Raw genomic sequence first — 57,671 nt, forward strand, 5'->3', positions numbered from 1 at the left:
ACGACAAAATAAATTATATACAATATTACTATACAATTAAATAGTAGGCTTTTTGTCCTTAACTAAACGACATTGCCGGGCCAGGTTATTAATTTTCGTCCAATATTTGTCAGAGGTCCAGTGCTTGGGGCCATCACCGGTATTCTCAATTATTCCTTTGGAGAATATAAGATAGCGCCTCGTTTCAACGAGGATCTGGAGGAAGTACCCACCGCCGTTGCCGACGTCTCGCTCGTGGAGGGCGATATTTGGCCCAACCCGGCAGGAAAAACCTTACATGTCCGCGCTCAGGAAGCCATCGCTTCCATCCGGATGGTTACCTTGTCCGGAAAATCCGAAAAGATCGTCTCTGTGGATGGGGCCAACAGCTTTACCATGGATGTCTCAGAACTGCCTCGCGGCATCTATTTGGTTAAGATTGTTACGCTGTCCGGACAATCAGAAGTTCATAAAGTAATGTTGCAATAATTGTTACTCCCTTTGTAAAAGAAGAAACGGGCAGGGTGTTATCCTCTGCCCGTTTTTTTTGCCAAGAAGGAAATTCGGCCGGTTCCGCAACCATTTTAAGGCGTACGACCCGGTGATTTCTATTCACTTCTCACCAGCAATCCCAGCTTCTCGAGCAATTGGGGTTTATCCATCAGCGCCAGTTTGGCCACGCTCTTGTAGACGTTGATCCAATCCTGCAACTCATCCAACTTTTGGTCCCGATCCACGGTCGCCTGTTGCGCCTCGCCGGTCTCCCGCACTTGCTGACGCATCGCTTCTTCGATCTCATCCAGTTCGGCCAGGCGAGCATCCAGATATTCGGGCGTAAATCCCAGCGGTGACATCCGGGTACTCAGCGACTCATTATCTTTGATGTTGCTGTAAAAATCTCTGGCTTTTCTTAACCATTCACTTTTCCTGGTTTTTCGTCGTCCCGCCAGATGCAACATCTCCCAGTAGCCCGTTTCATCCTGAAACATGGCACGGGCTAAGTCGCGATGCATGCCGTAGGTTTTATCAAATTTTTCAATGAGATTGTTCGCTTTTTGGGTGGCTTCAAATTGTTCGGCATATTGGATATTCTGATCCTGATGGGTAGCCTCTGCCTCTTGCTGTAATGCCAAACCCTCATTCAGCTTTTCTGCATCAAAACCCAGAGGAGTCACCCTTCCCAGAATTTCCTGATCGTCCAGACTGTTCCGGAGAAGTATCCTTGATCGATGCAGGTAGTCGGTTATTTGTTTATTGTTCATGGTTATACTGTTTTAAGGTTAATATTTTTTTTCTTTAATCTATATGATCATTGATTTGGTGCCGGTTCCTCATTAGGGGGGATGGAGATCTTTATTTTTTCCGAAAAAGGACTTTTTTGCGACCAACTCTAAAATATGACCTCCTCCCGGATCGCTGTTGTACACATGCGGAATATGGCCGCTCTCCCTTCTAAACGGCAGGATAATGCTGTCCAATATTTTTAGACACTGGGTGTGTTTCTTCCTTTTTGGGGGAGCAAACAAATGGCTCGGTGAAATCGAAAATTTTGCGGTGAAAGTCAAAAATTGACGGTGAAAATGAAAATTTTCCGGTGAATACGAAAATTTGACGGGGAATGTCAGAAATTCTCGGTGAAAATGAAAATTTTTCGGTGAATATGAAAATTCGACGGGGAATGTCAAAAATTTCCGGTGAAAATGAAAATTTTTCGGTGAATACGAAAATTCGACGGGGATCGTCAGAAATTTCCGGTGAAAATGAAAATTTCGCGGTGAAAACGAAAATTGGATGGGCATGATGATAACTTCCCGGAAACGATGAACAATTTTCGGGGATAATAAACGGTGTCCGGCAAGGGTGATAATTTTCCCAAACAGCGGTGTTAAACCACGCCATAATGAAAATGGGCCGCCAATGCGTTGACGCCCGCCCGAAAGGGGTGACTGACCATGGGAAAAACCTGAAGAGTCCGCGCGATCCTTATTCTCCCGGGACACATGGGGGTGCCGATCGGGTGACTTTCGGAAGCTCCCTGATTCGCCGGCGGTCCGTGAACTATGGTTGAGCAAGGTTAACATGTGGTTGTAATGAGCGGAAAAGTGTTAGACAATAATTTCTATCTATCATTCCATTCACATACAGACGCATCGCTTCAGGATGGGAAGAGCAGGACCGGTCAATTCTTCCCGATCCGAGGCTTCCCATTGCCTGCAGCAACGGTTAACATTGCACTTGGTATATGGTTTTGAAAAACGTAGGGGTGAGAGTTGTAACTCCTTTTTATTCGATATCCAAATCTGTAAAGACTATTCATCGCTTTCATCTTTTGTCTGAATATCAGGGTTTACTCCAGCTAATTTATAAAATGGAAAGTATTGTGTCAAGAATTTTTTGTGAAAATTTTATCGGGGTAGGTCGGGAGTTTTGGAGCGTAGAACGGTTGGAGCGTAGAAGGGTTGGAGGGTAGAAAGGTTGAAGGGTAGAAGGGTTGAATGGTAGAAGGGTAGGAAGGTTGGAGGGATGATGTGCTGATGATGAAGTCGGAGGCCGGAAGGCAGAGGCCAGAAGTCAGAAGCCGGAAATAATTAATTGATATAGGTAGAAATAGATGGAAATAAAGATAAATAGTTTGGTTTTTAGTTAGTTAGAGGCATCTTTATTCCAGAAGCCTATCGGCCTATCGACCTAATCGCCTATTGGCCTATCGACCTAACGGCCTAACCGCCTAACGACCTATCCTGCTCCTTCCCTCACCTCCCGGCCCCCTGAAGGGGGTGCTCCGGCGCGCAGAGGTCAGAAGCCGGAAGCCAGAGGTCAGAAGTCGGAAGATAGCTTCCTACCATAAAAAATAGATTATTAGATTTTTAGATATAAGATTTAAGATAAATATTTCACAAAAACATCCATTTTATATCAGAAAATCAGCATATTAGCAAATTAGCACATCAAATACTAGATTATTAGATTTTAAGATGTAAGATTTAAGATGAACATTTTACAGAAATATTTTTTGCATTAGCACATCAGCACATTAGCATATTACCACATCAATCCCTTCAATCCCCCCAATCATAATAGCCTATCGACCTATCAGCCTATCGACCTATCAGCCTAATGACCTATCGGCCTAACGGCCTAACGACCTAACGACCTAATCGCCTATCGGCCTATTGGTCTATCGGCCTAAAAGTCTGAGCCCCGGAGGGGCGACAGAGGAAATGGGTTTGCAAATCCCAATAAGAAAAGGGTTGTGGTTTAAGGAAATCCACGACGACCAGCAGTTAGGGTGTAATGACTGGCAATGACTGGCAATGACTGGTTTTTTTTTGTGAATTTATGTATCTTTTGGTAGTTTTTTATTGAGGATTAAGGAAGCAAGAATAGATGGCGAAAAAAAGCGAGACCAATTGGTCCCGCTTTAAATGTTTTCACAACGGAATAATCCTTATTGTGAATTGCTTCAAAATGTAAAGCAATTTTATGAAGAAAAATCTGAAAAAGCAAATCGATTCAAAAACTATAAACATCACAAATAATGAAACGCATTTTAGGACTTGACCTGGGTACCAACTCAATTGGTTGGGCGCTGATTGAAAACGACGAAAATGAAAGAAAGGGTAAGATTATAGGAATGGGGAGTAGGATTATTCCTATGGACCAGACAGAAATGGATAATTTTAATAAGGGAACGACTGTTTCCAAAACGGCCGAACGAACCCGGTTGAGAATGGTGCGCAGGCTAAGAGAACGGCACCTGCTGAGACGTGCCCGATTGCATCGAATTCTAAATATTTTAGGATTTTTACCTGAACATTACAGAAACCAGATTGATTTTATCGAAAAAAAAGGGTGCTTTATTGAGGGACAGGAACCCAAAATTGCCTATCAACCGGATAAAAATAGTGATAAATACTCCTTTCTGTTTGTTGATTCTTTTCATGAAATGCTTGAGGATTTCAGAAAGTTTCAACCGGTATTGATGCAAAATCGGAATAAAGTTTCCCATGACTGGACCATTTACTATTTGCGAAAAAAGGCTCTAACCCAAAAGATTTCCAGAGAAGAATTGGCTTGGATTATTTTGAATTTTAATACCAAGAGGGGCTATTATCAACAGAGGGGAGAGGATGAGGAAAGTCAAGACAATAAAAAGGTTAAGGAGTATCGAGCTTTGAAGGTTGTGAAGGTCAAAGAGCGGGAAGGATCTAATTCTTCAGGGAAAAAATGGTATGATATGGAACTGGAAAATGGTTTGGTATATTCTCGACAAAGCAATATACCACCCAACTTGGAAGGAAAGACCATTGAATTAATTGTTACTTACACACTGGATAATGATGGGAATATAAAAAAAGATAAGGATGGAAAAGAAAAGTATTCAATAAGTATGCCTGCAGAAGAGGACTGGAACTTGGTGAAAATAAAAACTGAAAAGGATATTAGTGAAAGTCAAAAGAGTGTAGGGGAATATATCTATGATCATTTGTTGAAGAATCCCGATCAGAAAATTCGTGGAAAACTCATTAGCACCATTGAGCGGAAATTTTACAAAGAGGAGCTTGAGCGGATATTAAAAACTCAAATGAATTTTCATGAAGAATTGAATGACAGGGAACTTTACCAAAAGTGTTTAGAAGAAATCTACCCAAACAATAAATCTCATCAACAAACACTTTTGCGAAAAGATTTTATCCATCTCATTTTAAATGATATTATTTTTTATCAGCGACCTTTAAAAAGCAAAAGATCTTCGGTGAGTAATTGTCCCTTGGAATATCGGATATATGTGAATAAAAATAGTGGTGAGTTGACAAAATCTGGAGTGAAGTGTATTCCCAAATCTCATCCTTTATTTCAGGAATTTCGATTATGGCAATATGTCAGCAATTTAAGAATATTCGAAAGGGAACGGTTGGAGAATGGACGATTAATGGTGAATGTTGATGTTACAAGTGAGTGGTTACCCAATGAAGAGCAGAGGGTAGAACTGTTTGATTTTTTAAATGATCGAAAAAAATTTAAGCAAGATGATATTTTGAAGTTTTTGGGAATCCGCTCAACCAAGGATAGAAAGAAATATTGCTGGAATTACCCTGAGGATAAGGAATATCCGGGTAATGAGACCAGGTACTTGATTCTTGAGTGGCTAAAGAAAGTGGATGGAATACCTCAAAATTGGTTGAACTCAGAAAGATTGGAAGCGTTGTGGCATCTTTTGTATTCGGTTACTGATCGGGAAGAGATAAATAAAGGACTCCGAACTTTCGCTTTAAATCATCAGCTTTCGGCATCTTTTGTGGAGCAATTTAAGAAAATTCCACGTCTGGAACGTGAATATGGTTCTTTCTCCGAAAAGGCCATAAAAAAATTGTTGCCCTTGATGAGGATGGGAAAATATTGGAAATCGGAAAATATTTCGGCTGACCTACTGGAAAAAGTTCGAAAGATTATTGATGGTGAAGTCGATGATCGGATTAGTGATGCGATGAGAGAAAAACTGGAACATCTTAAGGATGTTTCAGATTTAAAAGGGCTGCCTTTATGGCAAGCATCTTACTTAGTTTATGGACGACATTCAGAAGCAGGTGAGGTGGTGAAGTGGAGAAATTCTGGTGATCTTGAAAAATATATTCAACAATTTCGTCAGCATTCATTGCGAAACCCCGTTGTTGAACAGGTCCTGTTAGAGGCCTTACGGGTTGTTAAGGATATATGGGATTATTATGGTGACGGGAGAGAAGGATTTTTCGATGAAATTCATGTGGAGATTGGCCGGGAGATGAAAAATTCGGCAGATAAGAGAAAGCAAATAACCAATCAAATTCAGGAGAATGAAAATACCAATTTGAGAATTAAGGCACTGTTGGAGGAATTGTTTAATGATCCTGCAGTCCAAAATGTCAGGCCTTATTCCCCTGTTCAACAAGAAATTTTAAAAATATACGAAGATGGTGTTCTCAATGGAGAGAACGAAATTCCGGATGATATTCTGAAAATTTCCAAAATGGCAAGGCCCACTAAAAGCCAGCTGGTTAAATACAAGTTATGGCTTGAGCAAAAGTATCGATCTCCTTATACGGGAGAAATGATACCCTTGAGTAAGCTATTTACCCCCGCATTTGAAATCGAGCATATAATTCCTCGGGCCAGATATTTTGATGACTCTTTTAGTAATAAAGTGATTTGTGAAGCAGAGGTGAACCGAGAAAAAGATAAATTTTTGGCTTTTGAATTTATTACAAAGAGGGGAGGAGATGAAATAGAACTCAATTTTGGGAAAAAGGTAACGATACTCAATGTCGAAGAATATCAGCAATTCGTGAAAGATCATTATGGACGTAATCCTCGAAGTCGTTCCAAAATGAAGAAATTGTTGATGGAAGATATTCCGGATGATTTTATTGATCGACAGCTAAATGACAGCCGGTATATTAGCAAGGTGGTACGCAATCTTCTTTCAAATATAGTTAGGGAGGACGATGAGAACAGTATTGTATCTAAACACCTTGTAACTTGCACGGGGGGAGTAACTAATGATCTTAAGCATGAATGGGGACTCAATGATGTATGGAATGAAATGATTATCCCTCGTTTTGTACGGTTGAATGGCATGGGACCGGAAAAATATGGAGAGTGGACCAAAAAAGAGGGTAAGCCGGTTTTTCAGATTCGAATGCCGTTGGAGCTTCAGAAAGGTTTTAGCAAAAAGAGAATTGACCATCGACATCATGCCTTGGATGCTTTAGTGGTTGCTTGCGCCACGCGAAGCCATGTTAACTTTTTAAATAATGAATCGGCCAAGGCAAATGCTTCAGAAACGCGCCATGATTTAAGAAATAAATTGTGTTATAAAGACAGTAGAGATTCAAACGGTAATTATAAGTGGAAGTTCCATAAACCATGGGCGTCTTTTACGGAAGATACTAAGGAAACGCTGGCCGGAATTGTTGTTAGTTTTAAATCCAATCGGCGGGTGTTGACAAAGACTACAAACAAGCATTATAAATGGGTTGACACCCCGGAAGGTAAGAAAAAGAAATTGGTTCGTCAGGTTAAAGGAGACAATCAGGCTATAAGGAAACCTTTGCACAAGGATACAGTGCTTGGAAAAGTTTCTTTGAGAAAAGAAAAAATAGTATCCCTTTCCAAGGCCATTGATTTATGGGAAAGCATCGTTGACAAACCCTTAAAGAAACAGATTCAATCGTTAAGAGAGCAGGGCTATGATAAAAAGCTTTTGTTGAAGTATTTTAAAGACCGTAAAAATCAATTTAACGGGCAGGATATTTCCCGTGTTAGAGTCTATTTTTTTGAGGAAAACATGGCTGCACGACGTGTAAAATTGGACACTTCTTTTAACAGTGAAAAGCGAATTGAGGGCATAACTGACTCAGGAATCAGAAAAATTCTTTATGCCCATCTTCAAAATGAAAAGTATCATGGGAAAAAGGATGATAAAGGGAAAGAAATATCCCCTTATGAGTTGGCTTTTTCACCGGAGGGACTGGAAGAGATGAATGCAAACATAAAGGAGTTAAATGGTGGTAAGCCTCATTTCCCAATATATAAAGTAAGGTTAGCGGAAACAATTGGTGAAAAATTTAAATTGGGTGAAAAAGGTAATAAGGATAAAAAATATGTGGAAGCGGCCAAAGGAACTAATTTATTTTTTGCCGTTTACGTCAATGAAAAAGGGGAAAGGAATTTTGCTACTATCCCATTCTATGTGTTATTGGAACGAAAAGTGCAAGGGTTATCACCGGTTCCGGAAAAGAATGAGAAAGGGGGAAAATTGTTGTTTTATCTTTCGCCCAACGATTTGGTTTATGTGCCTGAAGAGGATGAGAAATTAACCGATTTTCGTTTGCTAAATATTAATTCGTCGAGAATTTATAAGATGGTTTCATCATCAGGATCACAGTGCTTTTTCATTCCTCATTTTGTGGCAAGTTCTATCATTCAAACCAAGGAGCTCGGGCCCAATAATAAATCCGAAAGGGCTTGGGATGGGCAAATGATAAAAAATGTTTGTTATAAACTCTCTGTGGATCGGTTGGGTAACGTCAAAATTGAAAATTGATGGATTAAAAAAAGGGTAATTCTCTGGTAGAATTGGGAAGTGGTGTGAGCAATTATTAACAGAAAAACGATATGATTAAAAAAACACTATACTTTGGTAATCCTGCCTATTTGAGTCTACGCAACAGTCAGTTGGTTTTAAATTTTCCGGATGCAAAAGGGTTGGATGAACAATCCGGCCGGAACACCATTCCCATAGAAGATATCGGGGTGGTGATTCTCGACCACAAACAGTTAACGCTAACTCATGCTCTGATAGAAAAACTGTTGGCTAATAATTGCGCCATCGTTACATGCGACTCGTCTCACATGCCGCAAGGGTTAATGATGCCATTGTCCGGTAACTCGGTGCAAAGGGAACGGTTTACCAACCAAATATCTGCGTCGGTCCCATTACGCAAACAGCTTTGGCAACAAACCATTCGGGCAAAAATTAAAAATCAGGCTGCCATACTGGAGTCCCTTCCCAGAGATATCAATACCGAAAATATGCATTTCTGGGCCTCGAAGGTAACTTCGGGCGATGGCGAAAATCATGAAGCCAGAGCTGCTGCTTATTATTGGGCCAATATTTTTGAAATTCCAGGATTTAAACGGGGCAGGGAAGAGGCACCACCCAATAACTTGCTGAATTACGGATATGCGATACTGCGTGCTGTTGTTGCCCGTTCGCTGGTTGCTTCGGGTTTGTTGCCAACCTTGGGCATTCATCATCATAACAGATACAATGCCTACTGTTTGGCGGACGATATAATGGAACCTTACCGGCCCTTTGTGGATAAGGTGGTGCTGAATATAATGAATGCCGGCATTGATTATACTCGCCTCGGGAAGGAGGTAAAGTGGCATTTGCTAAGTATTCCGCAGGTGGATGTGATGATAAACTGGAAGCGAAGTCCGCTGATGGTAGCTGTTTCGCAAACTACGGCTTCGCTATATAGTTGTTTTGAGGGCAGCAGCCGGAAAATTTTATATCCTCAATTGATTGACGCTTATGGAGCGACTTAATGAATACAGGATTATGTGGGTCATGGTATTTTTTGATTTGCCGACGGAAACAAAAAAAGATCGCAAAATCTACAGCACTTTTAGAAAAAAGATGCTGAACGACGGTTTTGTGATGTTCCAGTTTTCCATCTATATTCGCCATTGTCCCAGTCGCGAAAATGCAGATGTGCATATTAAAAGGGTGAAGAGCTTTTTGCCCCCCAAAGGTCATGTGGGGATCATGCGGGTAACCGATAAACAGTTTGGGGATATGGAACTTTTTTACGGAAAAAAAACTGAAAAGAAAGAAACCCCATACATGCAATTGGAGTTATTCTGAAAAAAAAAAACCGGTTTTCCGGGCTTTTTTAATGTTTTGGATAGCCATTTTTTTTGTTCTAAATTTCAAGATAATTAATTGAAATTCAGTTTTTAATGGCTTGGTCTGCTGTCAGCAATACTACAAAGGTACATTTTGAAAGCAATTCACAACGTTCTTGAATCAACATGATTTAGCGCAAAAGCTGTCAGCAATACTACAAAGGTACATTTTGAAAGCAATTCACAACCGCGGACCCAGTCGCAGTTCGGATTTCATGAGCTGTCAGCAATACTACAAAGGTACATTTTGAAAGCAATTCACAACTGAATAGCGTCAATTAGCTTTTTCATTTCGGCTGTCAGCAATACTACAAAGGTACATTTTGAAAGCAATTCACAACATAATAAGACGCGTGAAATGAAAGAAGTTAAGCTGTCAGCAATACTACAAAGGTACATTTTGAAAGCAATTCACAACATTTTCAAGTATAGGTGTGTTTAAGTTTGAGCTGTCAGCAATACTACAAAGGTACATTTTGAAAGCAATTCACAACACCCTTTATAAATTACGGTTTTAGGCTAAAGCTGTCAGCAATACTACAAAGGTACATTTTGAAAGCAATTCACAACAGCGCCTCGCAATACTGTCGGTGACGACTTGCTGTCAGCAATACTACAAAGGTACATTTTGAAAGCAATTCACAACCCTTTAATGCCCCAACCCCTAATATCACCAGCTGTCAGCAATACTACAAAGGTACATTTTGAAAGCAATTCACAACCCTAAACTCATACATTGTAGCAACCATTGAGCTGTCAGCAATACTACAAAGGTACATTTTGAAAGCAATTCACAACCAGAATCAGGAATGTATATTCAAAGGAAAGGCTGTCAGCAATACTACAAAGGTACATTTTGAAAGCAATTCACAACACAAGACTTATTGAAAAAGTCAACGTCCCTGCTGTCAGCAATACTACAAAGGTACATTTTGAAAGCAATTCACAACAACGAAAGGGTGAATCCGGCGGATATATTGGCTGTCAGCAATACTACAAAGGTACATTTTGAAAGCAATTCACAACGGCAATGGGCATCATGCAGTATATAGAGGAGCTGTCAGCAATACTACAAAGGTACATTTTGAAAGCAATTCACAACATTGAGGTCTGCCACACACTCGCGGCCCTTGCTGTCAGCAATACTACAAAGGTACATTTTGAAAGCAATTCACAACAGCAGACGAAAAATTGCAGTATGCAAAGATGCTGTCAGCAATACTACAAAGGTACATTTTGAAAGCAATTCACAACCTACTATGGACAACAAAAAGGCAAAAACCAGCTGTCAGCAATACTACAAAGGTACATTTTGAAAGCAATTCACAACTAGATCTTAATATTAAATGATTTTTAGCCTGCTGTCAGCAATACTACAAAGGTACATTTTGAAAGCAATTCACAACGTAGCGGTATATTTGGCTATGGTACAAATTGCTGTCAGCAATACTACAAAGGTACATTTTGAAAGCAATTCACAACACAATTCACACAATTAATGCAGTTCATGCAGCTGTCAGCAATACTACAAAGGTACATTTTGAAAGCAATTCACAACGTGGTGGAAAACAGAAAGTGAGTATTTCAGGCTGTCAGCAATACTACAAAGGTACATTTTGAAAGCAATTCACAACATGCTTCATAAACAACATTTGTATGCTTCAGCTGTCAGCAATACTACAAAGGTACATTTTGAAAGCAATTCACAACATTGAGGTCCGCTACACACTACCGCGGCCCGCTGTCAGCAATACTACAAAGGTACATTTTGAAAGCAATTCACAACATACTACATAAATATAAAGAGAAATATAAAGCTGTCAGCAATACTACAAAGGTACATTTTGAAAGCAATTCACAACACACCAATTCTTTGTCAGGAAGTTTTACCTGCTGTCAGCAATACTACAAAGGTACATTTTGAAAGCAATTCACAACCCATCCAACCCATTCTGCTGCCAAATCAAAGCTGTCAGCAATACTACAAAGGTACATTTTGAAAGCAATTCACAACTCTCTTCGCTCTGCGCGTTGCCGCGTTTTCGCTGTCAGCAATACTACAAAGGTACATTTTGAAAGCAATTATTTTCAAATTAGATTGAAAAGATAAATGCGTAAATAGATAACCAAAACTGATTTATGTACATAATTGGTTAATTCCCGATTGGGAGGCGATCCTCATATAAACATTATTTGCAAACCGTATTCAGTCTATCGTTCTGAGTGAAAATGGTGGAGTCCGTCGAGTTCACATGTTTATAAAAGAATGGACCAAAAAATGTTATCGTCGCCTTAGGGGTCAAAGGTTAGGAATAACCTGTCTGAGACGGTGTTTTTTGTGGGAATAGTATGGGATTGGGGAATCTATGCCGATGAGTGGGAAAATTAATTTGAAAGCTATCCCTCCCCTTCTTCGGTGCTACATAAGGAGGTTTGTTCCGGCCAAAGGTCGTGAGCCTTTGTTGGGATTCAGAAGCCAGAAGCAGAAATCAGAAGCCAGAGGCCAGAAGTCATAAGTCAGAGGCCAGAAATAATTAAATGATATAGGTAGAAATAAAGTAGCTATAAATAGTTTGGTTTTTAACTGGTTAGAGATATCTTTGTTCCAGTTGCCTATTGGCCTATTGACCTATCGGCCTAGTAACCTATCGGCCTAATGACCTATTGGCCTTGAATTTTAGCCCCGGAGGGGCGACAGAGGAAATGGGATTACAAATCCCAATAAGGAAAGCGTTGTGGATTAAGGAATTCCACAACGACGGAGGCCAGAATTCAGAAATAATTAAATGATATAAGTAGAAATAAAGTAGCTATAAATAGTTTGGTTTTTAACTGGTTAGAGATATATTAATTCTAGCAACCTATTGGGCTATCGACCTAATGACCTATTGACCTAACTGCCTATCGACCTATCGGCCTAGTAACCTATTGGCCTATTGACCTATTCAAAGCGGCGGCAGAGTAGTCACCAGGAATCAGGATATCTACCTATCTTATATCTTACAATCTAAGATCTAACATCTATCGGTCCACTGTGTATCCTCTGTAAAATTTTAGTTTTTTGTAGAGAAAGGGATAAAAAGTCCCAATAAGGATAGCGTTGTGGATTAGAGAAATTCACAATGACGGGTTGTTTCTGGTGAGTTTTTCTTAATTTATAGGATTATAATCCCAGTAAGGAGGTTGATGTGGGTTCGAAAATTCCCATCAACGGAGGTTGGTTAAGTATTTTACATCGCAAAAAAGGGTAAACAATGATAAACTTAGATTGGTATGGTTGGAATGATCAGTTAAACCAACTTAAGGAAGAATCCATGCACCGTGAGCTTCCTCATGGTCGAATATCTATTGTGCACCGGACCTGCTACGAAGTTGTTTCCGAAAACGGACTTATTCAGTGTGAACTGACAGGAAGTATGATGTATGGGAAATTGGATTTTGAGTTACCCTGTACAGGCGATTGGGTTATTTTTCAACCATTTGAAGGAAATAAAGGGGTTATCGTTGATATGCTACCCCGTGAACGGACCTTGTATCGAAAGAAAAGCGGCAGTGTTTCCGAAAAACAAGCCATTGCTTCTTATGTCGATAAGGCATTTATTGTGCAAAGCCTTGATAATAACTTTAACGTTCGCAGAGCCGAGCGTTTCATGGTTCAAATTCTGGAAGCCAACATCAATCCCATATTGGTACTCAATAAAGCCGATTTAGGGTTTGATGGGGAAAGAATAAATGAAGCCATAAAAAATTTAGCTCGTCAAATGGCTGTGATTTTCACGAGTATTCATCAACCTCAATCTGTTTTGCAACTGCGAGAATTTATATCGAAGGGGGAAACGGTTGTCTTCCTTGGTTCTTCAGGTGTAGGGAAAAGTTCTCTGGTAAATGCCCTTTGCGAAAAATCGGTATTGGCCACCTCGGCCATCAGCCAATCAACGGGAAAAGGGAGGCACACGTCGACGCGCAGGGAAATGGTTTTGATGGACGGTGCAGGTGTTTTAATCGATACACCGGGTGTTCGGGAATTTGGTTTGGCTATTGACAATCCTGAATCGGTTGGAGAGGTTCTGGAAATATCTGACTATGCTAAACATTGTCGTTTCAAGGATTGTGAGCATATCAATGAACCCGGATGTGCAGTCTTAGAAGCAGTAAACAACGGCAAGTTAGACCAGGAAGTTTACGACAGCTATCTAAAGCTTCGACGTGAAGCAAGGCATTTTTCTACATCGGAACATGAAAAACGTAAAAAAGGGAAATCGCTATCAAAGCTAGTTAAAGAAGTAAAGAAGCGCAAAACGAATTTCTAATTCTGAACTAAGCAGCGCAGGTATTTAATGCTTTAATGGCTTAATGGCCCGGAATTTGGGCCGCGGAGCGGTAGCAGAGTGAGTAAGAGAGAGAAAATGGGATTACAAATCCCAATAAAGAAAGGGTTGTGGATTAAGGCTAATAGGCCATTAGGCGATTAGAAGCCGGAAGCCAGAAGCCAGAAATTATTGAGGGATATAAATTGAAATAAAGTAGATATAAATAGTTTGGTTTTTAATTAGTTATAAATATATCTGCTCTGACAGCCTATTGGTCTAATTGTCTATTGGCCTTGAATATTAGCCGCTGAGCGGCGGTAGAATGGTAACCAGGATGTAACCATCAGGCATCTAAGCCCCGGAGGGGTGACAGAGGAAATGGGATTGCAAATCCCAATAAAGAAAGCGTTGTGGATTGAGGAAATCCACAACGACGGGGAATCCACAACGACGGGGGTTACTGAGTATTATTTCTTTTTAATTCATTTTCAATTATGGAGGGAGTTAAATTCTTTAAATCTTCATCATTAAGCAAGATGTGATTAATGATAAATACAATATTATCAAATGTGATTGGCACCGAAATATTAGATAAAGCGAAGAAGTCAAGAATTTTCTTTCTATCAGCTTTAAATAATGCCTTTGCCACTTCAGGTTTTTTATCCAATAACTCTGAAATATCTCTTTTCAATGAATTCAATCTAAACCTTAGTCGATATTTCGTTCGTATTAATCCCTCCCAGTTTTTAGCTTTGAAGTGCTTATATGATAGGTCGTTGAATAGACTTTTTAAGGTCGAGTCATTTGTTTCAAGCACTGCATATATTCCGTTGAGCAACCGTTCTTGTTCTGGATAATCTTTCCAATCTTCTTTACACTTGTATCTAAGGCTGTGATCAACCTCATGCCAACCTTCTGATAATATTGTTCTTAATTGCACCTCAAATGTATTGTCTACCAATTGATAATCGGAATCATCCATGGTTTCCTTAACTTCATTTAAGAAAGATGTATGACTATGAGACATGCGAAAAATCAAGTTCGTTCTTTTGGGGGCAAAAACGGTTAATTCATGCTTATCTATAGATTCTGAAACAAAACTCAGTTTTTTTTTGAGAATAGAATACACTAAGTCAATGTCATCAGGAAAATATGTTACAATTCTAAGGCCAATTACATCCTGCATAAGAACACCATTCTGCTGTTGATACTTCCCTGCTTTACGTTTTATCTTTTCTTTTATGGATGATATGTCCTTAGGACGGCTAAATAAGCGATATAATAGACCAATTCTATCTAATTCTGAAGAGATGGTTTCTCTCAATTCTTTTTCTATACATAACAGCCCTGGAATCATTTTTTAATCGTTGTTATATTGTTCATGAAAATATCTTATTCCCTCTTTTGTTATAAAGCTCATATCTCCATTAAAAGTTAAATAACCACTTGATTTTAATTTAGCTATTAAACGGTTAACTCGTTTAATAGCTTCTTCATCTGTAAATTCTCCACGTATTTGTGATAACGTTCTGTGCCTAGGACGTTTTTTATCACTCTTGAAATACTTCTCCAAAATATCTAATTCAGTAATTTCTTGATGATTTGTCTCATAATCTGATCCATCAGATGATAACAAATCATCAAGAATTGAATTGTTTGCTGAGCAACCAAAAGTTTGAAATTTAAGCTTGTAGGAGTCAGGTTTGATATTGCAAAGTTCGCAGTCGTAAAATTTACAGCCTTGGAAAATCGTATTTTCGAATATATCTACATCGAACTTGCAATTGTTGAATACTACATTTGAGAAGGTACTATTAGTAATTCTTTGAGGAGGACAAAATTCAACACATTTGATTGTTTCATCCATTATAACAATCTTATCGAAATTCCTCCGAATTCCATCCTTGAACGAAATATCAATATCGAAATAAAAGTTTTGATCAAACTCAAATTTATAATCGTTAAAAATTTTCCACAATAAATCACGGTTTTTTTCACTATTGGATTTAAAAGCGGTAGTCGCAAGGATTGCAAAAGTTTGATTAAATAATTCATTAAAATTTGGATAGTACTGCTTATATTTATCCATTATTAGATTTTCACCAATCAGGTGCCCTAGGATAAAATCATTAACGAAGCCTACAGAACCACTCTGTTTTCTATCTAAAAAAACATGATTAGATAAAGTTTCAACTAACTCGTCAAATGACGGACGTTCTCCAGGATTGTATTTTTGCAGGCAATCATTAATTATAGTTTTATTATACGACTTAATAAAATCTTTTATTATTTCCTTAGATTCACTCTTAAAATCATACTCAGTCATAAATCTAACAAGTTTCCTAAAAACACGTAATTGTGTATTATTGTCCATTCGAAGACTTTGGCGATCCTGCTCCCTGCTTAGCAAAAAATCAATATATTGATCAACGATTGACTGGGTATGATTATCATCTAAAAAAGCTTTTAATTTTTCCAAAGGAATATTTCTTAAATAAGATAATAATACAGGGTTTGCCAGTTTATTAATCGGGAAATCTGAATTTTCAATTAGTTCAAGCCTTTCACCGCTAAGCCAATTTTTAACAGTTGGCTCCTTTATTTCAAATCGTGCAACTGAAAATTTGTTTTCTGTTGCATTTGCCCAATTATAAAACTGTTCACTATTAAACAAGGCTGTCTTACGAGATGTGATTACAATTTTTGCACTTTCCTCCAATAATTTCATTATTGTTGAAAGCATACTTTCAACTTTTGAAAATTCATTTCTATTAAAAGTTACATCCTTTGTCAAAAGCTCATCAAATCCATCAATTATGAGTGGAATTCTACCCTTTTTTATTTCATAAAGAACAACATCTGCATTTATTCCAGTAGGAAATTGTTGAAAAATTTCATTATGTAATATATGTTTAAATACCCGAGCCTCCCTATTTCTAGACAACTCTGTAAAAAACGGTAGCTTATTGTGATCTTCAACTGAAAATGTATTAAGAATTTCATATGCAGAACATGTTTTTCCAAAGCCAGCTGCTGCTTCAATGATTATAAGTAAAGGGCCATAAGTGGAAGAAACAATATCATTTATTTTATCTATTATACTATTGTTCTCAGCATCATAGATGTTTTCAAAATTTAACAATGTCCCTTTTTCGTTAAATAAAAAATACTCATATGGGCTGTTTATGTATTTATACTGACTTCCTTCAGGCAAATGCTCAATTTGCCTTTCAATAAATCGCTCATACCTTTTAGATAAACTTTTTGAGATAGGTGTTTTAATAAAAAAACCTTCAAACAAGGCCTTCTCCGCTTCCTCTATTGAATTAAAATTCCGAACTTCAGTTGCATAACCTTGTTCAGAGAATTCTGCTTTAAGTTTTTTAAATTCTGCATCTGGTGAAATACATACAATTTCGGCTGCATGATACATGCCATACCTCATTTTGTACACTCTTATACTCTCATTTCCATCATTCGAAAGTTCATAACCATAATCCGAATACAATTTATCTAATTGGTCAATAGTGGGCATTATCATAATTAATTCTGTTTTGACTCAAGCTATAAAAATAATTCCTACATCCTTTTATATTCGTATTCAATGCCAATACACAATAAAAAAGCTGAATTTTAATTTTACAAAAAAACTGAAAAGACTTACCACTCTTAACAATGAAAAATCATTTAACATTTGAAACTTCATAGGATAATCCTAAAATAGATTTTCTCTTTTTTTGGATAAATTGTCCACATTTTTATATCAATTATATCAAGCATTTTTCTTCTCCATCATTCCCAACAATTGATCAACTTTGTTCCTTAAATATTCATTTTCTTCTTTCAAAAATTTTATTTCGTCTTGCAATGCTTGGATTTCCCCTTCCTTTAAAGTAAGCATTTTATCCATAACCTCGTTTTCAATGCTGTAATTATAGGTATTTCCGGTACTAAACCCAGACCCATTTCCTGAATCACTAATTTGTTGATTAATAACTACACTCTCCGGTCTCAGCAACTCCTCCAAGCTGGTTTCGAGGACCTCTGCAATTCGTTCTAACCGTTCAATATCAAGTTTAGTTTCACCGCTTTCAAGGCTCTGGTAGCTTCTCAGGCTCATACTCAACTTGTCGGCCATATCCTGTTGTCGTAGACCTTTTATTTCACGACGACGTTTAATGTTCAGGCGTGCGGTATCCATTATATCCATAATTAGTAATGATTAGATGATCAACAATCAATATATGCAAAAAAAACTCGTGAATTATGCAAAAAATCTGCGTTTGTTGTTGGGTTATAACAAATTAAACCTTTTTATATTTGACCGATTAAAAATAACAAATATTGGTAACAAAAGCTCAAAACAATCCGGAAAATTCAAAAAATCCGATCCGTGAAATAAATAATGAATATGCGAAAGCTACAATTGATAGACATATGAATTCTAAGGACACTCAACTGTTGTTTGGCTCACCTATCGGAAGTCACCAGTTAACAGGAGTACAATGGTTTAACCTAAAAGACACCATGCTTATGAAGTAAGGCGACCAAAGAAAAAGCCTGCTGCAATAGTTTGACGACGAGCAGCAGGCTTATTAATCAACCAAAAGTAGTTTAATTAACACTTCAAATCTATGAAAAATTTCTCACACTTCATGGGCGAGTGGCCGGTGTGCGCTGCTTCCCATGCTCCTCCATAAAAAAACTTATCGGGAGTCACACATCTCTTAGAAACCGGGATAAAGGTGAAGCTAAGACAGAGGGGGTATGAAATATTTTAAGCCATCTGCTTTTAGCTTACCGTTACACTAATTCATCGCATGATGAAAGGTGTCATGCTATGTCTTTTCCTGAAAGAGTTAATATGTTTTAATGTGGTAATAATGCGTGTTTTACGATGCAGAGAAGCTGTTTTTTCATAAACCTTGACTATCCTGAGGTAGACTCCTTAGACGTGCCTCCGGATATCATTCCTTTTTACCCACAATTAATAAATATTAATTAAAAAAACAATAAACCAGAGTTTTATGAAAAATTTCAAAGACCAATTCAGTACCCCGTGGAAAAATGTACAACGGGTAATTGCGATTCTATGGGTTTTTATGCTCACAGGCATATTTAATCATCTATTAGCCCAGGGAAAAACCATTTCGGGCCATGTAACCGACGAAAGGGGGGCGCCTTTGCCGGGCGTTACCGTCACCCTAAAAGGAACAACAACTGGTACCATTACCGACATGTCAGGAGATTACATTCTGAGCGAAGTTCCGGATAATGCCATATTGGTATTCTCCTTTATAGGTATGCAGACTCAGGAGATTGCTACGCATAGCCAAACCCGCATTGATGTCAGTCTTGAACCTGCCGTCATTGGTTTGGACGAGGTGGTGGCAGTAGGTTACGGAAGTCTCAGAAAAGCAGATGTCACCGGATCGGTCAACCGCATGGTAAGCAATGCATTTAATCCCGGCCCCGTCACCAATCCACTGCAACAACTACAGGGTCGCATGACCGGCGTCAATATTACCCAAGCCGGCTCCGATCCCAACGAGACCCCCACTATCCGCATCCGGGGTATTAATTCGTTGGCGGGAGGTAACGATCCACTGGTGGTGGTGGATGGCGTTCAGGGAGGTCCGGAATTGTTACAAATGCTGTCGCCCTCTGGTATTGAGTCGTTTGACATTCTTAAAGATGCCTCATCTTCGGCCATTTATGGTTCCCGGGGAGCAGCAGGAGTGGTCATCGTAACCACCAAAAGCGGAAAAGCAGGGAAAATGCGGTTGGAAGTAAATAGCATCAGTTCGCTGGAAACAGTCGCCAACAAACCGGACCTAATGAATGCATCCCAGTGGCGCAATTATATAGAAAATAACGACGTCAGTGCCTCGGACTATGGAGCCAACACCAATTGGTTCGATGAAATCACCCGCAATGGGTATATCCTTGAGAATAACATCGCCATCAGCGGTGGCTCTGACAAACTCAACTACAGGGCTTCTCTTGGCTACATCAATCATGAAGGAATTCTTCTTGAATCAGGTTCCGATAAGTTGAACGGTTCATTAAAAGTACAACAGAAAAATCTGCAAGGGCGTTTGCAAACCACTCTTCACTTGAATATCAATACCACCCAGGGGGATTTTGTGGCTACCGACGACTACGACGATATCTACACGGCCTTGGTGGCGGCTTATCAACGCAGGCCCGTTGAACCGGTTTACAACAGCGATGGAAGTTGGTTCTACGATTCCAGTATCTGGGGGTATGTTAATCCGGTAGCATTACTTAAGGCGTCTCGTAACCAGGGAAACATGGACAGCTATTGGGGAAGTATCAAAACCGAGTACAACCTATTGAAAGAACTGAAACTGGGTGTGTTTGCCTCCAAACGCAAACATCATAACACATACGGCTACTACCAACCGTCGCATCTCTTTGGTACAAATGGCTATACATATCATGGGTTTGCCCAAAAGAGCCAGACGTCGCTTCACGAGAAATTGCTTGATCTGACCATCAATTTCGAAAAAAAACACAATGGCCACCACCTCACCTTTACGGGGGTGTATGAATGGCAGCAAACTACCAACGAAGGGTTTAAAGCCATTGGCCGAGACTTTATTTCCGACATCAACGGGTACAATAATCTCGGCAACGGAAATATCGGAGATGTGCAAAGTGGAGATATTTCCTCTTTCAAGGATGAAAGCACGCTGATATCTTATCTGGCTCGGATAAATTATTCGTACCGTGACAAATATTTGCTAACCATGAACATTCGTCACGACGGATCATCAAAGTTGGGAAAAAACAACAAATGGGGGACTTTTCCTTCGGCATCGGTGGCCTGGCGTATTTCTCAGGAACCGTTTTTGAAGCATTCCTCTTTGATTGACGATCTAAAGCTTCGTGTGGGCTATGGCGAAACAGGAAACCAGGGCGGATTAGTTCCATACCAATCGTTAAGATTGCTGGCATCGCAGGGATCAACACTCTTTAACGGAGAATCCGTCACGTTATACGCAACAGCACAAAACGAAAATGAAGACCTGAAATGGGAGGTCAAAAAAATGGTTAACATAGGCTTGGATTTTCATCTACTGAAAAACCGTCTTATGGGTTCCATCGATTATTACGATGGAACTACCGACAATATGCTCTACGAATATGCTGTTCCCGTTCCACCGTTCTACACCAACACTTTGTGGGCCAATATTGGAAAAATGAGCAATAAGGGTTTGGAATTTTCGCTGGAATATCGTCCTGTGCAGACCGAAAATACATCCTGGTCGATTGGGTTCAACCTCTCAAAAAACGAAAACAAAATAAAATCACTCAATGGCACGCTTAATGGCAATGAATTATCTACAGATCTGGTTCCTTACGGATATGTAGACGGGCGTGCAGTATCCTTCCTAAAGGTGGGAGAACCGGTAGGGATATTCTATGTATACAAACATGCGGGTGTCGATGAACAAGGTAATGAGATGCTGGCTGATCTTAATAAGGATGGTAGTGTTACCATTGACCACCGATCACCGGACAGGTATAACGCCGGAAATCCCCAACCCGATTTCATCTATGGTCTCAACACCACCTTCCGGTACAAGCATTTCGATGCCATGTTGGTTTTCACCGGGTCGCAGGGCAACGACATCTACAATGGTACATGGAGTCGTCTCAACCGTCTAGGTGAAATCGGAATTCTGAATATGGTTCCGGAGGCAGTGGAAAATGGTATTAAGGTAATGTCCGACTTCTCCGACCTTTGGATACAAGACGGATCCTTTTTCAGGCTCTCCAATCTTTCTCTGGGATACAATATTCCCGTCAACAACGATGCTATATCTCGCATACGGCTTTCCTTTACGGCCAATAATCTCTTTGTTATTACCGACTATAAAGGAACTGACCCAGAGATTCAATCCGATGGTTCTGCCGGCTTTGGTATCGACGATTTCAATCTTTACCCTCGTTCCAGAAGTTTTGCTTTGGGATTAAACCTCACACTCAAATAAAAATGATGACATCAAAAAAAAATAAAAAATTACAGCTATGAAAAAATTCTGTTTGTTTATCAGTACTTTGCTTCTTCTCTTGTCGGCATGTAGCGATCTGGACGAAAAGGTTTACGATCAGATAGAAGCCGATCGCTTTTATACCACCGATGAGCAGATCATCAACGCCTTGGCACGTATTTATGCCCAACTGCGCAGCGAAGCCAACCACCAGGGGTATGCCGGAGAAAAAGGATGGTACGACCTTAATGAAGTGACCACCGACGAGTTAATGATCCCTGCCCGTGGTGCCTCCTGGCAAGACGGTGGCGTTTGGATGCAATTATACCGGCACAAATGGACTCCTTCACACAGTTTTATAGGTGGCACATGGGAATGGCTTTATCAGTCGATCATTGATTGCAACACTGCCCTTGAAGTTTTTGCACTCAACCAATCCGATGAACAATATATTGCAGAAGCTCGTGTATTGCGCAGCTTATTCTATTTTCTTCTAATGGATGGCTGGGGAGCCGTACCAATAATTACCGATCGCTCCACCCCTTTGTCAGAAATTTCGCAAAGCACCCGCAGTGAAGTATTCGCTTTCATCGAAAAGGAACTTCTTGAAAGCATTCCTCACCTGGGAGAAGAAAAAGAAGGCCTTTACGGTCGGTTTAACAAAGCTGCAGGCTATGCCCTCTTGGCAAAGGTCTACCTAAATGCAGGGGTTTACACCGGTACAGAGCATTGGTCGGAAGCTCTTGATGCCTGCAACAAAGTTGAAGAATTGGGTTATGATCTTCACGACGACTACTTCGAACTCTTTGGTGATGAGTGTCCCACTGACGAAGTCCTGCTTGCCATCCCCATCGATCCGGTACTGGCACCCAAAATGATTTATGAATTCCGAACGCTGGCTTATGAACATGGTCAAGCCTATGGCGTCAGTTCATGGAATGGTGCTTGTGTCCATCAAAATTTCCTGCAGAAATATGCAGAGGATGATCTCCGCAAAAACCAGTGGATTTATGGAGAGCCGGTAATCGTAAACGGAGAAGTAGTAAAAACCGGCAATGGTGAAGATCTTATTTACAATCCCTCCATTGCGAGTCTTGAGAATGCCGGAACTTATGAAGGCGCCCGCAACCTGAAATTTTCCTTTGAGCTGGCGTCATACAACGGGAACAGCGGCGGTAATGACTTCCCCATATTACGTTTTGCCGATGTATTGTTGATGAGAGCCGAAAGCCAGTTAAGACTGGGAAATGAATCATCCGCAAAAGCAGATCTGAATAGGGTACGTCTAAGGGCTGGATTAGAACCCTTAACAGAATCTCTCACGCTCCAAGAGATCCTGGATGAGCGAGGCCGAGAACTGTGTTGGGAAGGCTGGAGACGACAAGATCTAATTCGATTTGGGCAATTTGGAATGGCCCACGATTTCATGTCAGGCAGCGATAGCCATTATGAACTCTTTCCAATAGCTGAAACTACATTGGCTAATAATCCCAATCTTGTCCAAAACAATGGATACTAAAGAGATGGAATAAATTTTTTGCTAATGAGGGGGTGAATTCAGGGAGTTTTGCTTTTGGGGAATAACAAAATAAATGCCTGTACTGTTTCTATTTTCTCAATCTTCTCTTTCCTGATTTCATCCCTCATTTCTATTGACTAAAAAAAATCATTTTGACACCAGCTCCTGTTTTACTTGATTTTAACACATTGCCTAATCATAAAAGTTATATTATCATGAAATCAAAATCATTAACATTCCTTTTGCTAATATTTCTGACGTGTTCCTGTGCCCTTAGCGCAATAGATCCTATTGAGCGCATCGATCCCCCTTTTTGGTGGACGGGAATGAAAAACAACAAACTGCAATTGATGATTTACGGTCAAGATATTTCCCACAGGTCTGTTACGATCCATTACCCCGGAGTAAGATTGGATTCCATCCACCAGGTGGACAATGCCAACTATCTCTTTCTGGATATAACAATCGGCGCTGAGACACCGGCCGGAACCATGCCTATAAAAGCCGGCAACAACATCTTTAACTATCCTCTATATCCAAAACCCAACGAAGAAAGACGAAATCAGGGAATAGGGCCTGAAGACCTCATTTATCTCATCATGCCCGATCGCTTTGCGAATGGAAATCCTCAAAACGATATTATTTCATCGATGGAGGAGACGTCGATATGCAGAGATTCCATGTATTACAGGCATGGAGGCGACCTGCAGGGTATCATTAACCACCTGGATTATATCTCAGAACTAGGTGTTACTGCCATTTGGTGCACCCCCGAAGTGGAAAATAATCAACCGGTTACTTCTTATCACGGTTATTCGGTAACCGACCACTACAAAATTGATCCCAGGTTGGGTACGAACCAACTGTATCAAAAATACGTGAATTTGTGTCATCAAAAGGGGTTAAAAGTCATCAAAGATGTAGTTCTCAATCACATTGGTAGCAAACACTGGATGGTAAAAGATCTCCCTATGAGTGATTGGCTCAATGATCCTGAACAGCATCCTCAAAGCACCTATAATTGTGACCCTATAATGGATCCCTACGGCTCAGAAAAAGACCGTTTAATCACCCTTAAAGGTTGGATACACCATTCTATGCCAGACTTAAACACCCAAAATAAATACGTTCAAAAATACTTGACACAAAATACGATATGGTGGCTAACCTATGCGGGAATTGATGGGATTCGTTTTGATACCTATTTTTACAACGACCCTGAATTTCTGACACAATGGGCGTCTCAAGTAAAAGAAGAATTTCCTTCGGTTACCATATTCGCCGAAACATGGGTTAACGGGATCGTCAAACAGGCATTTTTTAATGGTGGCAACACTGTAAACCGTGATCTGGACACACAAATTGACGGTATTACAGACTTCCAGCTTAGGGAGGCCATTCTTACTATGGTCAATAAAATACCGCAAGAGTGGAAAAATATATTAACACCCAATATATTCATGAATCCGGTATATGCGACCCTTGCTGCCGATTTTGTTTACAAATCTCCCTCCTACAATCTGGCATTTCTGGATAATCATGATCTGAGCAGAATATTTTCGGTGGTTGGAGAAGATGTTCGCAAACTCAAAACAGCCCTCACCATATTGCTTACCACCAATCGAATACCACAAATCTACTATGGTACCGAAATTGGCATGACAGGATTTTGTAATCCGGACGGTCTGGTACGGAGTGACTTCCCTGGAGGATGGCCTAACGATATGGAAAATAAATTTACAAAAGAGGGGAGGACCACCCTGGAAAATGAAATTTTCCATTTTACTAAAAAACTGGCCAATTATCGTAAAAACTCCGATGCATTAAAATCAGGCAAAATGATGCAATTCTTCCCTATGAATAATATTTATGTATATTTTCGATATACCAACAATCAAATTGTAATGGTGGTCGTCAATTCCAACGACCATGATGTCTACATTAATGCCAATGACTACACGGAAAGAACAAATGCAGTTTCTGTTGCTCAAAATGTAATAACCGGCGAGAAAATAAATAACCTAAAACGCATTCCGGTTCCTGCCTATGAAGCCGTTGTTTTTCAACTGGAATGATGTAAGTGTCATCTTTTAAGTTATTTATGAGTTTATGATGCGTGGGCGAATATTATAGAAAGGTTTGGGAAGACCCTCATTTAGCTTATATCGGCACCAACCTTCTCTATGAATTTGGAATTCATAACGACCGAAGCCCAGGAATTTTCAACCACGTATAATAATAACAAAGTAAGAACAACATAAAAACAATTCGTAAAATTATCTTACAAAGTAAATGGCGCAGAATTATCTTTATCGGCGCCGTTTATCTTATATGGTTCATTACAGAAATGCATACTTGATAAAAAATATGAAGAGATAAATAGTATGGTTCAATTTTTTACTGTTATCCATTTTATTGGCCTAAAGTTTAGTGGTCTATTGGCTAACGATCTAACAGCTTAACATATTTTCCGACTACGGAGGGGCGACAGAGGAAATGAGATTACAAATCCCAATAAAGAAAGCGTTGTGGATTAAGGAAATCCAGAACGACGGGGAGTAGGGTATTGGTAAGTCCCTTACGCTCACCCCCCAACCCCCTGAAGGGGGTGCTCCGGCGCGCAGAGGCCAGAAGTTAGAGGCCGGAAGCTGGAAAACAGAAGCCAGAAATAATTAAATGATATAGGTAGAAATAATATAGAAATAAAGTAGATATAAATAGTTTGGTTTTTAACTAGTTAGAGACATCTTTATTCCAGTAGCCTATTGGCCTATCGACCTAGTAACCTATCGGCTTAATGGCCTATTCAAAGCGGCGGCAGAGTGGTAACAGAGAGGAAAATGATATTACAAATCCCAATAAAGGAAAGCATTGTGGATTAAGGAAATCCACAACGACGGAGGGGAACGGAAAAACAGAACGACGGGAAGTATCAGAAACGAAGGCCCGTGGAATAAATCCTTCGGGCCTTAGATGCTATCGGTGCAATTTATGATTGCGTTCTCAGAGATGTGATCTAGAGTTCATTGGTGACGTACCGATCCCAGAATTTCGCCACATTATCGGCCTTGTCATCCAGGTCGAAAATCCACCAGTTTTCTACGCAGTCGGAGAAGTCGAGGCCGCCGGCATCGATGGTTTTGTTAATCCATGAAGCGTCCCATGCTTTGCAGATCTGTTCAGCCTGTGTCCAGAAGGCACGTGCTTTGGCGTTAGGGTTGGTTTGTTTTTTGGCGCGGATGAGGAAGTCGGTATCGTCAGTTTTATAACCGGGCGTATTGTTTCCGTCTTTGTTTCCGTCGTCGATTTTAACATAGTGGGTATTGTTTTTCACCCATTGGAGATTTTCTTGGTTGGTTTGATCTTCGTTCCACTTGCTGTGTTGGACCACAATTATTTTGTTTTTAACGACTGCGGGAGCCACACCCGAATTGATGAGTGCTTTAAGCAGGTCGTGGGTGAAGTCCGATTGTCCGGCTTCCTGGATGAAGATTTTTCCTCCGCTCTTCAGGGTGCTCTTAACCAATTGACGAACACGTTTTATTGATTTGTTCCAATTGGCGTGGGCATCCGTCCATTTTTTGTTTTCCGGTCCGAAAAGTTGGTTGAAAAAATCGGGAGTGGCAGTTTGGACATATTTCCCTTCTTGTTCGCCGTATGTTCCGGCCACTGCATAGTAGTTAATGCCTGCCAGATCGGGATGCAGGAGCATGCACGCCAGGGCGGTGCCGGCATGGACGTCATCTTCATCCGGTTTCAAGTCGAAACAAGCCACCAATAAATCTTTCTCTTTGTCGAAATAGGGCCGGGCAATAAGGCCGGAGGTCATCATTAACGAGATGAGAACGATTGTTAGGTGCAATTTGGTTTTCATATTGTTTGATTTAAATGAGTATTGAGAATAAATAGATCAAAATTTTTTTCGTCTTATACCATGTCGCCATGCCTATAAAGTCAGTTTTTGAGATTTTATCAATGGGTCAGATTTCTTCTTTGTTAATGTAAAAATACCTGATTCTACAAGCATTTTTTTGGTTTTTTGGATCGTTGTTGTCAGACACTCTGAGTTTTAAAGTATGCTTTTTGTTGGCGAGTCCGGCACATAAAGTGAAGTATCTGGGCAGATGAAGTTGGCTGCTCCACCGTGTAAACAGGTCGAGCTTCTGAATTTTACCTCCATCCATTTTATATTCGACGATGCCGGCATCCGGTCCTGCCGCTACGGCGATGCCCACGGCATTACCCTCGAATTCCAATTTTATCCAACCGGATTCTCCCACACCAATCAACATTGGAACCTTCACGTAGTTGGGGCGTGTTCGTTTTTTATCGTTGGGATTCCAGTTTTGGTCCACATGCCATCCTTTTGCGGGTTTAATTTTTTCGGCGGCCGTAATCAGCTGACCATTGCTGTAGCTGTATGGGTCGATGGGGTCGGGCTGGGGAGACAGAGTTATTTTATCATCATCAGCGACATATCCTTTCCAGGCATTATCCAGAAACGAGATCATTGAACGGGCATAGACGCCCTGTCCGAAAGGTGAAGGATGGAGATTTTTAAAATCATCTTCCCAGGTGAATTCTCCGGCATCGATTCTGTCGGTGACTTCCTTCGCCAGATTTATGGTGGAAATATTATAGTGTTTAGCCACTTTATTGTGATTTTGAATTACTTCAGGAGTTTTGCCTTCGCGGTAAGTCTTCATTTTTCCCGGATCCACAAAATGCATCATAACAATATCGACGGCCGGATTGGCATTCCTGGCATGTCGGATAATGCCTTCCATTCCGCGGATATGTTCCAGTGAGGTTGTGCCGATGGAGGCGTCATTAACAGCGGCTTCCACAAAGAGCAGGTCGATGGTTCCCTTGGACAATACGTCGCGCTCCAACCGAAAAGCGCCGGAGGTGCTGCCCATAGAAGGAATACCTGCCGGAACAAAGTCAAATTGAGTATCCGGAAACCGTTTTTGGAGATATACACAAATGCTGTCGCGCCATCCTTGGTTGAAAGTGATGGATCCCCCCAGAAACGCCACCCGTCCCTGCTTATTTCGGGTAAATTTTATCATGCTGTTTTTTAATCCACCGCGCATTTCGTGGTAATGGGCCGACAGAACGGGAAGGGCCTGTTTTTTTACCGACAAAAAGCCGATGGCGTAGCCGTTGTCCAGCAGTGTTTTGTCGGCAGGACTTAGAGCCGACATGGTTTTGTTTCTCCAGATCAATGGTTTTTCTGTCATCAATTGGGAGGAGGTTAGGATGTGCACTTTGGCTTCATATTCATCATGGGTTTGAGCGCTTGCAGGAAAAACCGGCGTGTAGCAGTTATAATTTTGCACTTTGCTTTGAATGCCCGGGAAAGGCTGAATGGTCGGTGCGCCCTTAAGGAATCCCAGCCGGTTTAAGAACAGGTCGCTTTCATAGACGGTCATATTAAACCAGTTGTCGCCGTTTTTGGGACGAAATGCACTTCCGTTGAAGGCCCCATGTTTTTGGTCCTGTGCCGGAAACAACCGGCAGTCGTTGCCGGCTTGTTGCATCAGTCGGGTAAAACGTTGGGCATTTTCAAACGGAACGGTGGTGTCGGCGGTGCCATGAAATAGGATAGAGGGAGGCCTATCTTTCTTTACATTATGACAAGGGGATAGATCTGTTTCGTAACCTTTTACTTTTTTGCTTCCATACCCTTTTTCGGTGGTGTCGAGAACCGGATTGAATAATATCATGGCATTGGGGACCGAGCTTATGGTGAGATCTTCGTTCTCTTCTTCCATACCATCGATCAGGGCGGTGCAGCAGGCCACATGACCTCCGGCCGATCCACCGGATGCGACAATTCTTTCCGGATCAATACCCAGCTCTTTGGCGTGTTGACGCACCCACCGAATGGCCGATTTTCCATCTTTAACACACTCTACGGGTGAGGTTTTGTGTTTGGCGGCCACGCGATATTCGGCCGATATGGCCACCATGCCTCGGGAGGCAAAATAGACACATTGCTGATAAAACTGAGCCGGGGTGCCACCGACCCAGCCGCCGCCAAAAAAGAAAACAATTGCAGGTCTGTCGGCCCCGCTTTTCTGGCCCTCGGGATAGAATAAGTCCAGTGATAATTCACCTTGAGAAGTGGTTTTGAATACCCTGGTTTCATCAGGTTTGATTGGTTGAGCGAAGGTGAGGCTGCCATAGATGAATAATAATGCGATGATTGGAAATGCTCGTTGTATTTGCATGTTTAAAGCGATTAAATTTCAAACTTACCAAATGTCCGACAGATATTTAAGTGATTTTGTCTTTCGAAAAATTATGGGATGAGGGGCGAAGGCTCAACGCATACATCCCCAAAGAAGGGATCAATGGTCATTTATGAAAATGCCAGACAGGGTGGATCGTTGATGTTAGAATGGATTTTGTGCATACTTTGTCTGATAGAAATGCCGGTTCTATTGGTATCTCATTAGATGGCCTTTTTCGGATCAACGAAGTTAGTCATTTACAAAAAAACTTTGGGGACTTTAGCCGCTAAAGGTTAGAAATATTTCTGTGCCGTCCCTCGCCAGAAAGGTTATTGCCGGAAAGAAACATTTTGTTGTTTGATGCTCGTGATATGGATGAACAATATGAAAGTCCATATTTTTAGTTTATGATTTGTATGATAGCTATATAAGTACTTTTTTTGTAGGAAAATATTATGGTTGTTGTTTAATGTTTGAATTTAAATGTTGAAATGGGGTTTTAAGGGTGCTATTCATAGGATGGAGCTAATTCTTCCTTTTTGAAACACATATAGATCGGTGGTGTTTGTTGGGGAGCTTTCCTTTTTGGTTGATTGCGGATCGTATTAAAAAATCAGCATTTCAGTTATGAAAAAAATTGGGGCATTGCAACCGGCATGACCATTAGTACATGTCTTTACGTTGTCCTTAAGGAATTGTAAACTAATTATATGAGTTTATTTTATCCGGATGAAACGAGCATAACCAAGAATGGTTGACACAACAAGAGTATGTATAAACTATTAGTCATGCGAGTTCCATCCGACCAATGATTTAACCTAATTTTATACAGATGAAAATTTATTTTTTGATTGTGTTTTTCCTGGCCAGTGGAATCATAATTTTTTCTCAGAATCCTGTTCAAACTGTGCGTGGGTCAGTCCTTGACGCGACCACCAAAGCGCCACTTCCCGGAGCCAATGTGGTTTTGGAGGAAACGGGTGGGGGAACCACCACCAATATGGATGGTCAGTTTGAGTTGAAAGGTGTTCCTGTTGGTCGTTATACACTTCAGGTCAGGTTTATCGGTTACGAGCCTGCTGTCATTCCCGAGTTATTGGTTGGTTCCGGGAAAGAGGTGGTGGTAAATGTGGAGATGGAGGAGGCTGTTTCTAACCTGAAGGAGGTGGTGATAAGTTCCGGCTATCGGAAAGACCGTCCGGTAAACAGTATGGCGGTGGTGAGTGCACGTACCTTTTCGGTGGAGGAGGCCCGACGATATGCGGGAGCACTGGATGATCCGGGACGTATGGCCGGTAATTTTTCGGGGGTAACCACTGCCGGAATTAATAATAATGCTATTGTGGTCAGGGGTAATGCGCCCAAAGGATTGTTGTGGCGGCTGGAAGGTGTGGACATTCCTGTGCCCAGTCATTTCTCGGGTTCCAATGTTGCCGGGGGAGGTGGATTGACCATGTTCAGTGGTCAGATGCTCGCCAATTCGGAATTTTATACGGGTGCCTTTCCTGCCGAATATGGCAATGCCACGGCCGGCGTTTTTGATATGAGGCTGCGCAATGGCAATAACCAAAAGCAGGAATTCGCGGCACAGGTGGGCGTGCAGGGAGTGGAAGCCGCCGCCGAAGGCCCTTTCCGAAAAAAGTCGGGTGGTTCCTATCTCTTTAATTACCGCTACTCCACCATGGCACTGATCTTTGGTTTTTTACCGGAAACACGCGAGGGGACAGAAATTCCGGTATATCAGGATTTATCGTTTAAGGTGAATATGCCGGCGGGTGATTTGGGAATTTTTTCTTTATGGGGCATCGGCGGTCTAAGTAAAAGTACTTCCAACGGCTTTGACCGGCAAGATAAGTGGACCTATCCCGAGGATCGGGAGAAGATGCGTTTTGAATACAATATGGGGGCTATGGGGGTGACCCACAAAAAGGCTCTTTCGGAAAATACCTATTTGAATTCTACCCTTGCGGTGAATGCCGGCCAACATGTTTATAGTGAAAAAATCAGGTTGGATGCAAACGATCCCGAAGTGTTGACCCCCAAGTTGTTTGTGGAGAATGTAGAAGGTAAGCTGGCTTTTTCTTCGGTGCTGACAAGTAAAGTGAATTCCCGTTTATCTATGAAAGGAGGAGTGGATGCCGGGAATCTCTTCTTCGATCTTACCGGTGATACCCGGATGCCCCAATCGGGCGATTACGTCTCTTTCCTGGCGGGGGAGGGGCGCAGCTGGCTCTTGTCGGCCAATGCACAGGCGAAGTATATGATTGTCAATAACCTGTTTTTTACCGCCGGGGTGAATGCCTCCTGGCTGGATATGAATGATGAATTCAGAGTAGAGCCGAGGGTGTCTGCTGCCTGGCAGTTGCATCCCAACCACCGAATTTCGGCCGGTTATGGGAATCATAGCCAGATAGAACCGCTCTTTGTTTATTTTGTAAGCCGGTATCATGATGAAACCGGGGCGGTCATCCATCCCAACCAACGACTCAAAAGAATGGGAGCTCACCATTTTGTGTTGGGCTACGACTGGTCGCCGGTGAAAAACTTTAGAATAAAGATTGAACCCTATTATCAGATGCTTTATGATGTTCCCGTGGAAGCCGGAACCGCCTATTCGATGTTGAACTTCCGAAGTGACTGGACCTTCGATAAATTATTGGTTAACGAGGGATCGGGCAGAAATATGGGTGTCGACGTCACCATCGAGCGGTTCCTGAAGGATGGTTATTATTATATGATCACCGGTTCGGTGTATGACAGCCAATATACGGGAGGCGATGGGGTGGAGAGACGATCGCGGTACGACGGAGAATATGTGGCGAACATTCTGGGCGGAAAAGAATGGTTGGTGCGCGGGAAAAATCTGTTGGGCGCAAACTTTAAAGTCACCTTCATGGGGCCCTTTTGGTATCATCCGGTAGATGAGGAGGCCACAGTTACTGCCGGAGAAATTGTCTATGACGACGACCTTCCCTTTGTGGATCGCCATTCCTCCCTGGAAACGCTGACCGATTTCACCTTGACCTATCGGATTAATGCATCGAAGACATCGTCCGTTTTTGCTTTTCAGGTGAAAAATCTTGCTGGACGACAATACCAGGGAAAACGATTTAATCTGATGAGCAGAGAAATTGAAAATGAATTTTTCTATAGTGCCATCCCCTTTGTAAGCTATAAAATTGAATTTTGATTTAGAGACAGATCACCATTCCTCCAACACCGGATTAATTCGAAATGATGGGAAGGGAAAGACCGTTAATTCGGTTTTTTGCGCCGTGCAAACGTGATGATAAAAAGCCGGAAAATATAAAAGGTTTGACGATCAGTGGAATAGGTTTTGGAGGAGCAGAAATAGGTGCATGAAAAAAGGGCTGCCAGCAATGCCGACAACCCTCTAACCTTAACCCTAACCCGATACAAATATACGACGTTTTTTTATTTCGGCAATAAATTGCCTGAAAATATTTTGAAAAAAATGCACATAAAAAAAGTAGTGGATTGAACATTAGTGAATTATGTGTGTGTAGTTGCAAAAATATTTTTTTTTCAATAGATCATTTAGTAAAATATTGATCATTACCGAGCTCATAGGGGAGGGTGGTTGGAAATATTAGGCCCTAGCATTATCTTTTTGAAATTCACTGGGCAGTTTACCAAACTGTTTATGGAAACATTTCGCAAAATATGAGGGATTATTGAAGCCAACGAGATAACATATTTCATTGATCCGGTACTCTCCTTCAATAATCAGTCGTGCTGCTCGTTTCAATTTATAAACACGGATGTAGTCATTGGGTGTCATTCCAGATATGCCTTTAATTTTTCGTTGAAGATTAGAACGACTCATTGATAGGAAGTTGGCCAGATGGTTTATAGAAAAATCGGTGTTTGTCAGATTGTTTTCGATTTCCTGATTGAGTTGGTTTAAAAATTCTTCATCTTTCTTATTGTTTGCGATACTTCCATAAGGTACAAAAGGAGAGTTGGCAAATTTTTCCAGGAGTCGCTCCCGATTCCGTACCAGACTATGTATTTGGGCCTTCAGATAGTCTAATGAAAATGGTTTTTCAATATAGCTGTCAGCACCGGCATCAAGACCCTGAATTTTTGTTTCGACATTGGTTCTGGCCGACAGAAGAATGATTGGCAGATGGCTGAACTGAGTGTTTTGTTTGGTACTTTGAACCAGCTCTAGGCCATCAATTTCAGGCATAACAATATCACTAATGATAATGTCTATATTTTGAATTTCCAGTAGCTCCAATGCTTCTTTGCCATTGGAAGCTTTATAAACCGAGTACTCCACTTTTAGGTTACGTTCCAGAAAATTGCAAAGATCTTCATTGTCCTCCACAATGAGTAAATTAGGTTTACCATTGTTTTTGGCATTCGAGGTGTTGTTTGTATCCTGCTGAGGTAAGGGCACCTCATCCGGTGTAACTGAAGGCTGATTATTATTAAGATTTGTATTGATCTGAACCACAAAGCAAGTTCCCGGATGGTCGGGAACGTTTTTTAAAAAGATGGTACCATTGTGCTTTTCGGCCAATTGTTTTGAGAATGCCAGACCTATTCCTGTTCCGTATTTTTTATCATCATTGTTGGTGAAATCGATTTGAAAGAATGGATCAAAAATACGTTTTCGATATTTAGGATCAATGCCTGGTCCGTCGTCAGAGACCGCTATTTCTATCCAGTCCTCCGTTTTATTCAAGGAGACGTTGATTTTATGGCTGGTAAATTTAAGCGCGTTGGTCATAAGATTACTGACAATTTTTGTTAGCGCATCTCGATCGGCATTGCAGATTACCGGATGGTTGGGAATATCGGTGGTTAGCAGGAGCTTTTTTTGTGACGCTGCCGGTTTAAATCGATAGCAGATATCGGCAATAAGGGTGTTGAAGTTGACCGGCTCGAAGTTTGGTGTATAGTGGTTTTCTTCAATTTTACGGAAATCGAGCAATTGATTGACGAGGTTGAGCAACCTTTCTGCATTTTTGTCGATGACCTGAATGTTTTCATCAATTTCGGACTTGCTGAGTCCTGAAGATTTGATGGAATCTAGGGGAGCCTTGATCAAACTAAGGGGCGTACGTATTTCATGCGCCATGTTCGTAAAGAAATTTATTTTGGACAGGTACATCTCTTTTTCTTTCTTAATTTTAAATTCTTCCAACTTTTTTTCATGCCGGGCATGGGAAATTTTCAGATAAATTTTCGCCAAAGAAAGAATTATGATGAAAATGAGAATAGTATATGCAGTGTAAGCAAAGTTGGTTTTCCAAGGGGGAGGAAGGATTTCGATGGACAGGTCGTCTCCAACAGTATTCCACACACCGTCATTGTTGCAACCTTTTACTTTGAAAACATAATGTCCAGGGGCAAGATTAATGTAAGAGACTTGATTTTGTTTGGTGGTAGTTATCCAACTGGAGTTTAGGTTTTCGAGAATATAGGCGCATTTGTTTTTTGAAGGTGCTTGAAAACTGAGATTCACAAAGTTGATTCTGAATGAGGCCTGATTATATTTTAGCGATATTTTCTTTGTCGTATTGAGGGCCTGATTAAAGACGGAATCATTAAGGGCTGAATCAGGAGAATCCAGCAGTTCGAATTTGGTTATCAAAACAGGAGGAACATATTTATTTGTTTTCAGATCGTTTGGATAAAAGGCATTAAACCCATTAATCCCGCCAAAATAAAATTTTCCGTTTCGGGCTTTGTATGTGGAACGATAGTTAAACTGATTGCTTTGCAACCCATCTTCTTGTGTGTAGGTTTTAATGGCTAAAGTGTTGGGATCAATTCTTGAGATACCTTTATTTGTGCTCACCCAGATGTATCCGTGATTATCATCCACGACACCGTATGTAACATTATTGGGGAGTCCGTTTGAATGGTTGATGGTCAAAAAATCATCCGAATCGTAGTTGTATTTGCAAATACCACCGCCTTCACTGGACACCCAGAGTCTGTGTTGCTCATCCAGAAAAACATCTGTCAGTTTATTGAAGCAAAGAGATTTTCGGTCGTTTGCTTTATGCCTGTAATTATTCCATGTTCCTGTTTCGGGGCTGCGTTTAAATAGACCATCTCCATAACAAGCCACCCAAAAGTTTCCCAAATGATCTTCGGTCATGTCATAAACAAAGCCTTTAATTTCAGGGATACGGGTGAAGTTATCCTTGTCCGGATTATACCGCGACAGACCAAAAGGAGTTCCTACATATAGAGATCCTGACTTAGATTGATATAGAGAAAATACACAATTGTCGTTGATGGTGTTGGTATCGCCGGGATGATACTGGTAGTTTTTAAATTTTCCTGTATTTAGGTCCATTACGTCCAGTCCTCTGGAGAAAGTTCCAATCCACAATTTGTGGTTTTTAAGTGCCAAAGCATGAATGTTATGGTAGCTGATACTTTTTCCTTGCTCGGAAGGTATATAGGAAGTGAAAATTTTTGTTTTGGTGTCAAAGTAATTTAATCCGCCATCTTCAGTAGCAATCCAGAGATTACCGGCAGGGTCTTCACAAAACTGGCTGACCGCTTTCCCTGAAAGAGAGTTCTTGTGTTGTTTGGGATAATAATGTTCGATGATTTTACTGTTGGAAGATAGATAATGAACTCCTCCAAAATATGTTCCCACCCAGATCCCTTCTTCTCGGTCTTTGTATATGGAATAGACATTTTGGTCCTTTAGGCTGTGAGGATCACCGGGGTCATCTATTCTGTTGTATTCGAGTGTTTTTTTATTAAAGAGGTATAACCCGTCGTCGGCCCCAACCAAAAGTTCGTTTTTTTGATATTCGAATATTGCTCTGATATGTGTGATATAGGTCCGATCCTTTGAGCTAAAATAAGAAGTGAATTTGCCGGAGGTTCTGTTAAATCGAACAAGCCCTCCACTCCAGGTTCCCAGCCATAATTCTCCGTCTGAATCTTCTGAAATAGCCAGTATTTCAGGATCTTCTATGGGACTGTCGGGTTCTCGGGAGCCATAAGTGATAAAGGTGGTGGTCTCCTTGTTATAAGCACTGAGCCCATTTCGAGTCCCTATCCACATGGTGCCTGCATTATCGCGGTAGATTCTCCACACCAGATTGGAGCCTAAAGAGGTGCTGGTACTGCCTTGGGTATATTGAACCAATGTTTTGGTGGTTTTTGAAAAACAGAATACACCCTGAGTTGGAGTTCCAATCCAAATTTTATCCTTATTTCCTGCTTTTATGGATGTTACAGTTGAATGAATAGAGACTCCGTCTTTCGTCCTGAAACTGAACGGGTTAAACTGTTCGGTCACCGGGTCGAATAAATAGAGCTGATGATCCGTCCCTACCCATATTATGTGGTCTTCATCCTGAAAAAGATCCCGGATGAAATTGTTTCCAATGGATTGGGGATTTCCCGGTTCATGCTTAAAAATTTTAAACTCTTTTCCATCAAAACGATTTAATCCATCCTTGGTGCCAAACCACAAAAAGCCCTGATGGTCCTGTAGTATGCATTGAACAGTATTTTCGGAAAGGCCATCGTTAACCTGGAAATTTTTGAATTTGAAATTGTAGGCAGCAGCCATCTGTCCCAAGTAAATGGTCAGTATAAAAATAAATATCAGTGTTTTGGGCCACTTATAGGAAAAAAGCATGTCGTAGAATGTTGTTGATTGCTAAATAAATGAAATCTTTTGAGATGTCAATACAAAAATTAGGTCAAGTAATAAAAATCTTTAGGCATTGGATTGCTATTAAATAAATATTTTAACATTTGGTTAAAATATGGTAGGTTTTGAAGCATTAATTGTATAAGGATGTTAAGAAATGGTTTTAATTTGCAATCAGTTCAATGACAAATCTTCTAGATTGCTATTGGAAGTACCCAAAAGGTTGTTTAACTCAAATTCATATTCTATTATGAAAAAATACTTGTTATTATTTGTAATGCTTATTCCGATAACGGTGTTATCACAAACGATTACTGTTACCGGCCGGATTGTTGATAGCACCGGAGAACCTATTCCCGGTGTGTCGGTAGTGGTGCAGGGCACCTCCACCGGGACTATAACGGATTATGAAGGAACTTTCCGATTAGGGAATGTTCCTCCAGATGCAATTTTAATTTTTTCTTTTGTAGGGATGAAAACTCAGAACATTAATGTAGAAGGAAGGACTATTATTAATGTCACAATGGAGGAAGTTTCTTATGGATTGGATGAGGTGATTGCTGTGGGATATGGAGTACAGAAAAAAGAATCAATCACAGGAGCCATATCAGGAGTAACTTCAAATGATCTCGAAAGTGTCCACGCATCTACTGTAAGTTCCACTATTGCCGGGAAAATGGCAGGGGTTTCATTTCGGATGCCAGATGGTCGACCTGGAGCCAGTGCCAACATACAAATTCGTAATATGGGGAACCCACTTTATGTAATTGATGGGGTCCAAAAGGATGCGGGTCACTTTAACAACCTGTCACCAAACGATATTGAAAGTATTACCATATTGAAGGATGCTTCAGCCGCTATTTATGGTGTTAGGGCCGCTAATGGAGTTGTGGTTGTAACCACTAAAAATGGAAAGCTTAATGAAAAAAATACAATCAATATTGATGCGTATATTGGATGGCAGAATTGGTCACGTTTTCCTGAAACGGTGGATGCCTATGAATGGATGCTAGGGAAAGCATATGCGGATATGAATCAAACAGGAAGTACCTCTATTACCCCTGAAGAGTTGGAATTATGGAAAGTGGGAACCCAGCCTGGATATCAGAGCTTTGATTGGTATGATTATATTATAAAGCCTAATGCCCCCCAGAACTCCATAAATGTTAATACCAGAGGGGGATCAGAAAAGATAAACTACTATCTTTCTTTTACGCAATTGAACCAAACCTCCGTTCTAGGGAGGGAGTTTACCTTTGACCGAACAAATATTCAAACAAATGTAGATGCACAAATTGCCAAAAGTCTGAAAGTAGGGACTCGAATTAATGGACGAGTTGAGACTCGAGATAATCCAGGAGTACCAGGTACTGATGATTACTGGGCACCTCGTTTTGCATTGTTTCGTAATCGACCAAGCTGGCGTCCCTATGCCAACGACAACCCTGAATATATCAATCATATTCCCAATATGGAAACGAACTGGGCGCTTCTGAACAAAAAAAATTCAGGATATTGGACTGAAGATTGGCGAGTGTTGGATCTTCAATTCATTGCTGAATATCAAACGCCAATTGACGGTTTAACGGTTAAAGGGTTATATTCTTATTATATTGCAGATCGATTGATGAATGGACACGAATATACTTATGATGCTTATAGTTATAACCCGGAAACTGATGAATATTATATATCATTTTCTAATAAAAATCCGTGGCGGGAACGGGGTACACATAAAAACATTGATAATGTCTGGCAGGCTCAGGTAAATTATAGTAAGACCTTTGGAGATCATGATGTCAATGCAACATTTGTAAATGAACGTATTGAAAGAAGGGAGCTGGATGTGTGGGTTCACTCAGTGCCTAAGACAAATGCTTTGCCTCTCATTCAGTTTAACGACATGGATTCTTATGATGATGTAGATTTCGAACAAGCAAGGATAGGGTACATTGGGCGATTGAATTACAATTATGCTAATAAATACTATCTTGAATTTTCAGGTCGCTATGATGGTTCCTGGAAATTTTCTGAAGATGACAGATGGGGATTTTTCCCTTCTGCTTCACTTGGATGGAGGATTACTGAAGAGAGTTTTATGGACAACTTGTTAGGCAGTAGTAGCTTTGATTTAAAGCTTAGAGCATCGTACGGGGAGTTAGGAGATGATGATGTGGGAATAGGAGCCTTTGATTATTGGTCCGGGTACAACTATGGGACTTCAGTGGTGACCCTTGATGGAGAGCAGATAACTGGTGCAAGATATAAAGGCGAACCTATCACTTCAATTTCGTGGTATACCAGTAAAATTACCGATATAGGTGCAGACTTTGCATTTATGGGAGGAAAAATTAATGGGACTCTGGATTATTTCTATCGTAAACGTGAAGGGCTAAGAGGCAGAAAATATGACGTACTTGTTCCAAATGAGTTAGGTTATTCCTTACCCGATGAAAATGTAAACAGTGATGCTACCATGGGTGCTGAGGCCATGTTAATTTATCATGGTAATGCCGGGGAGCTCGATTACTCCATTGGAGGTAATATATCATATGCCCGAAATAAATTTTTAGAATCGTATAAACCACGTTTTGGAAACTCATGGGATTATTTCCGAAACTCCTCTGAAGACAGATGGACAGGAACCTACTGGGGATACGAAGTAATTGGCCAATTTGAATCTATTGAGCAAATTAATAATTATGAAGTTAATAATGACGGTGTTGGAAACCGCGATATGCTTCCCGGAGACCTCATTTACAAGGATGTTAATAGAGATGGAGTAATCAATGAAATGGATATGAGACCTATTGGTTACCCTCGCGACCGAAATCCAATACTAAATTTTGGCTTTAATTTAACAGCTGAATATAAAGGATTTGACTTTCGAGCTGATTTTTCAGGAGGAGCCATGTTCTCTTATAATCAGGGATGGGAAATGCGTTGGCCTTATCAGAACACTGGTAACCTTTTGGCTCAATTCTATGATGATCGTTATCATCGATCCGATCCTTTCGACTTAAACAGCGAATGGATACCAGGTAATTACCCTCCGTTGAGATTTAATGCCGGTTGGCATAATAACTACAATAAAAATTCCACTTTCTGGCTCACCAACGTTCATTATCTTCGTTGCAGAACACTGGAAATCGGATATTCCATCCCGAAATTACTCTTGGAAAAATTCGGATTGGAAAAAGCCCGATTCTTCTTAAATACTTATAATTTATTCTCACTCGATAATGTTAGTAATTTGGGGGTAGAACCGGAAATAATGGATGAAAACGGATTGCAATATCCTCAAAATAAGTTGGTAAACCTTGGTGTAAATCTTTCTTTCTAAAAAGCTGAAATTATGAATAAATTAATCTATATAATAAGCGTAATCCTTGCTTTAGGATATTGGGGCTGTGATGATGATGCTTTTCTGGATAGGGAACCGAAAGATATTTTGCTTGATGAACAAGTATATTCTGATAATGCCCTGGCTTTGGCAGTACTTGCAGATTTTTATTTCAGATTGCCTGAATTCCAAGGACCGAATAACTGGTGGAATTTTGTTGATTTTGATGAAGGTTTCGGGTCGGCATTCGGTGATTATTGGCGACATAAAAATAATGGATGGGATTTTGGTGAGTGGGGAATGTGGGACTATGGCTTCATACGTGAAATAAATCTGTTTATAGAGAAAGCGATGGAGGCTAATGAAAAGGAATTAACTCAAAAAGCCAGATTTATTGCTGAGGGGCGTTTTATTCGTGCCTGGTTATATTTTGAGATGGTTAAGCGAATGGGTGGTGTCCCATTGATAACAGAGTCCATGACTTATGATTTTAGTGGAGATCCCACCTACCTTCAATATCCAAGGGCTAAAGAGTATGAAATTTATGATTTTATACTGAGTGAGTTAGATGCCATAAAGGGGGATCTGCCTTCAACTGCCGACATTAAATCCCGTGCGACCCAGGGCCTTGTTGATGCCATGAAATCAAGGGTGGCGTTGTATGCCGGATCTATTGCAAAACATGGGGTTAATACACCAAGCGTCTCACTTCCAGGTGGGGAGGTCGGGATTCCTGCTTCCATGGCTGAAGGTTATTATGAAAAGGCATTGAATGCTGCCGAAAAATTGATTAATGACGGTCCATATTCTCTGTATAAGGCAAAAGAAGATTTATCCGAAAATTTTGCAAACATTTTTATAGAAGAAAACAATAATCCAGAAGTTATTTTTGCAAAAGACTTTATGCAGAGTGAAAAAGGGGATGGGAGATCTAATGCTTTCACTCTTGTAAATCAGCCATGGTCCGTTGCAGAGGATCTTGAAGGGGGCCGTTTGAATCCCTCCTTAAACATGGTTCAGTCCTTTGAATTATTGGATAATACTTTTCAGAAATTTCAGACAAAAGATGAATTGGGTAATTGGATATTTTATGAGAAGCCAGAAGATATTTTTGCCAACAGGGATCCAAGATTAAAGGGAACAGTTATGATTCCAGGATCCAAGTTTAAAGGGAAAGATTTGGACATATGGGCCGGATATGCGCTACCTGATGGTACTTTAATTACAGGGGACCAGTTTGGAGAATATGGTGAAGTACCTGGATTAGGAAATGTTCAAGTCGTGGGTATGGATGGACCAATAGATAGATTGGAATTTTCAGCCCAAACAGGATTTTACATTAGAAAACATATGGATCCTGCCACTGGATCTGGACAACGTGGTTTGAAAAGTGAGCAATGGTGGGTTAGGTATCGATTGGCAGAGGTTTATTTGAACGCGGCAGAAGCTGCATTTGAGTTAGGATACAATGATGTTGCCGCAGAATATTTAAATGTTGTTCGTAGAAGGGCAGGATTTACTATTGATTTGACTGAGGATGAAATATCATTTGATCGAATAGTTCATGAAAGGAAAGTGGAGTTGGCCTTCGAAGGTCATCAGCTTTGGGACTACAAACGTTGGAGAATTGCTCATAAAGTCTGGAACGGGGAACCCATTGACCATGTCCCCACTGATCCTGGAAATGCCACTTCTGTTAGTACTCGTGTGTTTGGGCTTTGGCCATACAAATATTACGATCCCGAAAATTCAAATAATCCCAATAATGGAAAATATGTATATAAAGAAATACTCCCAAGTGAGGTTACTGGGGCGGATCGTTTTCAATTAGGTAATTACTATTCCAGAATAGGTGATGATATATTAAATAATAATCCCTTGATTGTTAAGAATCCCAATCATAACTAAAGGAAATTGAATTATGGCAAAAATAAATATTATATTAATTTTGTTTGTGGCTGGTATATTGGCCTGCTGTGAATATGATAACTATGAAGAACCGCATTCCAGATTAAATGGTCATATTGTTTATGAGGGAGAGCCAATTAATGTAGCATACAATGCTTTGTTTTTCCATCTTTACGAGCCAGGATGGCAGCTTTCTTATCCAATTAGAGTAGAAGTTGCTCAGGATGGCTCTTATTCAGCACTCTTATTTGACGGAGAATATAAGCTGATTATCGATTCAAATCAAGGACCATTTAGAAATTTAACCAATCCGGAAACCCAATCCGATACCATTTTGGTTAGTGTCAAAGGGGAGACTGAGTTGGATATTGAAGTCGAACCATATTATATGATTCGTAATGCATCTGTGTCAGTTAGTGGTCAAAAAGTTACAGCAAATTTTGGTCTAGAACAGATTATTAAGGATGAGGATGCAAGAAGCATTGAAGAGGTGTTTTTGTGTGTTCATAAACGGCAGTTTGTAGACAACTTTAACAATCTTTCAAGTGTAGAACTTGAAGGTGTTGATATAGAAGACATGGATTTAATAACTATGTCAATTAATGTACCGGAAATGACACCACCACAGGATTATGCATTTGTCCGTTTGGGTGTAAAGATTTCAGGAGTTGAAGACTTTCTATTCTCCGAAGTTTTTAAAGTTGAATTATAAGAAAGAAACATATTTGCCCGAAGTTTTCCCTTTCGGGCAAATTTTTCTTCTTTATTTATCATAAAGTGTAAAGGCTTTGAAATTTTTTCCCAATTATCATCTGGGACAATTTTCGGAAAGATGAATGAGAAAACGAGTATAATAAATGGTATAGAAAATAATATTATTGAAAATTAAAATTACAAAACGCCATCAAGTGCAAGGAATTTTGTTGATTTATTTTTTTTCTGATATTGATTTTGTATTAAACGCATATCCAAGATAGCCAAGAAAAGAAAACAGACTAGCTGACTGAAAATTGTACCACGGAAGCCGTGGCCATGTTAGACCGAGTCAGAGCTCGTGCCAATATGCCAAAACTTGAAGTGAATCATCTCGAAGCCACACAAACCAAGGAAGCCTTTCTGGAACGGTTGCAAATGGAACGATCTCTTGAGCTGTGCCTCGAAGGACATCGTTGGGCCGATTTGAAACGTTGGGGTTTATTGAAGAGCCAGGAGGATGTTAATAAATTGGCTCAGAGGGATCCTGATTTCGACAATTTCATTGTAGGAAGACATGAATGCCTTCCAATTCCGTCGAGTGAGGTAAATAATAATGAGAATCTCGATCAAAATCCCAATTATTAGGAAAATAGTTGATCTTATTTTGATTATTTATCAAAATATTAGAATGCGGTCGAAAGCATTTTTGGCCGCATTCAAGTATTTTTAATAAATGAAACGAGTATGGCAAGAAAAATTTGCTATAAAAGCAAAGGGATTAATTGAACTATGCGAGTTCATTCGACTAATAACTTAGATAAACTTTATACTGATGAAAATGACAAATCAAATATTTATTTTGCTGATTTTTTTAGGTTTATCATGGGGGAGTTGTTCCGAAAACAAAGATGGAACAACAAGAGATGAGGAAGATATTGTCAAAGTTCCGTTAGGCGATCCATTTATAATGTATTTTGATGGAGTTTACTATGCTTATGGGACTTTTTCCGAGGATGGAATCATTGTCTTTTCATCAACGGACCTTAAAAACTGGGAAATTCCGAAGGAATTGGTAAATGGTTTGGCCCTTCAAAAGTCTGATGTTTGGGGTGATAAATGGTTCTGGGCTCCTGAAGTTTATTCCATAAATGGTAAATTTTATATGTATTATTCAGCAGATGAACATATTTGTGTGGCGACCAGTGATAATCCATGGGGACCGTTTACACAGGAGGAGCAAAAACCGATGATTACCGACGAGAAATGTATTGATAATTCTCTTTTCATTGATGAAGATGGAACGCCCTGGCTTTATTTTGTGCGGTTTAATGATGGGAATAATATATGGGTTGCGGAACTTGAAGAAAACCTGATCGATATAAAACAGGAGACCATGAAACCATGCATTCATGTTTCACAAGAGTGGGAAACTGTTTGGCCGCGTGTAAATGAGGGCCCGTTTGTGATCCGTCACAATGGAATTTATTACATGACTTATTCTGCTAACAGCTATGAGAGTCCCTTTTATGGTGTTGGTTATGCAACTTCACAAAATCCTGAAGGACCTTGGATTAAATATGAAGGAAATCCAATTTTACAAAAGCCGGGGGAATTGGTAGGAGCCGGACACAGTGCTATGTTCCACGATGAAAGTGGAAGTCTAAAAATAGTTTTTCATGCGCACAACAATGAAAAAAGCATTCATCCGCGCCACATGTATGTAAGTACAGTAAGTTTTGAAGACCGCATTGACGGACAGGATGTGATGGTTATTGACTCCAGTTATACAGTGCCTCAACTGAAAACGAATTGAAAATGAATTTGAGTTTTAAATTGTGTTTTATCTGTGCTTTATTGGTGCAATTTCTTGTCTCATGTCAGGGACAGAACCCGGATGGAAACATATCAGAATTTGAAAGAACCATCGGTAGGCCTTTGGATGGTATTCGCATCGCCTGGGATTATAGCTCTATGCAGCGACTGGCACCGCAGGAAGGACGACAGGCGTCGTGGGCGGGCTATCCCAGAATTAGACGATTGAATAATGGATTGTTGATAGCCGTATATGAGACTAATGGTAATGTTGAGATCATAAAGAGTAATGATAATGGATTGACCTGGAGTGCACCGACTATTCTCTTTGCAAAGCACACCAGTTCATCGGTTACGATCAACAAAGCCAATGGTGAACTAATTCAGTTGTCAAACGGCGACCTTGTGGCCGGTTGCAACTATCGCCCTTCGCGTAATGGGGTGGCACCCTTTGCAATAGCCGTGAGTCGGAGTGCCGATTTTGGGGATTCTTGGTCAGAACCTTTAGTCATTTATGAAGCTGGCCAGGATTTTGCGGACGGTTGCTGGGAACCGGTATTTCTAGAGTTGCCGTCAGGTGAATTGCAGGTTTATTTTGCCAATGAGGGACCTTACACCAATTCTGATGAGCAGGAAATAGCGATGTTGAGATCTTTTGATAATGGAAACACATGGAGTAAGGAGACTGTCAAAGTTAGCTTCAGGAAAAACCATCGTGACGGAATGCCTGTCCCTGTAATTGCAGGAGATGAAATTGTGTTGGCTATAGAAGATAATGTTTCGGGGCAATTCAAACCTTACATTCTCAGTACCTCACTGGAAAACCCGTGGGAAATTACGGTAGATGGTGCCTCGCACAACCGTCATGTCGCCCATAATCCCGAATTGTCGAATCATGTATATGCCGGGGCTCCTTATTTAATGCATCTTCCTTCCGGCGAATTGGTACTTTCTTATCAGACAACACGTGGCAGATCTGACGATTGGGAACGTTCTACGATGGAAGTGGCCATTAGAGATTCCGGGAAACTTCAATTTTCAAAAATCACCCAACCCTTCAATGTTCCATTGGATCGTGAAGCCAAATGGAATTCTATTTCTCTTTGGGACAAGAATGGGATTGTTGCAGCATCCAGCACCAACTTTCGAAGTGCAACCAATGAGGTATGGATTATTTTAGGACATATTATCCCTGAACTTGTGGCTGTCAATAGTGATGTTGTTGTTGATGGCCATTTGGACCAGCAAGAGTGGAAAAAAGAGTTTCCCCTTTTTGTCGGACATAAAGGGAATGTCAACGTTCTGGCTGATGTCGCATGGGATGATGATTTTTTGTATTTGGCCGCCTTTGTGAGATATAGAGGTACAGAAAAGTATGGAGGTACCTCGGAAGAGGAAGGAGTAACTTTTTTTGTGGATGCGGGAAATTATTGCCTGATTTCTCCTGATGAAGGTCTATTTAAAGTGTTTTGTAATACCAATGGGCAATCTCATACAAGCAAGGGTGAAAATGGTGAGTGGAAAAATATTGAAATGGAAGGCATCCGTTTAGTTACTCAGAATCTAGCCCAAGAAGGTTATTCTCTGGAACTGGCTATTCCACTTCCTGCCCTGAATTATCACGTTGAAAATGATATGCGGATAAATTTAAAACTCAGTTACCATGATGAGGAAGGTAGGTTAACAGAAGAAAGCGTTGTTCATAGTATTGATAATGCTTCTAACACCTGGTGTAAAGTGCTTCTAACCCCTTAATGAAATGAACATGACAAGAATGTTTACCTAGATCAGAACATCTATAAAGCTATGTCATGTGTTTTCAAGTTAGCCAATGAATTAGAAGGATTTTCTCCAGGAGAAAGATAGAAAGATAGGGCTTGAAAATAAATGCCTGTTGTTTTACAGACAATAATTGATAGAGGAAGGCGTGCTGTGGGAAGAAAGGAGAGGGTTCTTTTTAACATTTTAAATATATTCTAAATTTGACAGTGGACGGTTATGAAGAATAAAAAGTCTTTAAAAAATAAGTTTTTGTTTGGTCTGGTTATCATGGCCATATTCTGTGAAGTGGTCAGTTCTCAAACCATTGATAACATAAGGGCCGAAATAATATTAAAAATGCCAGGAAATCCGGGGGAACATTTTACTTTAAACATTAAAAATGTCAGTAGAGATAATACTATCAGCTATTTAGGTGGAAATGAGTTCCCAATGGTAGTGACCGGAACAATTGAGGAATCGGGGAGTAATATCCATTATAGTATTTCATTGACAGCTTTAGAAAATGTATTCTTTAATTTTAAACAAAGTGTAGCTGCGGGTGGTGCAGTTCATGAAAATTGTCAATTTTTGATGCCAGGATTTTGGTATCGTCACAATCTTCGTTCTCCTCAAGCAGCCCCATCCTTTCACACCAGTGAGAGCTGGTTGGTAAGAGAAGACCGCTTAAGTTCTCCGCTTACGGGGGTATTTGATGAATCCACTGGTCGTTATTTTACAGTATTGAGAACGGATGATTTAAAGACGGTGGCATATACAGCCATTAATTATGGGGAGGTCATTCTTTCGGGAGAGAACGATTTAGGTTTTACCGGTTTTGAGAATCAAGAGGGAAAAACATGGTTGTCTTTTGGATTCCCTTATCGTGAATATCCCAAAACTTATATTCGAAAGTTGACATTGGCCCCTCCGGTTACTTCATTTTATGAATTAAAAAAGGGAGAAACCAAAACGCTGAGTTGGGTGGTAAAAAAGGGTAGGGCCTCTGACTTTTCTGACTTTGTATCACAGGTTTGGACTTCTACTTTTGATTATTTGAAACCACAAGCTGTATCATTATTGTATTCCGAAAATGAGATAAAAAGGACTCTTTCCAACTTCTTTGTGGAGAGCTATGTGGAGAGTGAAGATCTTAATTATTTTTCGGGAATTCATCTACGAACTGATGAGTGTAAAGATATGGGAGGCGCTGAAGTTGGGTTTATTGGGCGGGTTCTTTTAAATGCTTTCTTTGCCCACCAATACGCTATTGAGAATGGCCATTTAGAGGTTGGAAAAATAGCTGCGAAGATATTGAATAGTTACTTGGAAAATGGATTTACCGATTCCGGTTTTTTTAGAGAATCTATTAATTATCATACCCATGAAGAATCTGATGTTTATAGTATTCGTCGACAATCGGAGGGGGTCTATGCGATTCTGAATTATCTGGATTATGAACGGAAACATGGACGAAATCATCCAGGTTGGGAAGGGAGAATGAAAAAACTGTTATCCAATTTTCTTCGCCTTCAAAACGGAGATGGAAGCTTTCCTCGGAAGTTTAAAGATAATTTTGAGTTGATTGATTCGACAGGAGGAAGCACTGCTTCGGCCATTGTTCCTTTGGTTATGGCTTCTAAATATTTTAAGGAAAAAGAGTATTTAAAAAGAGCTGAAAAGGCAGGAAAATATCTGGAATCAGAGGTAATCCATAAATCTGATTACTTTTCTTCTACGTTAGATGCTTATTGTGAGGATAAGGAGGCCTCACTTTATGCATCGACGGCTATGTATTATTTGGCATTGGCTTCATCAGGCAAGAAACATGTCCATTATACCTTGTTGGCCAGAAAAGCAGCTTATTTTGCTTTGTCTTGGTATTTTTTGTGGGATGTACCGTTTGCACAGGGTCAAATGCTGGGCGATATCGGTTTGAAAACCCGTGGATGGGGTAACGTATCTGTAGAAAATAATCATATCGATGTATTCATCTTTGAGTTTGTAGATGTATTGAATTTTCTGTCAAAAGAAACGGCAGAGAAACGATTTTCAGAATTTGCAGATGTTATAAAGACCTCAATGTTCCAGCTATTACCTTATCCGGGCCACATGTGTGGAATAGCAAAAACCGGATATTACCCTGAAGTGGTTCAACACACCAATTGGGATTACGGGAAAAACGGCAAGGGATTTTACAACGATATATTTGCTCCCGGTTGGACTGTTGCGTCGTTGTGGGAAATGTTAACGCCTGGAAATGCGATTGAGTTTATGAAATCATATTGAAAGTTTTATGATTGGCTTCAAAAAGAGTGTGTCGATGGATAGGTAGGGATTAATGCTCTTCCCTCCAATGTGAAGCAAAAAGGGATAGGTTTGATGAATGAAGTTAAAGGTCTGTAGTAAAAATTTGTGAGGCATTGGGATACATAGATTCATGTGAATTATTTCAGTTGTTTCATTGGAAATATATGTAAGTGTTTGAATAATAATAAAAATTGGATAATTATGTTCAAGTTAAAAATTTTGCACCCCGCCATTTTATGCTTTTTGATCACAATGGTCATATTTGCTGGATGCAGTTGTAATAGGAATGAAACCTCTGAAACTTCAGTTAAAAAAGAAAAACAGGATGATGGATATGTTAATCCTGTGATAAACAGGAGTTTGCCAGATCCTTCCTTGGTGAAGGGAGAAAATGGGTTCTTTTATCTATTTGCGACAGAAGACATTCGTAACATTCCGATACATCGATCTCAAAATCTTGTTGACTGGGAGTTTGTTGGCACCGCATTTACGAATGGAACACGTCCGGATTTTGAACCCAACGGAGGTTTATGGGCTCCTGATATCAATTTTATAGACGGACGTTATCTGCTGTATTATTCCATGTCTGTGTGGGGAGGAGAGTGGACCTGTGGTATTGGTGTTGCTACCAGTAATAAGCCAGATGGTCCATATTTTGATCATGGCAAACTTTTTAGAAGTAATGAGATTGATGTTCAAAATTCCATTGATCCTTTTTATATTGAGGATGAGGGGAAAAATTATCTTTTCTGGGGTAGTTTTCGGGGAATTTATGCCATTGAGCTTTCTGAGGATGGATTAAGTCTAAAACCGGAGGCTGAGAAACAACAGGTGGCCGGAACGGCATATGAAGGAACTTACATTCACAAAAGAGACGGATATTATTATTTGTTTGCTTCCATTGGTTCTTGTTGCGAAGGTGTAAATAGTACTTATACCACCGTTGTTGGGCGTTCTGATAATTTATTTGGTCCATATCTTGATAAGGAGGGAAACAGCATGATGGCCAATCATCATGAGGTATTAATTAGTGCGAACAGTCGTTTTGTTGGAACAGGCCACAATTCCGAGATCGTACAGGATGATGAAGGTTCGGATTGGGTCTTTTATCATGCAGTAGATAAAAATAATCCTCAAGGTAGGGTATTGATGCTTCAACGAATTATTTGGGAAGATGGGTGGCCTAAATTAATAATGGAAGGGACACCCGGCGTCACTCCTCAAGCTAGGCCAATATTTAGCAGGGATTAGGTATTCAAAAATTCCTGAATGACTTAAATTTTTTCGCTATAAAATATGTCATTGGATTGGTGGAACGCACATGAGATGTATTATATAATCATCTTTTCCGAAAAAATAGGGAAGGCTCGGGATCAGTTGTGACCATTCAATGGTAAATGTTTGGGATTGATGAGTCAAAGGTGTTCGACTCTAGACTGGGAGGAAGGTTTGATACTTTAAAATAATTTTTAATCAAATAAACTAACAGGATATGTATAAAAAAGTACCATTACTTATTGCATTGGTTTGGGCTTTCGGAACATTGGTTCAGGCTCAGTGGAAATCGGTAGGAGATAATATTAAAACTTCCTGGGCAACTGAAATTGACCCTGAAAACGTTTGGCCCGAATATCCACGTCCCATCATGGAACGCAGTCAATGGAAAAATTTAAATGGATTGTGGGAATATGCGATAACCCCAAAGGAGAGTCATCAACCCCAAAATTTTGAAGGACAAATTTTGGTTCCCTTCGCGGTGGAATCTAGTTTAAGTGGAGTGCAAAAAAGAGTAGGGGAAGATAATGTTTTATGGTACAAACGAACATTTAAAATTCCGCGAGATTGGAAGAGGAAAAGGATCCTTTTACATTTTGGAGCAGTTGATTGGAGTGCTGAAGTTTGGATCAACGATGTAAAGATTGGAATGCACGAAGGAGGATATACACCATTTACTTTTGAGATTACTCCTTTTCTAAAGGCGGAAAGACAGGAGTTAATGGTAAGAGTTTGGGACCCTTCCGATAAAGGGCCACAACCCCGAGGAAAGCAAGTGTCTAAGCCTGGGGGGATTTGGTACACGCCTGTAACAGGAATCTGGCAAACGGTTTGGATGGAACCTGTTGGGGAAAAATATATTGAAAAGATTCGTACTACCTCGGATATTGATAATAATAAGGTGAAAGTAAAGGCGTTGGTTGCCGGAAGCAGTTATGGTGATGTAATCGAAGTTCGTGTAAAGGAAGATGGAAAGGTGATCAAGACAGTTCGAGCCAGTGTCCCCAATCCAGTAGAAATAAAATTGGAAAATCCAAAACTTTGGAGTCCCGAATCGCCATTTCTATATGACATGGAGGTTGTACTTTTAAATAAGGCAGAACAACTGGATAGGGTGAAAAGTTATTTTGCCATGCGAAAAGTTTCCATGGGAAGAGATAAAAAGGGAATAATGCGGATTCAACTCAATAACAAGAACTATTTCCATTTGGGGACTCTTGATCAAGGATGGTGGCCGGATGGCTTATATACCGCACCTTCCGATGAAGCGCTTCAATATGATATCCAAAAGACCAAAGATTTGGGATTTAATATGATCCGCAAGCATGTAAAAGTTGAACCGGCTCGTTGGTACACCCATTGCGACCGATTAGGAATATTGGTTTGGCAAGATATGCCAAATGGTGATGCCGGACCTGGTTGGCAGAACAAGACTTACTTTAAAGGTTGGGAGAATCAGCGAAGCCCTCATTCAGAACAAATTTTCCGAAAGGAATGGAAAGAGATCATAGATTATCTTTATTCTTATCCAAGTATAGCGGTCTGGGTTCCCTTTAATGAAAGCTGGGGACAGTTTAAAACTATTGAAATAGCAGAATGGACCAAACAATATGATCCTTCACGTTTGGTAAACCCGGCCAGTGGCGGCAATCATTTTCAGACCGGTGATATTCTGGATCTTCATAATTACCCTGAACCAGACTTGTATCTTTATGATGCGCAAAGGGCCACGGTGCTTGGTGAATATGGTGGCATTGGCTTGCCTCTAAAAGGTCATTTATGGGCAAAAGATCGAAATTGGGGATATGTTCAGTTTAAATCAATCAAGGAAGTAACCAACGAATATATCAGATATGCCCAAAAACTTAAAGAATTGGTTAAGGCTGGTTTTTCTGCTGCTGTTTATACCCAGATTACGGACGTGGAAGTCGAAGTCAACGGCCTGATAACCTATGACCGGAAAGTTGTTAAAATAGAGGAGCCAAGAATACAAAAAATTAATCAGGAGGTAATTAGTGTGGTTGGTGATTAGAGAGGGGTTAATAGAAATTCGTAAATATATGGCTCAGAAAGAAAAGAGAGAAAGGATCTGATAATATAGTTACTTTGTATTAATAAACAGAGTTTATTTGTCTGAAAGTGAAATCAATAAGCATGGGGTTTGCCCCATGCTTGTTTCTGAATACTTTTGGAAGAAATGATTTAATGTTTTTGGTCGATGGTTAAAAGCGCTCATTATGGAAATGATTTAGTAATCTACATGGTTTTAACTCGATTTTTGAAGGGGTAAATCGACTGGAACAACCTTTTTAGCCTGTCCATAAGATCTTAATGGGTTATAATTTAGTTTTCTTTGAATTAAGAGGGTGAAATTAAGAGAGAAAGAATAACAATATGTATAGGATATTATTTTTATTTTGTTTGACGGGAGGTTTTCTGTCTGGATGTTCTTTTTTAGCCGGCGAACCAAGGGAAGAAAGGCCCAACATTCTGATTATGATGGTGGATGACATGGGGTATTCCGATTTGGGATGTTATGGAGGAGAGATTCATACCCCCAATATTGATCAATTGGCCAGCCAGGGTATTCGTTTTACGCAAATGCATAATACTGCCAGGTGTTGCCCTTCACGAGCTTCCTTATTGACTGGCCACTATCCGCATCGGGCAGGTATTAACGGCATGGGGGTTAATTTGAGCATGAATACCGCAACTATTGCTGAAGTGCTAAAGGAAAAGGGTTATCATACCGGCATGACTGGAAAGTGGCATCTGTCTGAAACCAAACCGTTAGATGACCCCACAGAACAGTTACGATGGTTGGCCCATCGGGTGGATTACGGATCCTTTTCCCCGTTAGAGAATTATCCATGTAACCGTGGCTTTGATGAACATTGGGGTGTCATTTGGGGAGTGGTCAATTATTTTGATCCTTTTAGTTTGGTTCACAATGAGAAACCCATAAAAGAGGTTCCTGAAGATTTTTACATGACTGATTTTATAACTGAAAAATCCATTGGGCTCATTGATTCTTATAGCAAAGATGATAAACCTTTCTTTTTGTATGTTGCCCATACAGCCCCTCACTGGCCCTTGCATGCCCTTCCAGAGGATATAGAAAAATACAAGGATACATACAAAGAGGGGTGGGATGTTATGCGGGAGAAACGATATCAGCGAATGGTGAAAATGGGAATTATAAACAGGGAGACCTATCCCTTGCCTGCTAATTCGTCAGGAAAACGTTGGGAAGATTGTGAGGAAAAAGACTACGAGGCCGCATGTATGGCTGTTCATGCCGCCATGATCGACCGGGTGGACCAGGGAGTTGGCAGGATTATTCAAAAATTAAAGGAAACAGGTCAATATGAGAATACTATTATTATGATCCTTTCAGACAATGGGGCTTCCTATGAAAGAGGTTATCCTCCCGGATTCGATCGTCCTGGTTTCACGCGGGATTCCGTCATGATTGAATACAATGCCCACCATCCTGGAAGAGAAACCACCTGGAATTATATTGGTGATGCCTGGGCCAGTGCTTCCAACACCCCGTTTCGTTACTGGAAAATGGAGTCGTATGAAGGGGGTACCGCAACCCCCTTTATCATTCACTGGCAAGCCGGATTAAAGGGCAAAGAAAACAGCATCAATCACGTGGTTGCACATATTATGGATATTCTTCCTACCTGTTTGGACGTTACTGGTACTAAATTTCCGGAATATGTCAATGGGAGGAAGGTGATTCCTCCCGTTGGGAAAAGTTTAATCCCCTTAATTAGGGATGAAAATGTTTCTCTTCATGATACTTTATACTGGGAGCATCAAGGTGGGAGAGCCATTCGCACTGCCATGTGGAAGATGTCGGCTCTCCCTGGCAAACAATGGGAGTTGTTTCGGATAACTGAAGATCACACGGAGACCAGGGATCTGGCAGATCAATATCCCGAGAAAGTGAAAGAACTGGAAAGAGCATGGGAAAAGTGGGCTGTCAATGTTGGAATTGATTTCCGAAAGAATTAAATTTCTGTTGCATTGACCTAATAAACTCAAATTAGTTATCCGTGTGATAACTTTTCTTAATAAGGGGAAATTTATAAAGGTTTCTATTGTTCTTCCCTATCAAATTGATTTAAATCATAGGCCGGATGGAACTCGCATGACCATAAATTTATTCATGTTCTTATTGGAACAATCATTGTTGGGCAAGCACGTTTTATCCCTTTATTTAGTCGGTTGGATCCATATAGAAACCGGTAAAAGCTGAATTGTAAATAACTATTTAATTATGAGTAAGATTCTGTTTGTAATGTCATTTGTCTTTATTGTTTATGGCTGTAAAATGCAGAGAAAAGCGTCGACTGGCAGGTATTCATCTAATCCTGTATTTGAGGGATGGTATGCCGATCCGGAAGCCATTATTTATGATGAAAAATACTGGATTTTTCCGACATACTCTGATGTGTATGAAAAACAGGTTTTTTTCGATTGTTTCTCATCGCCCGATCTGGTGAATTGGACCCGGCATCATCGAATTCTAGATACGACGGAAGTAACCTGGGCGAAACGTGCCATGTGGGCACCTGGTGTAATTCGGAAGGATGGAAAATATTATTTATTCTTTGCAGCCAATGACGTCCATGAAGGAGAAGTAGGTGGCATTGGGGTTGCTGTAAGTGATCAACCTCAAGGACCCTACAAAGATTTGCTTGGAAAGCCTTTGATTAATGTAATTGTTAACGGGGCGCAACCTATTGATCAATTTATCTTTAAAGATGATGACAATACCTATTATATGTATTATGGGGGGTGGGGACATTGTAACGTTGTAAAACTCAATGAGGATTTTACCGGGTTGGAACCTCTTTCGACCGGAGAATGGTATAAAGAAGTGACACCCGAAGGATATGTGGAAGGCCCATGTATGCTTAAAAAAGATGGGAAATACTATTTTATGTGGTCGGAGGGCGGATGGGGAGGTCCCCATTACAGAGTAGCCTATGCGATTTCCGATAACCCGATGGGGCCGTTTAAACGCATAGGAATTATATTGGAACAAGACCCTGAGGTAGCGACAGGAGCTGGACATCATTCTGTCCTGCATAAGCCGGGCAGTGATGACTGGTATATCGTTTATCATCGTCGGCCTTTGCCTGAAACCGATCAGAATCATCGGGTTACTTGTATTGATAAAATGGTTTTTGATAAGGATGGGCATATAAAACCGGTAATAATAACTTTTAAGGGAGTGAAAGCTAATTCTTTAAGGAGGTAGTGGTGTTTTGTCAACCCTGCTGATTTTATATAGAAGCGAGAGAACGGTTTAAGAGTAATACTTCGGCATGTGGGAGTGCGTTAAATAGGTTTTTTATATTGGGGAAAAGTGATGTTAATAAGTTCTTCAAAGAAACTGGATTTATAAGGTGTAGTTATCTTTTCCGGAAATATATATTTATGAATATGATTTATTGGAAAGGCGTATCTATCCGTCCGGAAAGGCCGATTGATAGTTGATATTTCATGGTTTGATCGGGAAGAGATATTGAAGGTGGAACAGACTCTTTATCCGTTGCCCAGTTTTGATTAGGTTTTGGTCCGAGAACAAACTTAATTTCTGCACCTTTCGAAAGCTGGTCGAAGGTCAAATAGCTTTTATTGTAGCGCTTTCCGTTGAGAAACATTTTTTGGATAAAACAATTTTCTTTTGAATAATTATCGGTAGTTACTTTTATGGATTTGCCATTTCCTAATTTCATTTCGATGGCTTCCAGTCCCGGAGATCCGATGGTGTAAATATTGGAAGAAGGACAGATCGGGTAAAACCCCATGGCATTGAAGATATACCAGGCCGACATCTGCCCGCAGTCATCGTTTCCGCTAAGAGAAGCCGGTTGATCACCGTAGAATGTTTCCAGAATATACCTTATTTTTTCCTGTGCTTTCCATGGTTGTCCGGCATAATTGTATAAATACAGGATCTGATGACAGGGTTCATTGCCATGCCAATAGCCACCGATACGTCCGTGAATGTCATGGGCTCCTGGAATGTTGTCCGGAAGATTCATGGAGAATAAGGAATCGAGTTTGGCAATCCACACACTTTCCCCGCCCATAAGATTCATGTACCCCTTTACATCGTGGGGGACGAACCAAGTATATTGATAAGTGAATCCCTCGGTAATATCTCCCCATCCATTCTCCGATCCAGGACCTGTGTAAGCAACAGGGTTGAATGGGACGCGCCAGTTGCCATTTGAATCTCGTCCTCTCATAAACTTACTCTCCGGATCGATCAGATTCTGATAAGCCAGCGCCCGGTTCAGGAAGTATTGATAATCGTCTGTTTTGCCTAGCTTTTTGGCGGCCTGGGCAATACAATAATCATCGTAAGCATATTCCAATGTTTTGGATACCGATTCTTTTTCTTTATCGAAAGGCACCCATCCTTTACTGATATAATCGGGCAGGCAGTCATAGTTTGGATTCATGGCTGTTTTACGGATGGCCATATAAGCTCGATTGTGGTCAAAGCCTTTAACATCTTTGACAATGGCATCGGCGATAACCGATACGGCGTGGTAACCTATCATGCACCATGTTTCATTTCCATAAAACGACCATATTGGCAACATGGCTTCTGCACTTTGGTCGAAATGCGCTAACATTGAGTTGATCATGTCGGCATTGCGTTGCGGATGCAATAAATTGAGTAAGGGGTGATGCGCACGAAAGGTGTCCCACAGTGAGAAAACGGTGTAGTTGGTAAAGTCGGTTTTTGAGTGGATATTGGAATCATGACCGCGATATTTACCGTCGATGTCTTCATAGATAAAAGGATGGAGAGAAGCATGATAGACGGAGGTATAAAAGGTACGCTTTTGTTGTTCCGAGCCTTTGATCTTAAAACGGGATAATTCCTTGGCCCATTTTTTTTCACCCTTTTGTTTTAGGCTTTCGAAGTTTTCCTGATCCAACTCTTTCAGGTTCTTAAATGCTCCGTCGGTTCCGGTAGAGGATATGGCCACTTTAACTTCAATGCTTTCACCTTTAGATAGATCAAAATCCATCCAACCCATAAGGTGATTTCCATAAGCAATACGGTCACTCCTAAATCGTTTGGTGTTGTAAATCACCGGTTTTCCTTGTTGCATTATGCCCGATTTAAGAAAAGGTTTTGAAAAACGAGCGGCGAAATAGACGTATCTTTCCGGTCCCCATCCATCGATGAGTTTAAACCCGCTGATGGTAGAGTCATTAACAAACCGGAACTGTGACCAGGCGGTTTTAAACCATAAAACATGGTCCATATCAATCATGACAAAGGCGCTGTCGGTTTCCGGGAAAGTGAACCTAAAGATTCCTGCATGAAGGCCTGAAGTCATTTCTGC

The 57,671-nt window shown here is 40.4% G+C and carries 30 protein-coding genes and 1 CRISPR repeat array (1 of these 31 running past the window's edge); of the genes, 22 read left to right on the plus strand and 8 right to left on the minus strand.

Annotation, left to right across the window (positions count from 1 at the left end; genetic code table 11):
- The first annotated feature begins 72 nt into the window (after positions 1-72).
- Positions 73-468, plus strand: a complete 396-nt coding sequence (locus ACT29H_RS14185; protein ID WP_444822305.1) for a T9SS type A sorting domain-containing protein — start codon at positions 73-75, stop codon at positions 466-468.
- 119 nt (positions 469-587) lie between these two features.
- Here ACT29H_RS14185 and ACT29H_RS14190 read toward each other — a convergent pair whose 3' ends face one another.
- Positions 588-1,241, minus strand: a complete 654-nt coding sequence (locus ACT29H_RS14190; protein ID WP_444822306.1) for a hypothetical protein — start codon at positions 1,239-1,241, stop codon at positions 588-590.
- Positions 1,242-1,597: 356 nt separating this feature from the next.
- Here ACT29H_RS14190 and ACT29H_RS14195 point away from each other — a divergent pair, with 356 nt between their 5' ends.
- The 5 genes from ACT29H_RS14195 to rsgA all read left to right on the plus strand — a co-directional run bounded on the left by ACT29H_RS14195 (position 1,598) and on the right by rsgA (position 13,739).
- On the plus strand, positions 1,598-1,780 hold the full coding sequence (locus ACT29H_RS14195; protein ID WP_444822307.1) for a hypothetical protein: 183 nt from the start codon (positions 1,598-1,600) through the stop codon (positions 1,778-1,780).
- Positions 1,781-3,517: 1,737 nt separating this feature from the next.
- Positions 3,518-8,062: a type II CRISPR RNA-guided endonuclease Cas9 gene (cas9, locus tag ACT29H_RS14200; RefSeq protein WP_444822308.1), complete on the plus strand. Its 4,545-nt coding sequence runs from the start codon at positions 3,518-3,520 to the stop codon at positions 8,060-8,062.
- A gap of 71 nt (positions 8,063-8,133) precedes the next feature.
- Positions 8,134-9,069: a type II CRISPR-associated endonuclease Cas1 gene (gene cas1 / locus ACT29H_RS14205; protein ID WP_444822309.1), complete on the plus strand. Its 936-nt coding sequence runs from the start codon at positions 8,134-8,136 to the stop codon at positions 9,067-9,069.
- Entirely contained in the window at positions 9,056-9,388 is a 333-nt protein-coding gene (gene cas2 / locus ACT29H_RS14210; RefSeq protein ID WP_444822310.1) for a CRISPR-associated endonuclease Cas2, read from the plus strand. The genes cas1 and cas2 overlap by 14 nt, the downstream gene beginning before the upstream one ends.
- A 107-nt stretch (positions 9,389-9,495) precedes the next feature.
- A CRISPR array of direct repeats spans positions 9,496-11,519; the repeat unit is 46 nt; unit sequence GCTGTCAGCAATACTACAAAGGTACATTTTGAAAGCAATTCACAAC.
- Between the two features lie 1,164 nt (positions 11,520-12,683).
- Positions 12,684-13,739: a ribosome small subunit-dependent GTPase A gene (rsgA, locus tag ACT29H_RS14215; protein WP_444822311.1), complete on the plus strand. Its 1,056-nt coding sequence runs from the start codon at positions 12,684-12,686 to the stop codon at positions 13,737-13,739.
- A 457-nt stretch (positions 13,740-14,196) separates the two neighbouring features.
- Here rsgA and ACT29H_RS14220 read toward each other — a convergent pair whose 3' ends face one another.
- The 3 genes from ACT29H_RS14220 to ACT29H_RS14230 all read right to left on the minus strand — a co-directional run bounded on the left by ACT29H_RS14220 (position 14,197) and on the right by ACT29H_RS14230 (position 17,949).
- Positions 14,197-15,096: a hypothetical protein gene (locus tag ACT29H_RS14220; RefSeq protein WP_444822312.1), complete on the minus strand. Its 900-nt coding sequence runs from the start codon at positions 15,094-15,096 to the stop codon at positions 14,197-14,199.
- 3 nt (positions 15,097-15,099) lie between these two features.
- The gene (locus ACT29H_RS14225; protein WP_444822313.1) at positions 15,100-17,280 is read right to left on the minus strand and encodes an NACHT domain-containing protein; all 2,181 of its coding nucleotides are present in this window, start codon (positions 17,278-17,280) and stop codon (positions 15,100-15,102) included.
- 231 nt (positions 17,281-17,511) lie between these two features.
- Positions 17,512-17,949: a helix-turn-helix domain-containing protein gene (locus ACT29H_RS14230; protein WP_444822314.1), complete on the minus strand. Its 438-nt coding sequence runs from the start codon at positions 17,947-17,949 to the stop codon at positions 17,512-17,514.
- Positions 17,950-18,083: 134 nt separating this feature from the next.
- Between ACT29H_RS14230 and ACT29H_RS14235 the strand changes: the two genes are divergently transcribed.
- The 4 genes from ACT29H_RS14235 (at position 18,084) to ACT29H_RS14250 (ending at position 25,354) form a co-directional block, all read left to right on the plus strand.
- The gene (locus ACT29H_RS14235) at positions 18,084-18,281 is read left to right on the plus strand and encodes a hypothetical protein (RefSeq protein WP_444822315.1); all 198 of its coding nucleotides are present in this window, start codon (positions 18,084-18,086) and stop codon (positions 18,279-18,281) included.
- 485 nt (positions 18,282-18,766) lie between these two features.
- On the plus strand, positions 18,767-21,760 hold the full coding sequence (locus ACT29H_RS14240; RefSeq protein ID WP_444822316.1) for a SusC/RagA family TonB-linked outer membrane protein: 2,994 nt from the start codon (positions 18,767-18,769) through the stop codon (positions 21,758-21,760).
- Between the two features lie 37 nt (positions 21,761-21,797).
- Positions 21,798-23,279 (plus strand): RagB/SusD family nutrient uptake outer membrane protein, encoded by a 1,482-nt coding sequence (locus tag ACT29H_RS14245; RefSeq protein ID WP_444822317.1) that lies wholly within the window; start codon positions 21,798-21,800, stop codon positions 23,277-23,279.
- A gap of 215 nt (positions 23,280-23,494) precedes the next feature.
- A complete protein-coding gene (locus ACT29H_RS14250) occupies positions 23,495-25,354 on the plus strand; it encodes an alpha-amylase family glycosyl hydrolase (RefSeq protein ID WP_444822318.1) in 1,860 nt (619 codons plus the stop codon).
- A 941-nt stretch (positions 25,355-26,295) separates the two neighbouring features.
- On the opposite strand, the gene ACT29H_RS14255 is transcribed toward ACT29H_RS14250, so the two are convergent.
- Entirely contained in the window at positions 26,296-27,153 is an 858-nt protein-coding gene (locus tag ACT29H_RS14255; protein WP_444822319.1) for a hypothetical protein, read from the minus strand.
- 106 nt (positions 27,154-27,259) lie between these two features.
- Positions 27,260-29,515, minus strand: a complete 2,256-nt coding sequence (locus ACT29H_RS14260) for an alpha/beta hydrolase fold domain-containing protein (protein ID WP_444822320.1) — start codon at positions 29,513-29,515, stop codon at positions 27,260-27,262.
- An 835-nt stretch (positions 29,516-30,350) separates the two neighbouring features.
- Here ACT29H_RS14260 and ACT29H_RS14265 point away from each other — a divergent pair.
- Positions 30,351-32,708: a TonB-dependent receptor gene (locus ACT29H_RS14265; RefSeq protein WP_444822321.1), complete on the plus strand. Its 2,358-nt coding sequence runs from the start codon at positions 30,351-30,353 to the stop codon at positions 32,706-32,708.
- A gap of 420 nt (positions 32,709-33,128) precedes the next feature.
- On the opposite strand, the gene ACT29H_RS14270 is transcribed toward ACT29H_RS14265, so the two are convergent.
- On the minus strand, positions 33,129-37,166 hold the full coding sequence (locus tag ACT29H_RS14270) for a hybrid sensor histidine kinase/response regulator transcription factor (protein WP_444822322.1): 4,038 nt from the start codon (positions 37,164-37,166) through the stop codon (positions 33,129-33,131).
- Between the two features lie 265 nt (positions 37,167-37,431).
- Between ACT29H_RS14270 and ACT29H_RS14275 the strand changes: the two genes are divergently transcribed.
- The 11 genes from ACT29H_RS14275 to ACT29H_RS14325 all read left to right on the plus strand — a co-directional run bounded on the left by ACT29H_RS14275 (position 37,432) and on the right by ACT29H_RS14325 (position 55,558).
- Positions 37,432-40,524: a SusC/RagA family TonB-linked outer membrane protein gene (locus ACT29H_RS14275; RefSeq protein WP_444822323.1), complete on the plus strand. Its 3,093-nt coding sequence runs from the start codon at positions 37,432-37,434 to the stop codon at positions 40,522-40,524.
- 12 nt (positions 40,525-40,536) lie between these two features.
- Positions 40,537-42,432: a RagB/SusD family nutrient uptake outer membrane protein gene (locus ACT29H_RS14280; protein ID WP_444822324.1), complete on the plus strand. Its 1,896-nt coding sequence runs from the start codon at positions 40,537-40,539 to the stop codon at positions 42,430-42,432.
- Between the two features lie 13 nt (positions 42,433-42,445).
- Positions 42,446-43,144 (plus strand): DUF3823 domain-containing protein, encoded by a 699-nt coding sequence (locus tag ACT29H_RS14285; protein WP_444822325.1) that lies wholly within the window; start codon positions 42,446-42,448, stop codon positions 43,142-43,144.
- Positions 43,145-43,458: 314 nt separating this feature from the next.
- Positions 43,459-43,773, plus strand: a complete 315-nt coding sequence (locus tag ACT29H_RS14290) for a RagB/SusD family nutrient uptake outer membrane protein (RefSeq protein WP_444822326.1) — start codon at positions 43,459-43,461, stop codon at positions 43,771-43,773.
- Positions 43,774-43,960: 187 nt separating this feature from the next.
- Positions 43,961-44,941, plus strand: coding sequence for a glycoside hydrolase family 43 protein (locus ACT29H_RS14295; protein WP_444822327.1), 981 nt, complete (start codon positions 43,961-43,963; stop codon positions 44,939-44,941).
- A 2-nt stretch (positions 44,942-44,943) separates the two neighbouring features.
- Positions 44,944-46,695 carry a sugar-binding protein gene (locus tag ACT29H_RS14300; protein ID WP_444822328.1) on the plus strand — a complete coding sequence of 584 codons (1,752 nt, stop codon included), beginning with the start codon at positions 44,944-44,946 and terminating at the stop codon, positions 46,693-46,695.
- 243 nt (positions 46,696-46,938) lie between these two features.
- Positions 46,939-48,987 (plus strand): hypothetical protein, encoded by a 2,049-nt coding sequence (locus ACT29H_RS14305; protein WP_444822329.1) that lies wholly within the window; start codon positions 46,939-46,941, stop codon positions 48,985-48,987.
- Positions 48,988-49,209: 222 nt separating this feature from the next.
- A complete protein-coding gene (locus tag ACT29H_RS14310; protein WP_444822330.1) occupies positions 49,210-50,259 on the plus strand; it encodes a family 43 glycosylhydrolase in 1,050 nt (349 codons plus the stop codon).
- Positions 50,260-50,500: 241 nt separating this feature from the next.
- Entirely contained in the window at positions 50,501-52,315 is a 1,815-nt protein-coding gene (locus tag ACT29H_RS14315) for a glycoside hydrolase family 2 protein (RefSeq protein WP_444822331.1), read from the plus strand.
- A 362-nt stretch (positions 52,316-52,677) separates the two neighbouring features.
- On the plus strand, positions 52,678-54,306 hold the full coding sequence (locus tag ACT29H_RS14320) for an arylsulfatase (protein ID WP_444822332.1): 1,629 nt from the start codon (positions 52,678-52,680) through the stop codon (positions 54,304-54,306).
- A gap of 265 nt (positions 54,307-54,571) precedes the next feature.
- Positions 54,572-55,558, plus strand: a complete 987-nt coding sequence (locus tag ACT29H_RS14325) for a glycoside hydrolase family 43 protein (RefSeq protein WP_444822333.1) — start codon at positions 54,572-54,574, stop codon at positions 55,556-55,558.
- Positions 55,559-55,748: 190 nt separating this feature from the next.
- Here ACT29H_RS14325 and ACT29H_RS14330 read toward each other — a convergent pair whose 3' ends face one another.
- Positions 55,749-57,671, minus strand: partial view of a GH92 family glycosyl hydrolase gene (locus ACT29H_RS14330; RefSeq protein WP_444822334.1) — the 3' portion only. Its footprint extends 459 nt past the window's final position; 1,923 of the gene's 2,382 nt are visible here — the last part of the coding sequence; the start codon falls outside the window, past its right edge — the gene reads right to left on this strand; the stop codon is at positions 55,749-55,751.

Source organism: Thermophagus sp. OGC60D27, from assembly GCF_052400625.1.
In the GTDB taxonomy this organism is placed as follows: Bacteria; Bacteroidota; Bacteroidia; order Bacteroidales; family Marinilabiliaceae; genus Thermophagus.

Excerpts from the sequence above, each read along its gene's own strand:
- ACT29H_RS14190 (WP_444822306.1), bottom strand. The coding sequence starts at position 1,241 with ATGAACAATAAACAAATAACCGACTACCTGCATCGATCAAGGATACTT.
- ACT29H_RS14195 (WP_444822307.1), top strand. The coding sequence starts at position 1,598 with ATGTCAGAAATTCTCGGTGAAAATGAAAATTTTTCGGTGAATATGAAA.
- cas9 (WP_444822308.1), top strand. The coding sequence starts at position 3,518 with ATGAAACGCATTTTAGGACTTGACCTGGGTACCAACTCAATTGGTTGG.
- cas1 (WP_444822309.1), top strand. The coding sequence starts at position 8,134 with ATGATTAAAAAAACACTATACTTTGGTAATCCTGCCTATTTGAGTCTA.
- cas2 (WP_444822310.1), top strand. The coding sequence starts at position 9,056 with ATGGAGCGACTTAATGAATACAGGATTATGTGGGTCATGGTATTTTTT.
- rsgA (WP_444822311.1), top strand. The coding sequence starts at position 12,684 with ATGATAAACTTAGATTGGTATGGTTGGAATGATCAGTTAAACCAACTT.
- ACT29H_RS14220 (WP_444822312.1), bottom strand. The coding sequence starts at position 15,096 with ATGATTCCAGGGCTGTTATGTATAGAAAAAGAATTGAGAGAAACCATC.
- ACT29H_RS14225 (WP_444822313.1), bottom strand. The coding sequence starts at position 17,280 with ATGATAATGCCCACTATTGACCAATTAGATAAATTGTATTCGGATTAT.
- ACT29H_RS14230 (WP_444822314.1), bottom strand. The coding sequence starts at position 17,949 with ATGGATATAATGGATACCGCACGCCTGAACATTAAACGTCGTCGTGAA.
- ACT29H_RS14240 (WP_444822316.1), top strand. The coding sequence starts at position 18,767 with ATGAAAAATTTCAAAGACCAATTCAGTACCCCGTGGAAAAATGTACAA.
- ACT29H_RS14245 (WP_444822317.1), top strand. The coding sequence starts at position 21,798 with ATGAAAAAATTCTGTTTGTTTATCAGTACTTTGCTTCTTCTCTTGTCG.
- ACT29H_RS14250 (WP_444822318.1), top strand. The coding sequence starts at position 23,495 with ATGAAATCAAAATCATTAACATTCCTTTTGCTAATATTTCTGACGTGT.
- ACT29H_RS14255 (WP_444822319.1), bottom strand. The coding sequence starts at position 27,153 with ATGAAAACCAAATTGCACCTAACAATCGTTCTCATCTCGTTAATGATG.
- ACT29H_RS14260 (WP_444822320.1), bottom strand. The coding sequence starts at position 29,515 with ATGCAAATACAACGAGCATTTCCAATCATCGCATTATTATTCATCTAT.
- ACT29H_RS14265 (WP_444822321.1), top strand. The coding sequence starts at position 30,351 with ATGAAAATTTATTTTTTGATTGTGTTTTTCCTGGCCAGTGGAATCATA.
- ACT29H_RS14270 (WP_444822322.1), bottom strand. The coding sequence starts at position 37,166 with ATGCTTTTTTCCTATAAGTGGCCCAAAACACTGATATTTATTTTTATA.
- ACT29H_RS14275 (WP_444822323.1), top strand. The coding sequence starts at position 37,432 with ATGAAAAAATACTTGTTATTATTTGTAATGCTTATTCCGATAACGGTG.
- ACT29H_RS14280 (WP_444822324.1), top strand. The coding sequence starts at position 40,537 with ATGAATAAATTAATCTATATAATAAGCGTAATCCTTGCTTTAGGATAT.
- ACT29H_RS14285 (WP_444822325.1), top strand. The coding sequence starts at position 42,446 with ATGGCAAAAATAAATATTATATTAATTTTGTTTGTGGCTGGTATATTG.
- ACT29H_RS14295 (WP_444822327.1), top strand. The coding sequence starts at position 43,961 with ATGAAAATGACAAATCAAATATTTATTTTGCTGATTTTTTTAGGTTTA.
- ACT29H_RS14300 (WP_444822328.1), top strand. The coding sequence starts at position 44,944 with ATGAATTTGAGTTTTAAATTGTGTTTTATCTGTGCTTTATTGGTGCAA.
- ACT29H_RS14305 (WP_444822329.1), top strand. The coding sequence starts at position 46,939 with ATGAAGAATAAAAAGTCTTTAAAAAATAAGTTTTTGTTTGGTCTGGTT.
- ACT29H_RS14310 (WP_444822330.1), top strand. The coding sequence starts at position 49,210 with ATGTTCAAGTTAAAAATTTTGCACCCCGCCATTTTATGCTTTTTGATC.
- ACT29H_RS14315 (WP_444822331.1), top strand. The coding sequence starts at position 50,501 with ATGTATAAAAAAGTACCATTACTTATTGCATTGGTTTGGGCTTTCGGA.
- ACT29H_RS14320 (WP_444822332.1), top strand. The coding sequence starts at position 52,678 with ATGTATAGGATATTATTTTTATTTTGTTTGACGGGAGGTTTTCTGTCT.
- ACT29H_RS14325 (WP_444822333.1), top strand. The coding sequence starts at position 54,572 with ATGAGTAAGATTCTGTTTGTAATGTCATTTGTCTTTATTGTTTATGGC.